Raw genomic sequence first — 55,232 nt, forward strand, 5'->3', positions numbered from 1 at the left:
TCGGCGAGACGTACACCGCCGAGGAGATGCACCGGATGGGCGCGGTCAACAAGGTCGTCGACCACGCCGAACTCGAGAACGTCGCGATCGAGTGGGCCGCCACGATCAACGGCAAGTCCCCGCAGGCCCAGCGCATGCTCAAGTACGCGTTCAACCTGCAGGACGACGGCCTGGTGGGTCAGCAGCTGTTCGCCGGTGAGGCGACTCGAATGGCGTACATGACGGACGAGGCCGTCGAGGGCCGGGACTCGTTCCTTCAGAAGCGCGATCCCGACTGGTCGCCCTACCCCTGGTACTTCTGAGCCCGGAGTTCACCCGACCGAGGCGGGCGGTGGCTCCGCAGCCGCGCGGCCACCGCCGACCTCGTCGACCGTCAGCTGTCGCACCGGGCATCGCGGCCCGGACCGCCGAACCGGCGCGGAGCCGTCCCGCCGACCGGCGTCAGAGCGCCCGGGACAACTGGATGCCTGCGTCGCGCACCAGCGGCGCGACCCGACCGAGCTGAACCTTGCGGGCCTCCCCCGCGACGCACAGCGAGACCACGGTGCCGTCGCTGGTCCGGACCGCGGCGGCGAGGCTGCCGATGCCGCCCGCGCCGATGCCGGAGTAGTTCTCACCCGGCTCGAAGGCCACGCCGTGCGCGCCCCGAATGCGATTGAGTTCGCCGTGCAGGCGGTGGAGCGTCCACTCGCCGTGGCCGCCGGCACGGGCGAGCTCGTCCCCGACGAGCTGGTCCACCCGCTCGGGCGTGAGCAGCGCCAGCATCGACCGGCCGCCGGTGCCGCGGTACGCGGCCAGCCGGGAGCCGACCCGGGACCGCAGGGCCCGCGAGAAGGGGCCTCCGACCTTGTCCAGGAAGTACTCGTGGGCGCCGTCGAGCACGCCGAGATGCACGACCATGCCGGTCCGCAGGTAGAGCTCCTGCACGATGTCGCTGGCCGCGATCCGGATGCGGGCATGCGCGGCCTCGGGCCCGAGTGCGCCCAGCGCGCGGGTGCCGAGCGCGTAGCCACGACCGGACCGGGCCAGCCAGCCCAGGTCGACGAGCTCCGCGATGATCCGGTGGGTGGTGGACCGGGGCAGGCCTGCGCGGACGGTGACCGCCTCGAGCGTGAGCTCCTCGTTGGGGTCGTCGAAGGCGTCGATGATGAACGTCATCCGCTCGAGCATCGACTCCCGCGCCGGGCGCCGCGGCGTACCGCAGGACTGCTGCGCGTCGGCCCTGTGCGCATCCATGTCGACAACCGTCATCGCTGCACGCCCCTGTGGTCTCCGCCCGGCCGCCCGAGCCCGTCAAAACTAGAATTCATTCTCTTTCTAGCAGTGATCGAGGCCACTGTCCAGGCCGGGTCAGCCTTCGGCGGCGGCGGCACCGGCCCGTCGGCCGAAGAAACTGCCGTCGCCGAGCGAGATCCCGCTGCAGTAACCCCAGGCCGAGAGGCCCGAGGTGCATCGGCCGGCGGCATAGAGTCCCGGAATCGGCTCACCCGTCACATGCAGCACCTCTGAGTGTACGGAGGTCCGCAGCCCGCCGAGCGTGAACCCGCCGGTCATGCCGCGCAGGTCGATCGCGGCGACCGGGCTGCCGATCGGCCTGACCCACTCCGGCTTCTTGCCCAGCAACGGGTCGACGCCGTTCACGGCGTGCCGGTTGTAGGTCTCCACGGTGGAGGTCAGCGCGCCCGCGGGCAGCCCCATCTCGGCCTCGAGCTCCTCGACCGTCTCGCAGACCCAGGTCGGCGTGCGGCGCAGCTGCTCGGTCGCGGTCGGCGCGGCCATGCCCTCCTCGTAGGCGGCCTCGTCGATCACCAGGAACGCCTGGTTGTCGTTCTGCAGCAGGGTCAGCTGACCGACCCGGCCCGGGTAGGTGTCCTCCGGGACGTAACGCTGACCGCGGCCGTTGACCAGGATGCCGCGCACGAACAGCTGTGGGTCGCAGAAGAACGCGACCTCGCTGGCGTCCATGTGCGCCAGGTCCGCGCCGAGCGCCTGGGCCATCCGGATCGACGCCCCGTCGTGCTCCTCGATCGAGGCCGCGGGACGCCCGATCAGCCGCGGCACGTACGCCTCAATCATGTCCTGGTTGTAGGCGAAGCTGCCGGTCGCGAGGACGACGCCGCGGCGGGCCCGCACCGTCACCTCGTTGCCGTACTGCCGGGCGATGACGCCGACGACCCGGCCGTCGGCGTCGGTGACGAGCGTCTGCACCCGCATGTCGTACTCGGCCCGGACGCCGAGCGAGGTGGCCTTCTCGGACAGCGGCTTCATCAGCATGTAGCCGCCGCCCTTCTCGCCGCTCTTCTTGTTGTCCATCTGCGGGACGTGCCCGCGGGGCGCGGGGGCGGCGAGGGTGTTGAACGGGGCGGAGTTCTCGCCGCCGGTGTACTGCAGGCCGTCGTCGGCGGGCGGCTCCCAGCCGGGCTCGCCCCAGAAGGTGTGCTTGAACGGAACCCCGCACTCGACCAGCCAGTCGAAGTGCGCGACGCTGCCCTCGCAGTAGTCGTCGAGCTTGGCCGCGTCGACGCCCGGCCCCAGCGCGGCGGTCAGGAACGTCCTCATGTCGTCGACGGAGTCGGTGAAGCCACAGGACTGCTGGACGGCGGTGCCACCGCCCAGGTAGACGAAGCCGCCGGCCAGCGCGGCCGCGCCACCCCAGCCGCCGGTCCGCTCGAGCACCAGCACCTCGGCACCGGCGTCGGCCGCGGCGATGGCGGCGCTGACGCCCGCGATGCCGTAGCCGGCGACGACCACGTCGGCCTCGTAGTCCCAGGAGACGATGTCCGCGGCGGCGACCGGGCGGATCGGGGCAGTGCTCATGTTCGAGGGTCCTCTCGGGCTGGCCGGCGATCTCGGTGCCCGAACAGTAGGCCGGTGACGACGCCCCGGCGGCCGGTCGTCCCGTCCAATGGAAACGCACACCGGATTCCCCGGCGAGGCGCCAATGCCCGTGCCGCCGACCAACCTTCGGGGCGCGAGAGCTTCCACCGCGACCGTGGCCGTGTGGGGCACACTGGGTACCGAGCGCACTCTGGGTACCGGCCCGCCGCAGCCGCGGACGGCCCGGCCACGAGGCGACGAAGCCCGAGGAGGTCTGACAGTGGAGATTCTGAGCAGCCGGGTGATCCTGCGACCGGCGGACTACCCGACGACGCTGGCGTTCTATCGAGACACTCTCGGTCTGGCGATCGCGCGCGAGTACCCGGGCGGCACGGTGTTCTACGCCGGGCAGTCGATGATCGAGGTCGCCGCGCACGGCGCCGCGGGCGGGCCGTCCCACTTCCACGGCGCGCTGTGGCTACAGGTCCGCGACCTGGAGCAGGCACGGTCGGGACTGGTCGCGGGCGGCGTCCCGCTCGTGCGCGACGCGCAGCGCGAGCCCTGGGGCCTGCACGAGATGTGGCTCGCCGACCCGGACGGCGTCCCGATCGTCCTGGTGCAGGTTCCCGAGGACCACCCGCTGCGCCGCGACACCCGCTGACGCTCACGGTTCCGGGCGGCGCAGTCCCGGGTCAGTGCGCGAAGTGCTGTTCGTGGGAGTGACCGCCGGTGCCCCGTTCGCGTAGCTGCGCGCACACCGTCTCGAGGTCGTCACACATGGCATGCCCCAGGTCCGCACTGAATCCCTCCCGGACCACGACACGAAGCACCGCAACGTCTTCCGCGTCCGCAGGCATCGTGTAGGCCGGCACCTGCCAACCCCGGGCCCGCAGTTCGTGGGAGACGTCGAAGACGGTGAACCCCGGGTCGCCGGTCAGCTCGAAGGCCAGCACCGGGATCGCGCTGCCGTCGGTGATCACCCGGACGCCCTCGATCTTCGCGATCCGACCGGCGATCGTCTCCGCCGTCGCGCGCAGCGCCTCCATGATCGCGGTGTAGCCCGCACGGCCGAGCCGCAGGAAGTTGTAGTACTGGCCGACCACCTGGTTGCCGGGCCGGGAGAAGTTCAGGGTGAACGTCGGCATGTCCCCGCCCAGGTAGTTGACCCGGAACACCAGCTCCTCCGGCAGCTCCTCGCGGCCGCGCCAGACCACGAAGCCGATCCCCGGATAGGTCAGTCCGTACTTGTGCCCGCTGACGTTGATCGACACCACCCGCGGGAGGCGGAAGTCCCACTTCAGGTCGGTGTGGATGAACGGGGCCACGAAGCCGCCGCTGGCCGCATCGACGTGCAGCGGCACGTCCGGACCGCCCGCCGCGGCCAGCTCGTCGAGGGTCGCCGCGATCGCCTCGACCGGCTCGAACTCCCCGGTGAACGTGGTCCCGAGGATCGCGACCACGCCGATGGTGTTCTCGTCGACGGCATCGCGTACCTGTTCCGGGGTGATCGAGTAGCGGCCCGGCGCCATCGGCAGGTACTGCGGCTCCACCTCGAAGTAGCGGCAGAACTTCTCCCACACCACCTGAACATTGCTGCCCATCAACAGTTTCGGCCGACTCGCATCCTTGCCCGCGGCCTGCCGCGCCGCCCGCCACCGCCACTTGAGGGCCAGGCCGGCGAGCATCACCGCCTCGCTGGACCCGATGGTGGACACCCCGGTGGCCGAACTCGGGTCGGTCTCCGAGAGGTCGGGCGCGTTGAACAGGGCCGCGACCATTGCCACGCACCGCGCCTCGATCGCGGCGGTCGCCGGGTACTCGTCCTTGTCGATCATGTTCTTGTCGAACGTCTCGGCCATCAACTTCTCGGCCTCGGGGTCCATCCAGGTGGTCACGAAGGTGGCCAGATTGAGCCGGGAGCTGCCGTCGAGCATCAGCTCGTCGTGGATGAAACGGTAGGCGGCCTGCGGATCCATCTCGTCGTCCGGCAGCCGCAGTGCGGGAATCGGTTCGGTGGCCAGCCTGCCCGTGTAGGCGGGCATGAGGACGTCTCTGCGGATTGAAGGATGCGCGGTCACGGTGCCTCCGGTCGGGTCCGAGTGGCCCGCGGCCGGGGAGCAGCGCGCCCGGCGGCGCCGACACGAACAACGCCGCGCCCTCAGCCTAAGCGCCATACCGGCGGACGGCAGCGAAAAGCCGGACGCGCGACCGGAACCTGGTGGTACCGGCGGCGCGCCCGGCGAGTCGTGCGGTCCGGCAGTACCTACCCCTTGAGCGCCTCGGCGATCTGGTCGGTGTGCGCCTGGCCCTCGAGCAGCTGGCGCACCAGCCACAGCCGCAGCACCTTGGACACCGCGCCGGCCAGGTACAGCGCCGCACCGATCACGGTCAGCGCGAGGAACGCGGTCGCGAGGATCTGGTAGGACGCGATGTTGCGCAGGTCCGCCTGCGTCAGCGACGAGATGTAGGTGATGAAGGCCGCCGCGGTACCGACGATCATCAGCGCCAGCCCGGTGATCCGCACCTTGGCGTCCGAACCGGACTTGCCCGTGTCGAGATCGAGCCCGCCAACGTCCTTCTTGAACTGGTCACGGCGCTCGGCTGCGTGAGTGGTCATCGTCATCCTCCTAGATAGCTGGTAGATAGTTCACGTTCGATGTCGATCGGGTCGCCGGTGCGCACCACTCGGCCCTGCAACATCAACGCGGCAGACGTAGCGATCGGCAGAACCGCCCTGGCGAACTGCTCGGCCACCAGGATGGAAATTCCCTCCGCGGCGAGCTGTCCCACGACGTCGTACATCTGCGAGACGATCCGGGGCGCCAGGCCCATGGACAGCTCGTCGAGCAGCAGTACCGTCGGATCGGTCCCGAGTGCCCGGGACAGCGCCAGCATCTGCTGCTCGCCCCCGGACATCGAGCCCGCCAACTGACCGCGCCGCTCCCCCAGGATGGGGAACCGGGTGTAGGCCACTTCCTCGAGTTCGGCCAGCGAGACTCCGGTCCCCGTGGCGATCCAGAGGTTCTCACGCACCGTGAGGTTCGCGAAGATCCCGCGGCCCTCCGGGATCGAGCAGACTCCGAGCCTGGCCAGGTCCGACGCCGAGGCGCCGTTGACGACCCGTCCCGCGAGCTTGAATTCGCCCCGGGTGACCGGCAGCACGCCCGAACAGATCTTCAGGGTGGACGTCTTGCCGCCGCCGTTCGGTCCGAGCAGTGCCACCACGGCGCCCGGCGCGAGCACCAGGTCCACGCCGTGCAGTACCTCGATCGATCCGTACCCGGCACGCACACCCGACAGTTCGAGCAACGGCTCGTCGCGCGGCGCGTTGTCCGGCCTCTCCTCGATTGTCGCCACGCTCATACCGCCTCCTCCTCGGTGCCGATGTACGCGGCGATCACCTCGGGATCGGTCCGGATCTTCTCCGGGTCCCCCGAGGCCAGCACCGCGCCGTAGTCGAGCACGTGAATCGTCGAGCACACCTTCATCACGAGCGGGATGTCGTGCTCCACCAGGCAGATTCCCAGCCCGTCGGCCGCGAGTCCGGTCAGCATCTCGGCGAAGACCTCGGTCTCCTGCTCGGTCTGCCCGGACGCCGGTTCGTCGAGCAGGAGTACCCGCGGGTTGGTCATCAGGGCGCGCGCCACCTCGACCACCCGGGCCCGACCGGTCGGGATGTCGGAGACGTCCTTGTCCGCCACGTCGGTCAGGCCGGTCAGCTCGAGGAGTCGATCCGTCTCGGCATCGACGTCGATCTTGTTCCGGCCGTTGGCCTTGTGGATGTCACCGGCGACCCGCAGGTTGTCGCGGACCGAGAGGGAGACGAACAGTTCCAACCGCTGGAACGTGCGCGCCAGACCCTTGCCTGCCCGCTTGTGCGGAGCCAGCCTGGTGACGTCGACGCCGTCCAGGAACACCTGCCCCGCCGTCGGCTTCTGCAGGCCGGTGATGGTGTTGAACAGGGTGGTCTTGCCTGCGCCGTTCGGACCGATGAGTCCGGTGATCCGGCCCGGCTGGACGGTCAGCGAGACGTCCTTGACGGCGACGTGTCCGCCGAAACGGACCGTGACGCCACTGGTTTCCAGCAGCGGTGACTCAGCCATTGACGATCAACTCCTTCGCCGGTGCCGCGGTGGCCGCGGACCGGTACTGGGGAATGCCCAACTCGCGATCGAGTTCGTCGCGAATCTCGGGGCTGTAGGGCACGTCGACGCCGATGGACTCGGGTGCGACGGTTTCCCTGGCCGCCAGTTCCGCCGGCGTCAGGACCGCACGCGGCATCACCATCTCGCCGATGACCGGCAGCATGAAGACCACGGCGATCGTGATGGATGCGAACCACCAGTTGCCGAGGACTCCGGTGAGGGCGAGGACGTAGGTGAGGACGACCACCGCGGCGCCGCCGATCAACACCGGCTTCGCGTTCGCCAGTCGGCGGTAGCCCTCGACGACCGTGTAGATGCTGCCACTGGGGTTGGCGCCGACACCGATACCGATCAGCGCGGGGCTGACCGCGGCGATGTTGCCCAGCAGCAACCACATTCCCTCGAGCTCGGGCTGCGCGGACGCCAGGTTGGTGAAGGACACCATGATGACCGCGAAGCCGATGCCTGCCATCAGTCCGCCGAACAGTGCGCCCGAGACGTACCCGATGCCGGCCACGACGGTGAGCATCACCAGCGACAGGCTGGCCATGATGGCGAAGTTCTCACCCGAGACCGAGCCCATCGCGCTCGACATCAGGATGCCGCCGAGGCCCGCGATCCCCGAGGAGATCATGAAGACGCTGAGCTTGAGTCGGACCAGACTCTGCCCGAGCATGGCCGATCCGGCCGGGCTGTCCTTCATCGCCGCGAGACGGCGGCCGTAGCCGCTGTTGCGCAGGGCGACCACGCCGACACCGAGGACCGAGAACAGCGCGGTTGCCGTCATCAGGAACACGGTGTCGTTGCTCAGGTCGAGCGGGCCGACCTTGAGCGGCGGCAGCGCGATGTTGCCGTCCTTGAACAGCGAGTACCGGATGCCGAACAGCTCGTGCTCGGTGGTGTCGCGCAGCACCATGTTCGAGAGGAACACACCGAATGCCATGGTGGCCAACGCGAGGTACAGCCCGCGCAGTCGCAGTGCGGGCAGCGCGACCAGGCCACCGATGACGGCCGTCACGAGCACGCCGACGACGATGCCCCACAGGTTCAGGTGCGCCGCCAGCCCGCTGCCGGTGATGCCGAAGTGGAACGCGACGATCGTGGCTATCGCACCGAAGGACACCGGCGCGAGGTTCAGCTCGCCGGCGTAGCCCGTGAGCAGGGTGAGCGAGAGCGCGATGATCGCGAACGTCATGCCGATGGTCAGCGTGGTGATCGCGGACGTCACCATCAGCAGACGCAGCAGGTAGACGATGACGATCAGGGCGATACCCCAGATCACGGCCTTGCGCACGCTCGGCACGTGGTAGCGCTCGCGGGTGCGGGTGACCGCGCCGCGCAGGCGGTCCTGCGGCAGCACGATGAGCACGACGAACAGCGCGATCATCGGGAGCGAGACGCGGAAGTTCGACGTCCAGCTCCAACTGGTCGGGAAGTACGCCAGCACGTAGGTGCCGGCCAGACCGAGGACCACGGCACCGACGAAGGTGCGGGGGATGCTGCGCAGTCGCCCGAACATGGCGGCCGCGAAGGCGTCGATCACCAGCAGCGTGAGCATGTTCGCTTCGAGGGTGCCGCCGCTGATCGGGGTGATCAGGATGCCGGCGAGCACGGCGAGCGTCGAGCCCATGGCCCAGGACAGCGCCGCGAGCCGCTCGGGGTCGTGGCCGTTGAGGCGGAGGAGTTCGGGGTCGTCGACGACACCGCGCATGGCGACGCCGGCCCGGGTGCGGGTGAAGAGGATTCGCAGGCCGACGGCGATGCCTATGGCGACCAGGATGCAGATCAGTTCGTGGTAGCGGATGCTCGCACCGAACAGCGTGATCTTGCTCTGGTCACCGAAGAACATCTGCATCGTGCGTGCGGTCTCGGGATGCCAGAACCAGTGCGAGACCGAGAGCATGCCGAGCAGGATCGATACCGTCACGACGATCTTCGTGACCTCGGCGGTGTCGCGGAGGCCCTTCATGATCAGCAGGTACAGCCCCAGACCCATCAGTGGGCCCACGAGGACGAGACAGATCAGCAGTGCGACCGGCGTCGGCAGGTTCCAGCCGTACCGGAGCTGCCAGTAGATGAACGCGCCGAGCATCGCCTGGGCGCCGTGCGCGAAGTTGAAGATGCCCGAGGTGTTGTACGTGAGCACCAGCCCGGAGGCCGCGATCGCGTACACCGACCCGAGCACCAGGCCCAGGATGGTGAAGGTCACGAAAGTGTCCATGGATGAACCCTTACTTGGGGAGACCGGCGGCGCGCGATCCGCGCGCCGCCGGTCTCGGTCGTCGACTCAGGACTGCGGCTTGATCAGGTTCGGGTTCAGGAACTTGGTGGAGATCCGATCAGATCCGAGGTCCGTGCCCCAGGTGCTGCGGTCCGTGGCGACCAGGTACTTCGGGTCGCACTTGAACTCGCCGCTGGTGGCCGGGAAGGCCTGCGAGTACTCGTCACCCTTGAGCGAGGTCATCAGGCCGCAGGTGGCCGGCATGTTCTTGCCCGGGTCGGTGGCCGCGTGCAGGCCGCCTGCGGTCCAGTCGTCGGCCTTCGCGAGCTCGTTGACCATGCACTGACGGGTGAGGTCGGAACCGCACTCGTCCGCCGCGGTGGCCCACAGCAGGAAGGACGACGCCGCCTGCATGCCGAGCAGGGCCGTCTTGCCGCCGCCTGCCTCGACCAGGTCGATGTACTTCTGGACGGCGGGCACCTTGTCCGCGTTCTCGAGCATCTGGAAGGTCATGCCCGCGTTGAGGTTGTCGAGCAGCCCGGTGTCCTTGTTCCAGTCGGACACGGTCTGGCCGTACCAGGTGGCCTCACCGAAGAAGATCGGATCCATCCCGACCTGGTCGAGGGCCTTGACGAAGTTCAGCTCGCCCGGGCTGGCCGAGCGCGAGGTCCACAGTCCCTTGACGCCGCACTCCTTGTACTTCTCGGCGAACGGAACGTAGCTGGACTCGCCCTCGTAGTTGAGGGTGACGCCGCAGTTCTTGAGCTTGAAGCCAGCCGCCTCGGCGATCGAGCGGATCTTCGTGGTCGAGGAGATGATCGTCGGCATGGTGCTGTTGATCAGGTCGAAGTCGTTCAGCAGGTCCGGGTGCATCTCGGCCATCTGGAACCACTGCGAGCCGTTTGCGTAGTCGACCGGGAAGGGCACGCCCTGGTAGGTCATCGGGCCGTTGGCCGCGTCCGGGGAGACGGTGAAGCCCGGAACCGACACCATGTTGCAGGCGACCCGGGTCTGCTCGGCGGTCTGGTCCATCGCGAAGCCGTAGCCGACCATCATGAACTGGCTGGCGCACGCCTCCTGCATGACCGAGTTGGCCTGCGTCATTGCCGCGTCGTAGTCGGTGCCGACGACCTCGCGGCCGTTGATGCCGCCCTGCTCATTGCACCAGTCGATCATGGCGTTGACCGCGTCGCTCATCTCCTTGTTCAGACCCGGAGACTTCACGTAACCGCGATCGTCACCGAAACCGATCTTGATCTCGGTGTCGCTGACGCCCTGGTCGGTCGAGCCCTTCGCGTCGCCCTCACCGCACGGCGAGTCGAGGTCGCCGAACTTCTGCGCGGAGGTCGAGGCCGACGACGAGTCGGTGCCCGTTCCGCTACCGCCCGCGACCGGCACGCCGACGTCGCCGCCACGGTCGGTTGCGCAGCCCGAGACCAGCGTGGCCGACACGGCCAGCGCCGCCAGCAGTTTGGCGGTGTTCTTTCTTTTCACGTTCGGTCTCTCCTTGCTCGTGCCCGACACGGGCGGCAACGTGTTCTGCGTCACTCGATGCAGGAAACGTAGTCATCGCAAACCCCCGGCCAACTCCCGTTCCCGGTGAGTGAGACCTCACCGTGAGATGGCGCACACGGGAATTGGCCTGTGATGATCGACACGTGCGCCGGAGTGGGCGGCGGGCGCGGATGCCCGGGCGCCGACAAAAGGCCAGGAGACTACCGAACGCTGTGCCGAAGCGCACTGCCGAACGGCGCAAGCTGGCTCGACTTTTACGGACTCGTAACGGAGGATCGAGCCCGTGAACGCGGAACTCATCGTTCTTCTCGTCGTGGTTGTCACTGCCCTCGGGTTCGATTTCACCAACGGCTTCCATGACACCGGGAACGCGATGGCTACATCCATCGCCACCGGGGCATTGCGACCCAAGGTCGCGGTGGCGCTTTCGGCAACCCTGAACCTGGTCGGTGCGTTCCTGTCGGTCGAAGTCGCGGCCACCGTTGCCAAGGGTGTCGTCAACCTCGACACGGTCAGCGGCGAGGCCCTGCTGATCATCGTCTTCGCCGGACTCGTCGGCGGCATCCTCTGGAACCTCCTCACCTGGCTGTTCGGCATCCCGTCGAGTTCCTCGCACGCACTGTTCGGCGGCCTGATCGGCGCGGCGATCGCCTCGCTCGGCGTGAACGGGGTGGTGTGGGACGGCGTGCTCAGCAAGGTCGTGGTGCCCGCGATCCTGGCCCCCGTGGTGGCCGGCCTGATCGCGGCCGTCGGCACCTGGCTGATCTACCGGATCACCGCGAACGTCCCCGACGACCAGAAGAACACCGGCTTCCGACTCGGCCAGGTCGGCTCGGCGTCACTGGTCTCGCTGGCGCACGGCACCAACGACGCGCAGAAGACGATGGGCGTGATCTTCCTGGCGCTGGTCGCGCACGGGACCATCACCGCCGAGACCGCGATGCCGTTCTGGGTGAAGGCCAGCTGCGCCGTGGCGATCGCGCTCGGCACCTACCTGGGCGGCTGGCGGGTCATCCGCACCCTCGGCAAGGGGCTGGTGGAGATCGCCGCGCCGCAGGGCATGGCCGCCGAGGCGTCCTCCGCCGCGATCATCCTCACCTCGAGCCACCTGGGCCTGCCCCTGTCGACCACGCACGTCGCGACGGGCTCGATCATGGGCAGCGGCGTCGGCAGGCGCGGTGCCGCGGTGCGCTGGGGCGTGGCCGCCCGGATGGGCGTCGCCTGGCTGATCACGCTGCCGTCGGCGGCACTCATGGGCGCCGCCTGCTGGGCCGTCGCCCACTACATCGGCGGACTGCCCGGCGTGCTGGTGGTGTTCGTGGCCCTGATCGCCCTGTCCGCCTGGATGTTCCTGCACTCGCGCAAGCAGCCGGTGGACCCGAGCAACGTCAACGCCGACTGGGAAGAGGGCGCGGTCCCGACCAAGGCCGAGACCGACCTTGCCGACGGTCTTGCCGCAGGCGACCTGGCCGCCGTCGACTTCGCCGACATCCCGGCACCGCCGGTCGTCCCCGACACGGTCCCCGACTCCGTCACCGAGTCCGTGACCGACTCCGCCACCCGAGGAAGCTGACATGGATCTCCTCGTCACCACCGCCAATTCGCTGTGGCAGGTCATCCTCGTCGGGCTGCTGCTCGGCGCAGGCCTGCCCGCCCTCTTCGCTCTCGGCCTGCGCGCCCTGGCCGCCGGATCCGAGGTCGCCGCCGACGGCACCGTGACCCGCCGACCGCTCGCGGTCGCCGCGGCCGTGACGTGCTTTGCCATCATCGTGATCGCGATCGTCGTCGGCATCCTGTTCGTGATGTCCGATTTCCTGAACCACACCTTCGGTATCGAGCTGTTCTGACGCCGATCACCGCATTTCGAGAGGAAGCCCTCCCGTGAGTACCCCGGCCAAGCCGACCTTCCCCATGTCTGTGGTCAAGTGGCTGCGGGCCGGCTACCCACAGGGCATCCCGCCCAAGGACCGCATCCCCCTGGTCGCGCTGCTGGCCCGCAAGCTGACCGCCGAGCAGATCGCGGAGGTCGCCGTCGAGCTGACGGAGTCCCGCGCCGAACTCGCCGACCCGAACGCGGCCGCCGCCCACATTACCGAGGCGGAGATCGCCTCCCACATCGCCGATCTGACCCGGACCGTCCCCTCCGAGGTCGACGTCATCCGGGTCGGCCGGGTGCTCGCGGCGGCCGGTTGGCCGCTGGCGGACGAGCATCGCCTGGCCACCGGGTTCGGCCCCGACGAGACGTCCGTCGCCGACGCGGCCGCCGTATCGCACGCGGACGTGGCAGCGGCCGCGGAGGCGGACACCGATGCCGTCACCCCGGACGCCGGTCCGTGAATCGGCCGCAGTTCCTCACCTCGATCATCGGGTGGCTGCGGCAGGGCTACCCGAACGGGGTCCCGGAACTGGACTACGTCCCGCTGATCGCGTTGCTGTGCCGCCGGCTCTCCGACGAGGAGGTGGTGGCGGTGACCGAGGCGCTGATCGAGCAGGGCCAGGAGCCCATCGACCGGGTCGGGATCGGGGTGCTGATCACCCGGCTCACCGACGAGATGCCCCTCGAGTCCGACATCGCGAGGGTCAGTGCGCACCTGACGGCGGGCGGCTGGCCGCTCGAGGATCCCGCGAGCGGGTCCACGTAGCCGCACCCGGCGTGCCCGTGCCTCTGGCAGCATGGGCACCGTGAGTTCCGTCCTGCAGACCCTGCCGATCCCGGCCGGTGTCGCCGCCGCCTCGGCACTCCCCCGACTGGCCCGGGCGCTCGACGGCAACGGCCCCGCACTGCTGCCGGTACCGGCCGACGACGCCCTCGAGACCGCGCGCCTGACCGAGAGCCTGCGCCCCGGCGAACCTGTCGACGAGTCCGTCGCGCTGGTGGTGGCCACCTCCGGATCCACCGGCGTCCCCAAGGGCGCCCTGCTGAGCGCGGCGGCACTGCGAGCCAGCGGTGCGGCCACCCATGCGCGGATCGGCGGCCGGGGCGGGTGGCTGCTGGCGCTGCCTGCGCACCACATCGCCGGGATGCAGGTGCTCGCCCGCTCTGTGCTCGCCGGAACCGAGCCCGTGATCATGGATGTGACAAGGGGTTTCGATCCGGCCGCCCTGCCTGCCGCGGTCGCGCGGATGGCCGGGCCACGGCGGTACACCTCGCTGGTGCCCACCCAGCTGATCAAGGCCCTCGAGGTACCCGAGGCGTGCGAGGCACTGGCCGAACTCGACGCCGTGCTGCTCGGCGGCGCCGCCACCCCGGCCCCCGTGCGGGCCCGGGCCGAAGCCGCGGGCATCACCGTGGTGCGCACCTACGGGATGAGCGAGACCTGCGGCGGCTGCGTGTACGACGGTGTTCCGCTGGACGGGGCACGGGTGCGGATCGAGGACGGCCGGGTGCTGCTCGGCGGGCCGATGCTGGCGTCGGGCTACCGCGGGCTGCCCGATCATCCCGCGTTCGCCGAGCCCGGCTGGTTCCGCACCGACGACGCGGGCACCCTCGCCGACGGCGTGCTGACCGTGACCGGGCGGCTCGACGACGCCATCTCCACCGGCGGCCTCACCGTGGTCCCGCAGGTGGTCGAGGCCGTGCTGGCCGGCCATCCCGGGGTCGCCGAGTGCGCGGTGATCGGCCTGCCGGATCCGCGACTGGGGCAACGGGTTACGGCCGTCGTGGTGCCGATCGCCGGCGGCGAGCCGACGCTCGCACAACTGCGCGCCCACGTCGCGACCACGCTGGACGTCACCGCCGCCCCGCGCGAGCTGCACCTGGTCGACGCCCTGCCGCTGCGGGGCCCCGGCAAGGTGGACCGGAGGGCGCTCGTCGCCAGGTTCGGCGGTCCCGCGGCACGCTGAACGGAGAGTTCTCGCCCGCGACAGCAGCCGCATGCGCGACGCAAGCGCCGCGCAAGGCCCGCCCCGCACAGTGGTCCCGACACCGAAGTAACTCTTCGACGCAAGGACACCCATGAACCTCTCCGCTCCCCCCGCCATCGAGGCGGTCGGGCTGGTCAAGCGCTTCGGCGACCACACCGCGGTCGACGGCGTCAGCCTCACCGTCCCCACCGGCGCCGTCTACGGCGTGCTCGGGCCGAACGGCGCGGGCAAGACCACCACCATCCGCATGCTCGCCACCCTGCTGCGCCCCGACGCGGGCGAGGCCCGGGTGTTCGGGCACGACGTGGTCCGCGAGCCCACCGCCGTCCGCTCGCTGGTCGGCGTCACCGGCCAGTATGCCTCGGTGGACGAGGACCTGACCGCCACCGAGAACCTGATGATCTTCTCCCGGCTGCTCGGGCTCTCCCGCGCTGACGCCCGCCGCAAGTCGACGGAGCTGCTCGAGGAGTTCGACCTCACCGAGGCCTCCACCAAGGCGCTCAAGTACTTCTCCGGCGGCATGCGCAGGCGGCTGGACCTGGCGGCCAGCCTGATCTCGCACCCACCGCTGCTGTTCCTCGACGAGCCGACCACCGGGCTGGACCCGCGTACCCGCGCCCAGATGTGGGAGACCATCCGCCGCCTCGTCGCCGAGGGCTCGACGGTCCTGCTGACCACCCAGTACCTGGACGAGGCCGACCAGTTGGCCGACCGGATCGCGGTGATCGACCACGGCCGGGTGATCGCCGACGGCACCGCCGACGAGCTCAAGGCCTCGGTCGGTGTGTCCTCGCTGCAGCTCAAGTTGGCCGACCGGGCCCACGTGGACCAGACCAGGGTGCTGCTCGCCGAGTCGCTCGGGGTCGAGGTCGCCGTCACCCCCGAGGCGGGCCGGCTCACCGCCCCGCTGACCGATCCCTCCGTCACCCCCGAACTGCTGATCCGGTTGCGCGAGCACGGCATCGCGGTCGACGAGATCACGGTCAGCAAGCCGAGCCTCGACGAGGTCTTCCTCACCATCACCGGACACGGCTCGGACCAGACCGACTCCGCCGCCGAGTCCGACACCGAACGGAGCGTCGCATGACCGCCACCCTGTCCCCCGCCGGCGCCCGCCCCACCACCCGTCCCGGACCGTCACCCGCGGTTCGGTCGATCGGCCTGCGCCAGTCCGTGTCGCAGTCGCTGACCATGGCGTACCGGGGCCTGGTCAAGCTCAAGCACAATCCCGAGCAGCTCTTCGACGTGGTCATCCAGCCGGTCATCTTCACGGTGATGTTCACCTACATCTTCGGCGGCGCGATCTCCGGCGACGTGGCGTCGTACCTGCCGATCATCATCCCCGGCATCCTGGTCCAGACGGTGATCACGGCGTCCGTCGTCACCGGCACCCAGCTGCGCGAGGACATGGACAAGGGCGTGTTCGACAGGTTCAAGTCCCTTCCCATCAGCCGCATCTCGCCGCTGGCGGGGGCGCTGCTCTCGGACGTGGTCCGGTACCTCATCGCCACCACGATCACCTTCGCGATGGGCATGGCCATGGGCTACCGACCCGGCGGCGGCGTGCTCGGCGTGGTCGCGGCCGGACTGCTGGTGATGGTGTGCGCCTTCGCCATCAGCTGGATCTTCGCGTTGATGGGAGTGCTGATGAACAAAGCCTCGTCGGTGCAGGGCATCTCGATGCTCGTCCTGTTCCCGCTGACCTTCATGTCCAACGCGTTCGTGCCCGCCGACACCATGCCGGGCTGGATGCAGACCTTCGTGAGCATCAACCCCGTCTCGCACCTGGTGACCGCGGTGCGCGAACTGGCCAACGACGGCCACTTCGGCATCCACGTCGTGTGGGCCCTGCTCGGCGCCGCGGCCATCGTCGCGGTGATGGCGCCGTTGACCGTCCGGACGTACATGCGCAAGACCTAGCAACACGGCGGCCGGTGCCCTGGTGGGCACCGGCCGCGCCGCGTTCCTCGCGGTCAGCCGCGGGCGGCGAGCAGCTCCAGGATCTCGGCGCGTGCGCCGTGGCGGGGCAGCCGGGCGACGGCGGACAGCTCCCGCTCGACCCGCTCCGCGCCGAGGGCCGTGCGTGCCGCCTCCAGGTGCCGCCTCTGCTGCATGGACGGGAAGTCCTGACGGGCAGCGACTCTGGCGGACAGGACGAGCAACCTCAGGCCCACCTCCGGGTCCCGCCCGGTCGCGATGTCGAAGCTGCCCACCGCGCACGCGACCCCACCGGTCTGCGGCAGGTCCGGATAGCCGTCGGCCCCGAGGCGCTCCGCCACCAGCCGCGCACACAGGTCGACCAGTTCGGTGATTTCCGCGGCGCGACCGGCGAGCACGTGCGCCGCCACCGCGGCGGCGGCCACCATGAAGGTGAAGGGATCGGGGCTGTCCGTCGTCGCCGGCCACCCCGCCAGCTCGAGGGCCCGGCGGTACCCGCTCAGGCCGGCGTCGACCGCGCCGTCGGCGAGGTCCGCCTCGGCCAGCGCTGCGGCGATCGAGGCAGCGCTCTGGTGGTCACCGGACGCCGCAGCTCCACCAACGGCCGCAGCGCCGCTGGACTCCGCTGCCGCTCCGGCCGGGGCGCCCGGCGGCTGCGCGCCGTCGAGTTCGCGCCGGGCCTCCTCGACCCGTCCCGCACCGACCAGGGCGGCCCCGATGTAGCTGCGCAGGGTGGCGCTCTCCTCGTATGCGTGCAGGTCCCAGAGGATCTCGGCGGCCTGCCGGTAGTAGCCGACCGCTTCCCCGTAGCGCGCGGACTGACCGGCCAGGCTGCCGAGGTGCTGGCACACCATCGCCAGGCCCCAGACGTCACCCCCGGCCCGTGCGAGTTCCAGCGCGGCCAGGCCGTCCGCCCGCGACCCGTACAGGTCGCCGTTGTTCTCCCGCAGGTTGGCCCGCGCCATGAAGGCCGCACTCCGGGTCGACGGATCCGGTGACCGCACCGCGTGAGCGAGCCTGCGCGCCATCCCTTTTCCCGACGCGGGCATGACCATCAACGAACCGTCCAGCCGCAGCGCCGGGTCGATGTCCGTGCGCGTCGCGAGGATCCGGCGCAGCAGGAACCGTGCCGCCGCCAGCTGCCTGCTGACCCCACCGAACGCCATGTGCGCAGCCGCCATCAGGTAGGTCAGCACGAGGAAGTTCCCCGGCACCTGCTCGGGGCCGTAGGCCCGTGGGTCGATGTCGATGATCCTCGGCGCCAATGCGATCACCTCCGAGTGCGCACCCCGCGAGGACCACAACGCGCCGAGCACCGGGAACACCGTCAGGGCCGTCCGCCCGTCACCGACGGACAGCGCGTGCCGCAGCACCGCGAGCAGGTTGTCGTGCTCGGCCTCGACTCGATGCGATACGGAAACCTGTGCCCCACTCAGAAACTCGCGCACCGCGGCCAAGCAGAACTCCGCCGCCCAGGCCGAAGTCCGCGCCGCCACCTGGTCCGCCTCGTCCGCGCGCGCCAGTTGCTCGTCGCCGAACTCACGGACCGTCTCGAGCATGTGGTAGCGCAGACCGAGCGAGTCGGGGCCCTCCACCACGGACAGCATCGACTGGTTCACCAGGCCCTCGAGGGCCGCGGCGACGTCGGCGACCTCGCCCCACTGCGCCACCGCGGTGGCACCGTCGAGGGTGAAACCCGCCGGGAACCGGCACAACCGACGCAGCGCCGCCCGCTGGTCGGGTTCGAGCAGGTTCCAGCTCCACTCGATCACCGCGTGCAGCGTGCGATGGCGTTCCGGCGAGGTCCGGTCGCCGGAACGCAGCAGCGCGAACCGGTCGACGAGCCGGGCGTTGATCTCGGGCACGCTCATCGTGCGCACCCGGGCCGCCGCGAGCTCGATGGCCAGTGGCAGCCCGTCCAGGGTCCGGCACAGCTGGGCCACCTCGACCTGGTCGAGCCGTACCGACGGGCGGACCGCCAGCGCACGGGCGCGGAACAGCTCGGTGGCGGGCGATCCGGACTCGTCGATCACCAACGGCGGCAACGGGTACACCGACTCCGCCGTGATCGCCATCGGCGCCCGACTGGTGGCCAGCACGGTCAGGTGCTCGCTGGCCGACACCAGGTCGGCCACCACGTCCGCGACGTCGTCGACGAGGTGCTCGCAGTTGTCGAGGATCAGCAACGACGGCCGCGCCGACAGCGCGTCGCGAAGCCGGTCTCGGGCGTCGTGCAGACGGGCCCGCGCCAACCCGGCACCCGGCGTGACTTCCACCTCGCTGAGCCCGAGCGTGCCGCTGATCGCAGCGACCAGGTCCTCGCCGCTGCGCAGCGGGGCCAGCTCGATCAGTGCCACCGGAATCCGCTCCGCGGCACGTGAACCGAGCGCGTGCGCGACCCGGGTCTTGCCCGTCCCGCCCGGCCCGAGCACGGTGACGACCCGCGCGGTCGCCATCAGGTCCTCGATCGCGGCCAGGTCTGCGTCGCGGCCGAGCAGCGGGTTCGGTGCGGCCCGCAACCCGATGGCGGTCGGGGCAGGCCGACCGCCCTCGGCGTCGGGACCGGGCGGGACCGGCCGCGCCGGGAGGGTCCCCAACTCACCGGTGAGCACCGCCCTGTTCAGCTCGACCAGCCGCGGTGCGGGGTCGGCGCCGAGCCGGTCCGCCAACCTGCCGCGCAGACCCGCGAACACATCCAGCGCGTCACCGGTGCGGCCGAGCCGGTGCAGCACGGTCATCAGCTGTTCGTGCGCGTTCTCGTCCAGCGGGGCACGCTCGGCGCGCTCGCGTGCCAGCGGCAGCGCCTCGCCCAGTTCACCCGCCGCCACGAGCGCGGCCAGTTCGACCGCCGCCAGCGCCGCCGCGCGCGCGGCGGCCTCCACACCGAGGTCGCGCGCCAGGTCACCGTCGGGCAGGTCCGCAGCGGGCTCGCCCCGCCACAGGGCCATGGCCCGGCGAACCGTGTCGACCGCGTCGCGGGGTGCGCCCTCGGCGAGCTGCTGCTGCGCCTGCTGTTCCCACACCCGGGCCAGTGTCAGGTCGACCTGGGTTCGGGTGAGCTCGAGTCGATAGCCGGCGGGCCCCATCTCGATCGCGCCGTCGGGCAGTGCCGCCCGCAACCGGGAGATCTGGGTGTGCAGCGCGTTGTTCGGCGAGCGCGGCGGGGCCTCGCCCCAGACGTCCTCGATCAGCGCCTGCGCGGTCCGGGCGCGGCCCGGCCGACGGGCCAGCGCCACCAGCAGGCTGCGGGCCCGGGCGCCCGGCAGCGGAACCAGACCGCCGTCGCGGCGCGTGGAGACCTCACCCAGCAGTGCCACCTCGACTCCTGCGGGCGACCTGGTCGCGGCGACACTCGTATCCGGATTCACCGGCGCCCATGCTAGTGCCCCGCCGCGCCCGGGCACCCGGCGAGCGACGGTCCGTGCCGTGACCCGAGCGAGCGGGTGCGAGGATCGACGCATGGCTTCTGTCTCCGAATGGATCGAAGGTGCCCGCCCGCGCACCCTGCCGAACGCGATCGCCCCGGTACTGGTCGGGACCGGCGCGGCCGCCTCGATCGGTGGTGCCGTGTGGTGGAAAGCCGTGCTGGCAATGGTGGTCTCGATGGCGCTGATCGTCGGCGTCAACTTCGCCAACGACTACTCCGACGGCATCCGAGGCACCGACGACGACCGGGTGGGACCGCTGCGACTGGTCGGGTCCGGGTTGGCCTCCCCGGCCGTGGTGAAGGGGGCCGCGTTCGCCTGCTTCGGGGTCGCCGCGGCGGTCGGCGTGGTGCTGGCCCTGACCTCCGCCTGGTGGCTGATCCTGGTGGGCGCGGCCTGCATCCTCGGCGCCTGGTACTACACCGGCGGCCGGAACCCGTACGGGTACAGCGGGTTGGGCGAGATCGCGGTGTTCGTGTTCTTCGGACTGGTGGCCGTGTGCGGCACCCAGTTCGTGCAGGCCGAGCGGGTGGACTGGGTCGGACTGGTCTCGGCAGTCGCCGTCGGGTCGTTCTCCAGCGCAGTGCTGGTGGCCAACAACCTCCGCGACATCCCGACCGACACCGAGTCCGGAAAGAACACCCTCGCGGTGCGGCTCGGCGACGCAAAGACCCGAACCCTGCACCTGGTGCTGCTGGCGGTGCCGTTCGTGGTGACGCTGGTGCTCCTCGCCCGCACCCCGTGGGCGCTGGTCGGACTGATCGCCCTGCCGCTCGCGGTCAAGGCCAACGCCCCGGTCCGCTCCGGCGGACAGGGGCTGGCCCTGATCCCGGCGCTCGCAGGCACCGGGGTGACCATGCTGGTCTGGGGCGCGGTCACCGGGCTCGCTCTCGGACTGGGCTAGGCGCTGACGCACTCGTGCGCGGTTGACGGGTCCCGGAGACCCGCCAACCGCGCACGAGCCGCGACGCTGCCCAGGTGTGCGCGTCCGTCAGCGCTTCGCGGACGGGAACACCGCGGTGAGCACGAAGTTCACCACGGAGATGATCAGCGCACCCCACACCGCCGTCCAGAATCCCTCGACGGAGATGCCCCAGTCAGTGGACTCGGTGATCCACGAGGTCAGCAACAGCATCAGCGCGTTGATCACCAGGGTGAACAGGCCGAGGGTGAGGATCAACAGCGGCAGCGACAGCAACTGCACCAACGGCTTGACGAAGGCGTTGACGACGGTGAACACCAGCGCGACGAACAGCACCACCCACAGCCCCGAGTAGTCACCCTCCGGGGTGGCGATGTCGATGCCGTTCACCCACTGCGAGGCCAGCCAGATCGCGACAGCGTTGATCACCAGACGTATCAGGAAGCTCATGGGTGCCATGCTGACACACCGGACACACGCGGCGACACCGAAAGTCGCTGGCGTCACCGACACCTCTCGCGCTACAACTGCCGGATGATCCGTCCCGCTGCCCGCGCCGACCTCGACCACCTGCCGGGGATCGAAGTGGCCGCAGGCGAGGCGTTCCGCGCACTCGGCATGGACGCCGTGGCCGACGACGCGCCCCCGACCGTCGAGGAACTGGCGGCGTACCAGGTCGACGGCCGGGCCTGGGTCGCGACCGATCCCGCGGGCCGCCCCGTCGGCTACGCGCTGGCGCTCGAGCTCGACGGTGGCGCCCACCTCGAGCAGGTCACCGTGCACCCCGCGGCCGCCGGACGTCGAATCGGCGCGGCCCTGATCGATGCGGTGGACCGCTGGGCGGCCGGTCGCGGGGCGGTGTGGCTGACCCTGACCACCTTCGCCGACGTCCCCTGGAATGCGCCGTACTACGAACGGCTCGGGTTCCGGGCGATGGCGGCGGAGACGTTGCCTGCCGGGTTGCGGGCGATCCGCGAGCACGAGGGCGCAAACGGTCTCGACGCCTGGCCGCGGGTCGCCATGCGGCGCCCGGTCGGCGGCGCCGGGTAGGTTCGCCGGAACCGCCCAGGTGGTACCGACTGGCGCGGGCGCGCAATACTGGATGGGTCGCCCGGCACCGGAGTTCGAGCGCACGGGAGTCCGGGCGTGTGATCACCGAGGGCAAGGAGCCCATCATGAGCACACTCGTCATCGTGCGATTCCTCGTCAGGGACATGCCGGCGGCCAAGAAGTCCCTCGCCGACAACGCGGCACTGCTCGAAGAAATCGGCGCCGAGGCCAAGAAGTGCGGTGGCAGGCACCACCGGTTCGCGGAGGGCATCGGCGAACTCGTCGCGATCGACGAATGGGACTCCGTCGAGGCCTTCCAGAACTTCTTCGACGGCAACCCGAAGATCGCCACCGTCACCAAGGAGGCCGGCGCCCAGACGCCGCCGTCCCTGGAGTTCCTCGCCGGCATCGAGGCGGCGGGCACCTTCTGACCCGCGGGGACCGGACCTAGGCCGCGCGGTCGAGCAGGGCGAGTACCCGGGCCCGCAGCTCGGCGGGTGTCAGGTGCCGGGCGATCACCGCGGCCGCCTCGTCGTCACCCCCACGGACGACGCCCAGCAGCAGGTGCTCGGCACCGATGTGACCGTCCTTGCGGGCCAGCGCCTCTCGCAGTGACAGCTCGATCGCCTTCTTCGCACCCGGGGCGAACGGAGTGTGACCGCTCCCCTTCAACCCGAACCAGCCGCGCCGCTCCGTGGCCCCCGCCGACTCCGCGCGGTCGAGCGCGTCCTCCCCGAAGGCGGCGTCGAGGCTCTCGCGCACCGCGTCGAGGTCGATGCCGATCGACCGCAGCGCCGCCGCGTCCTCCTCGCCGAGGGCCTGCCCGTCGCGTCGGCGCGCCACCTCCGCACGGGTGTCGGCGATCGTCAGCCCGGCGTCGGCGAGGACGCCCCCGAGCGGAGTGCCCGCGGCGCCGGCCAGCACGCCGAGCAGCAGGTGCACGGCCTCGATCCGGGGCGCCTCCAGCGCCGTGGCCTCGGTCTGCGCACCGATCACGGCCTCGCGGGCCTGCGTCGTGAACCGTTCGAACATGGGACTACCGCCCTCTCCGGTTGTGCTTCTGGTGGACCGCCTGCCTGCTGACCTCGAGCGAGTCCGCGATGGCCTGCCAGGACCAGCCCTGGTCGCGGGCGTTCTGGACCTGGATGGCCTCGAGTCGTTCGAGCAGCCGACGAAGCGCCAGGACGGCCCGCAGCCCGACCTTCGGGTCGGGACTGCCTGCCGCCGCCGCGAGTGACGTTGCCTCGGTCATGTCGTCAATCTAGATTGACAACGGGGGTGCGTCAAGAGAGGTTGACAGATCGGGGCCGGGCGGGACCCCGGCTACGGTGGAGCCCGGCCACACTCACGCTGACCTAGGAGCCCCGCCGATGTCCCTGCTCGACGCCACCCTGCCCAAGACCGCAACCTCCGCGCTGGCCGCGGCCGGCCTGCTCGGCGGGTACGCCGTGGCCCGGCAGACGAAGAACCGGCAGCTCGGCGGCGCGGTCCTCGCCGCCGTCGGCGCGGTCTGCACCACCAACTGGGTGCGCACCTCCGGGCCTGCCGTCGGCGCGGCGCTGCTGGGCACCTACGTCGTCGCGTTCGGCGCCTCGCACCCGTTGGCGAAGAAGATCGGCGCCTGGCCCGCAGTCGGGGCGGTGGCGGCCGGCACCGCGCTCACCGCGCAGCTGGCCAGCCGGGGCTGAGCCCGCGGCGACCGTCCTACGAGCCCGAGTTGCCGAGAGACTTCGGGGTGATTCGCGCGACGATGGCCTGGATGCTGCCGTCCTGGATCTCGAAGGTCTCGACGATCTCGACGGTCATCAGCCGGGCGCCGGCAATTCCCGCGTCGAGCAGGTAACGGGTGGACACCACGTCACCGGACTCGGACATCTCGAGGTCCCGGATGCCCTGGATGACCCGGTACTGCGGGCCGTGCTCGAGGTCCCACGTCATCTGCGAGCCGGAGAATCCGGTCTTGAGCCCCGCCTCGACGCGGGTGGCGTCGGGGGTGAACCGCACGGCACTCGCGTCATGGGAGATCAGGGCATCGATGTACGCCCGGGCCACCGCCTCCTGGGCGGTGTCGGTGCGCGACGGGTCCGCAGAGATCGCGGGGCCGGCGGTGGCTGTTCCCGAGGCCAGCGCCACGGCGACCAGGGTCGCGGCGAGGGCGGTAGCGGACAGAGCAAGGACTCGACGGGTACGCATGAGCGCATGATAGCTAGAACCTGTTGCAGATTCACCCGTTCCGCCGCCCCGCCCGCCGGTCCGCGCGACCATGGAGGACGGAGAGCGTCTCGGCCCGCAGACACGGCGCACCGCTGGCGTCCCGGACGGACTCCGTACGGAACGGACTCGTGCCATGCGATCGACTGCCTTCCGCCTCCTCACCGTCCCCGTCGCACTCGCGGCCCTGTGCCTGGTCGCCACCACCCCGGCCCAGGCGACGCCGGCCGACGGCGTCACCGCCGAGACCCTGGCGCAGTTCCAGGTTCCCGGTGCCTGGCTGCCCGGACCACCACCCGGCCACGGCGCGCTGCCGGGGCAGGTGACGGCCACGCTCCGCCGGATCGTCATCGCACCGGGCGGCAGCACCGGCTGGCACCACCACCCCGGACACGTCACCGGCGTGGTGACCTCCGGCACGTTGACCCGCGAACTCGCCGACTGCTCCCAGGAGACGTCGCCGGCCGGGTCACCGGTCTCGGAGGACCCCGGCGGCGCCCACGTCGGACGGAACCTCGGCACCGAACCGGTGGTGCTGCAGGTGCTCTACCTGCTGCCCGAGGGCGCCGCCTTCTCGATCGACTCCCCGGCGGCCTGCCCCTGACCGGACACCCGAGGGCCGACCACGGCCTCGACGGGCCCGCCGACGGCCCGACCTCGCGCACACTCGACGTCCGCCGTTGGCGACGACGCGGAATCGGCAATGTCCCGAATCGGGATGTCACAGCGCCGACGTAGCGTTGCAACGGTCAACGACGAACCCGAGAGGTCCCACCCATGAGTATGGAATCGGTCGCCTGGTCCTCCATGCACCAGATGATGACCGCGCAGGACGAGAAGCGTCCCTTCTCGATGGCCACGCTGCGGCGGATCCTCGGCTTCGCGCAACCGCACCGGCGGCGCCTGGTCCTGTTCCTCGTCGTCAGCGTCGCGACCGCGGCCCTGGCAGTGGCCACCCCGGTGCTGGCGGGTCAGGTGATCGACGCGATCGTCGCCGGCTCGGACAGCGGGGTCGTGGTGCGACTGGCGCTGCTGATCGCGTTGATCGCGATCGTCGAGGCCGCGCTGGGGCTCTACAACCGGTTCCTCTCGTCGGTCATCGGCGAGGGCCTGATCCTGGACCTGCGCACCGCCGTCTTCGACCACGTGCAGAAGATGCCGATCGCGTTCTTCACCAGGACCCGGACCGGCGCGCTGGTCAGCCGCCTCAACAACGACGTCATCGGCGCCCAGCGCGCGTTCAGCAACACCCTCTCCGGGGTGGTCGCGAACCTGGTCATGCTGGCCCTGACGCTGGTGGTGATGCTGCGCATCTCCTGGCAGATCACCCTGCTCTCGCTGGTGCTGCTGCCGGTGTTCGTGCTGCCCGCCCGACGGATCGGCCGGCGGATGGCCTCCATGCAGCGGGAGGCCGCGAACCTGAACTCCTCGATGAGCACCCAGATGACCGAACGCTTCTCGGCCCCCGGCGCGACCCTGGTCAAGCTGTTCGGCCGGCCCGCCGACGAGTCCGCCGAGTTCGCCACCCGGGCCAGCCGGGTCCGCGACATCGGCGTCCGAACCGCGATGACACAGTCCGCCTTCGTCACGGCGCTGACACTGGTCTCGGCCCTGGCGCTGGCCCTGGTGTACGGGCTGGGCGGCTGGTTCGCGCTGCGCGGCACCCTGGAGGCCGGTTCGGTGGTCTCCCTCGCGCTGCTGCTCACCCGGCTGTACGCGCCGCTGACCTCGCTGGCCAGCGCCCGCGTCGACGTGATGAGCGCACTGGTCAGCTTCGAGCGGGTCTTCGAGGTGCTGGACCTGCCGCCGCTGATCGCCGAGCCTGCGCACCCGCGCCCGCTGCCCGAGGGGCCGGTGGCCGTCGAGTTCGACGGCGTCGACTTCGCCTACCCGTCCGCGGACAAGGTGTCGTTGGCGTCCCTCGAGGAGGTCGCCGGGCTGGACTCACGCGGCGGCGTGCAGGTGCTCCACGACGTCTCGTTCCGCGTCGAACCCGGCCAGATGGTGGCCCTGGTCGGCTCGTCCGGCGCAGGCAAGTCCACCATCGCGCAGCTGCTGCCGCGCCTGTACGACACCGACTCCGGCGCGGTGCGACTGGCCGGGGTGGACGTGAAGGACCTGTCCGCGACCTCGATCCGCAACACCGTCGGCATGGTCACCCAGGACGGGCACCTGTTCCACGAGTCGGTGCGGGCGAACCTGCTGTTGGCCCAGCCCGGCGCGAGCGACGCCGACATCTGGGAGGTGCTCGGCCGGGCCCGGCTCACCGACCTGGTCGAGTCGCTGCCGGACGGGCTGGACACGGTCATCGGCGAACGCGGCTACCGGCTCTCCGGCGGCGAACGCCAACGCCTGACCATCGCCCGCCTGTTGCTCGCGCACCCGAGGGTGGTGATCCTCGACGAGGCCACCGCGCACCTGGACTCGACCTCCGAGGCGGCGGTGCAGGCCGCGCTCGCGGAGGCGCTGGCCGGACGGACCTCGGTGGTGATCGCGCACCGGCTCTCCACCATCCGGGCCGCCGACCTGATCCTGGTCGTCGAGGACGGTCGCATCGTCGAGCGCGGCAGTCACACCGAGCTGCTCGCCGAGGGCGGCCGCTACGAGGAGCTCTACCGCACCCAGTTCGCCGACCCGGACCCGCAGCGGTCCGCCGACGCGCCGGGCGAGGTGGTGCCCGCCCGCTGATCGCGGCAGGCGCGGACGGTGGCCGCCTACGCGTCCCAGCGGCCGGTGGCCGCGAAGGTGTCGAGTGTCGTGGTGGGGCCGGCGAGGTCCAGGCCCTCACCGCGCACCCAGTCGTCGTCGAAGTAGGTGCCGGCGTACCGCTCGCCGCCGTCGCACAGCAGCGTGACCACGCTGCCGCTGCGGCCGTCCGCGATCATCTGTGCGATCAGCTCGAACGCTCCCCACAGGTTGGTGCCGGTGGAGCCGCCGACCCGTCGGCCCAGTACCCGGCTGGCGTGCCGCGCGGCGGCGACGGAGCCGGCGTCGGGCACCGTCACCATCCGGTCCACCACCTGGCCGACGAACGACGGCTCGACCCGCGGCCTGCCGATCCCCTCGATCCGGGATGACATCCCGGTCTCGAAGTCGGCGCTCGCCGTCCGGTAGCCGCCGATGAACGCCGAGTTCTCGGGGTCGACCACCAGCAGCCGGGTCGCGTGCCTGCGGTACCGGATGTACCGGCCGATGGTGGCGCTGGTGCCGCCGGTACCGGCGCCGACCACCACCCAGTCCGGGACCGGGTGCCGCTCCAGCCGCATCTGCTCGAAGATCGACTCGGCGATATTGTTGTTGCCGCGCCAGTCGGTGGCCCGTTCCGCGTGGGTGAACTGGTCCATGTAGTGGCCGTTGCACTCGCCCGCGAGCCGCACCGCCTCGGTGTAGATCTCCGACGGATTGTCGGTGAAGTGGCAGCTGCCGCCGTGCGCCTCGATCAGCGCGATCTTCGCCGGGCTGGTGCTGCGCGGCATCACCGCGACGAAGTCCAGACCGAGCAGCTTCGCGAAGTAGGCCTCGCTGACCGCGGTCGATCCCGACGACGCCTCGATCACCGTGGTGTCCTCGGTCACCCAGCCGTTGCAGATCGAGTACAGGAACAAAGACCGCGCCAACCGGTGCTTGAGGCTGCCGGTGATGTGGGTTGACTCGTCCTTGAGGTAGAGCTCGACGTTCCATTCCGGCGGCAACGGGTACCGCAGCAGGTGCGTGTCCGCGCTCCGCTGGGTGTCCGCGTCGATCAGCCGGACGGCGTTGTCCACCCACTCGCGGGAGGCGCTGTGGTCGACGCGCACCGAGCTCATTTGCTGTCGTCGCCGCGCAGCTTGGACCGCAGGTCGTCGCGGTCACTGCGGCGCTGCTCGTCGACGGCCGCGATCTGCACGTTGACCCGGGTCCGCAGCTTCGCGAACAGGAACAGCGAGAGCGGCAACGCGATGATCACCGCGAAGATGGCCGCGACCAGCAGCGGGACCTCCACGCCGACCAGCTTGCTCACGCCCACGATGACCGCGGCGACCAGCACAACCAGACCCAGCCGCGCGATCGTGTAAAGGGCCAGGTCGCGGGCGAGCTTGCCCTTGGCGGAGGGGGCCGGGTTCGAAGATGCGTCAGTCACCCCCTCAGGCTACCGACCGGGGTACCGTGACCGCCGCCTCACCGGGTCAGGGCGGCGAACCCGGCCGGGCCGGGCGCAATTCGACAGCGGTGTCCGATTTGTCAATTACCTCCGCTTTACTCGAATTAGGCGGTTCGAGTAACCGAGGGTCGCGGTGCCACCATGTCGCTGAACCCAGTCGGCCCGACTTCTAAGGATCTCGATGAGCGTCCCCACAATTCAGCCCAGCCACGACTCACTGCTCACCCCCGGACAGGTCGCGGCCATGTTCCATGTGGATCCGAAGACCGTGACCCGGTGGGCGCACGCCGGCCGACTCGGCTCGCTGCGCACCCCCGGCGGGCATCGCCGCTTCCGCGAGTCCGAGGTGCTGGCACTGCTGGAGTCGCTCACCACCCAGGCCACCCCCCGCACCGTCTAGCAGCCCGGCGGGGCCCGACCACGACTCCCCCGCCCCGGCCCCGGCCGCCCCGACCGGGCCGAGTCCGGCCAGTGGGAAAGCGGCGGCAGGCGCGCGTCGACTCGTGTAATACTGCAACACGTTTCACCTCCGGTCAGCGCCCGTGCCCGAGGTCGGTTCCTCACGTTCCGCCCGAGTCGGCCGCGACGACCGTCCCGGCTCGACCAGCAGATGAGGATTGCATGAGCGACACCGCCACACCGGCCGCCAGCGACATGGCGACACCAGCTGTGCAGGGCTGGTTCACCACCGGCCCCGAGCCGGCCCTGATCGGCAGCAAGTGCACCTCGTGCGGAACCATCTCGTTCCCGCGCGAGCTGACCTTCTGCAAGAACCCCGCCTGCTCCGGCGAGGAGTTCGCGGACACCGAACTCTCCCGCATCGGCACCATCTGGTCCTACACGGACGCCCAGTACCAGCCGCCGCCCCCGTACATCCCGATCACCGACCCGTACGTGCCGTTCGCGCTCGTCGCGGTCGAGCTGCCGGAGGGCATCGTGATCCTCGGCCAGGCCGCCAACGGCTTCGGCGTGGACGACCTGAAGGTGGGCAACAAGGTGGAGCTGGTCGTCGAGACCATCTACGCCGACGAGACCGGCGACCGGACGATGTGGGCCTGGAAGCCCGTCACCGGCGGCACCACCGAGAACGAGGAGCAGCAGGCATGAGCAAGGACGTCGCAATCCTCGGTGTGGGCATGCACCCGTGGGGCAAGTGGGGCCACTCGTTCGTCAAGTACGGTGTCGCCGCCGCGCGCGCCGCGCTGGCCGACGCCAACGTGCCGTGGCAGGACGTCGACTACATCGTCGGCGGCGAGACCGTCCGCAACGGCTACGGCGGATACGTCGCCGGCGCGACGTTCGCGCAGGCTCTCGGTTGGAACGGCGCCCGCGTCGCCACCTCGTACGCGGCGTGTGCCACCGGAGCCCAGGCCCTGGACACCGCCCGCGCACGCATCCTGGCCGGCCTGAGCGAGGTCGCCCTCGTCGTCGGCGCGGACACCACCCCCAAGGGCTTCCTGGCGCCCGTCGCCGGCGAGCGCTGGGACGACCCGGACTGGCTGCGCTTCCGTCTGATGGGCATGACCAACCCGGCATACTTCGCGCTCAACGCCCGTCGGCGGATGGACCTCTACGGCGCCACCTCCGAGGACTTCGCCAACGTGAAGGTCAAGAACGCCAGGCACGGACTGAGCAACCCGAACGCGCGCTACCGCAAGGAGGTCACGGTCGAGAACGTGCTGGCCTCCCCCGTGGTCTCCAACCCGCTGCACCTGCTGGACATCTGCGCCACCTCCGACGGCGGCGCGGCCGTCCTCGTCACGTCGATGGAGTACGCCCGCAGGATGGGCATCGTGGATCCGGTCCGGATCAGCGCGATCTCCACCGTCACCCCGACGTTCCCGCAGACCATCATGGACATGCCGAACTTCTCCACCGACTCCGCGTCCGCGGTGCCTGCGCCGGAGTTGACGTTCAAGGAGTCCATCGGCCACGCGGCCTACGAGGAGGCAGGCATCTCGCCGGAGGACGTCGACGTCGCCGAGGTCTACGACCTGGCCACGTCCGTCGAGCTGGACTGGATCGAGGACCTCGCGCTGTGCAAGCGCGGCGAGGCCGAGCACCTGCTGCGTGCGGGCGACACCACCATCGGCGGCCGCATCCCGGTCAACCCGTCGGGTGGTCTGGCCTGCTTCGGCGAGGCCGTCCCCGCCCAGGCGCTGGCCCAGGTCTGCGAGCTCACCTGGCAGCTGCGCGGCCAGGCCGAGGGCCGTCAGGTCGAGGGCGCCCGCGTGGGCATCACCGCGAACCAGGGCCTGTTCGGCCACGGCTCGTCGGTCATCGTCTCCGTCTGACCCGACCCCACCGCCAGTCCGCATCACCCGCCTCGGCACCATCGGCCAGACCGATGGTGCCGAGGCGTTTGTGGCGGCTACCCTCGAGGAAAGGAGGTGCGTCGTGATCTACCTGTTGGCACTGATCGGGTTGGTGACCCTCGCGGTGCTGTTGTGGAAGGCCTTCGGCCCGGACCTGCGTCCGCCGGCCGGCCGGGTCGTCGGACCCGACGACGATCCGGAGTTCCTGTGGCGGATGTCGCGGCCGAACCGCCCGCCGAACGGCGACGCCCCGGAGTCCGGCCCGAAACCCGACTGAGCGGCACTGAACGGCGGCGTCGGTCGACCGGTGGCTACCGCTCCGCGACCGGCTTCGCCAGCGACCGGAACATCCGGTCGGTCATCTTGACCGCCTGGTCGGCGCCGTCCGCGTCCTGGACGTACACGGCGAACGCCAGGTCGCCCTTCGAGCCGTAGAACCAGCGGTCCTGGCCCGCGGCGCCGGACGCCCCGATCAGGTCCCCATAGCCCTTGAGCTGGGCGGCGTCGCCGCGCTGCACGTTGTCCCGCATCATGTTGCGAAGCTGCTCGGTGACCGCGGCGGGCAGTGGCGCGGCGCTCTGGTTGGCCACCGGCGGCTGGCCGGACGCGATGACCGGGATCGTCGGGGTCCCGCGGGTGATCGACGACGCCACCAGCGCCATCCCGAACGGGGTGACCCGGACCTGGTCGTCGGCTCGGCCGTCCCCCGCCGCCCGCATCAGCTTCGGCCCGTCGCCGGGGAAGGCCGCCGTCCGCTGCTCGAGTCCCGGGATGTCGAAGTCCAGGCCCAACCCGAGCTGGCGCGCGGTGTGCTCGACGTCGCTGTTCTGCGCGGTCGCGGCGGTCCGCACCAGGTCCAGCGCCGAGCCGGACGGGAAGAGCCCGGTGAACGCGATCGATCCCAGGTCGCTGCCCTGGTTGTTCTGCGCGGCCGCGAGCACCGCCCCGCTGGACGGCTGCAGCGCCACGATCGCGGCGGGCGAGCCGACGCTGACCACGGCCTCCTCGGCCGCCAGCTGCAGGCCGGAGTCCAGCGACGCCCGGATGTCCGGACCGGCCGGCCCCTGGTGCCCGGTCAGCTGGGTGACGGTGCCGTCGGGATCGACCGCGTTGACGGCCCAGCCGGCCGTCGCGTCCCGATTGGACTGCCAGACGTTGCGCAGCGAGTCCGTCAGTGGTGTGGAGATCCGGCGGTCGACGGTGATGAGCTTGGGCTGCTGGACGATCACCACGCCGGGGACCGCACGCAGTTCCGCCTCCAGGATCTCGAAGTCCGCATCACGCAGGCTGACCGCGGTCACCTGCTTGCCCTTCGAGGCCGCCAGGTCCTGCCGCATCGACTCCGCGGTGATCAGGGGCGCGACCGGTTCGATGGCCTTGGCGAGCATGTCCGTCGTACGCACCGGGTCCGTGATGGCCGCCGGATCGAGGTTCACCGCGTTGATCCGCTGTTCGGTCAGCAGCGGCGTGCCCACCAGGTCGAACACCCGCGGGGCCGCGGCGTCGGTGCGGTCCAGCCGCAGGGTTCGACCGTTCCCGAGCCCGGGCGCCAGCGTCTGCGGATTCCACGACACCCGCCAGCCGATGGAGAGCTCACGCACCCAGCCGTTGACGTTGTAGTCCCAGTGCCTGCCGTTGCCCAGGTCCCAGGAGGCGGCGGCGTTGAACATCCCGGAACCGTCACCGAGATCGATCACCTGGTTGACGTCGTACTCGACGTGCTCGGGGTCGAGCGCGTCGAAAACCTGCGACATGGTGGCCTTGGCGGCGGACGGGTAGGAGGTGACCGCCGACGCGGCGTCCACGTCGCGGGCGTTGAGCGCCTCGACGAACTGGGTCACGACGGTGTCCGCGTCGGTGTGCGGTTTGCTCAGCACCCCGGAGACGACGCCCACGGCGAGCAGCACCGCGGCACCGAGCGCGACACCACTCCAGACCCGAAGCCTCCGAACCCTGCGCATGAGTCGATCATTGTGCAGATCGGACCGCCGCGCAGGGCGCCCCGCACGAGAAGTGGTCACAACTGGAACACAGTTCTGTGACCTGACCCGGGTCGGCGCAATCGCGCCGTTACCCACCCAGGGACCGGATGCCGAGTACCTGGGAGTTCTCTCGACCGATGATCTCGGATCAGTTCAGCCCGGCGTACGAGTGCAGTCCGGAGACCACCATGTTGATGATGAAGAGGTTGAACAGCATCGCCACGAAACCGGCAATGTTGATCCAGGCGGCGCGGGTGTCCCGCCAGCCCGAGGTGGCCCGGGCGTGCAGGTACGCGGCGTAGATGACCCAGGCGATGAAGGACACCGTCTCCTTGGGGTCCCAGCCCCAGAACCGACCCCAGGCCGCCTCGGCCCAGATCGCGCCGAGGATGACGCCTGCGCCGAACAGCGGGAAGGCGATGATCGTGGTCTTGTAGGCCAACCGGTCGAGCGTCTGCGCGTCGGGCAGCCGGGTCGCCACCTTGCCCCAGAAGCTGGTCGTCTCCTCGCCCTTCGGCTGCCGCATCCGCAGCAGGAACAGCAGGCTGGCGACGCCGGAGACCAGGAAGATGCCGCTGCCGGTGGCGACGATGGTGACGTGGATCGGCAGCCAGTACGAGCGCAGCGCGGGCACCACCGGGGCGGCGTCGGCGTAGAGCACGGTGGCGGAGAGGAACATCAGCGGGATGACCACGACCAGCACGTACACCCACAGCGAGCGGTAGGCCTGCCCGCGCAACGCGACCAGGCCGACGATCATCGCGGCGGCCGTGGCCATCGTCACGAACTCGTACATGTTGCCCAGCGGGAACCGGTCGGTCGCGAACCCGCGGAGCACGATCGAGGCCACCTGCAACGCGACGCCGACGACCAGGATGGACAGCGCCATGTTCCCGAGCCGCTCGGACCAGGGCTTGCGCGGCTCCTCGACGAGTCTGCCGGGCACCGTGGTGTCCACGGGCGCGGATGCCGCGCCCGCCTCGACCAGCTCGCGGGCCTCACGTTCGGCGATCACATCGGCTCGGGTCGTCGCGTACTGCGCGATCAGCAGCACGAACGCGAGCACGTAGATCGCGAACGCAGACTCGAATGCCAAGTCGCTGTAGTGGGCAATCGTCTCGTTGATCGGCATGGTTGTCTCCTGCGCCTCAGGCGCGGTTCTGCGATGTGGTCTGTGCGGGATCGAGATCGTCGAGCAGACGGCTACCGAGCCGGTCGAACTCGTCGCCCCACCCGGCCTGGTCCGTGCGGGCGAGCCCGCCGAGCTCTACTACGGTACGTCGTTGTCGACCCAATGTATCCGACGCGGCGTCGGCATCCTCCGGCGCCGGGTACACCCGCACCCAGACCCGCCGTCGCTTGACCACCAGTGAGACCAGCAGCCCGGCCATCATCGACAGCGCGAACACGAGCACCCACTGCTGCCCCGGATCGTGTGAGACCTGCAGGTTCACGAAGTCGGTGGCGCCGTCGAAGCGCACCACCGTGCCGTCGGCCAGCGTCGAACTCTCGCCCGGACGCAGGTTCACCCGGTCCTGCTTGACCATCCGGCCCTGGTTCACCAGCTCCTTGCTCAGCGAGAAGATCGACTGCGGGTTGCCGGTGTCGAGTCCGGTGTCGCCCTTGTAGATGTCGATCGCCACCGCCGGGTCGTTCAACGCGGGGAAGCTCGACGAGAGCAGGTTCCCGTGGAACAGCGCGGTCGGCGCGAACAGACCCTCGATGCCAATCTGGTTCTTGCGGCGCTCCTCGGCGTCCGGGTACATCCCGCCGGGCGGGTCGATCCGCAGCGCGCCGCTGGAGAGGAAGGTGGTGGCGTCGTCGGGCCGCCACTGCATCGTCTCGGTGCGGGTCTCCCCGTTCGGGAAGGTGACCGTGAAGGTGGGCGCGTAGCCGTGCCCCTGCAGGTAGACGCGGTCGCCCGCGACCCGCAGCGGGTGGTTCACCTGGAGCTGCTCGGTGCGCCAGGTGTTGCTGGCGAGGTCGTCACCGGCCTGGTACTCGATGTTCGAGGTGAACATCTCGGCCTGGCCGTTCTCGAGGTAGTCGGCCGTGAAGTCGTTCACCTTGACGCACAGCGGGGTCAGCCCGGTGCCGTCCTCGTTGTTGCCGGCGCGGAACGAGTCGAAGATGGCGGGCGAGGTGGTGCAGATACCCGGGCCGCCGTTGGCGACGATGATGACATTGCCCTCGTAGCTGAAGAGCTTGCCTGCGCCGATGGCCACCAGCAGACCCACCAGCGACAGGTGGAAGAGCAGGTTGCCCGCCTCACGCAGGTAGCCCTTCTCCGCGGAGAGGGTGATCTCGCCGGGGCGGCCGGACCGCAGCTCGTCGCCGGTGCGGGTGACCTTCCGCCAGCCGCGCAGCCGGGAGTCGACCAGCGCGACCGCGGCCTCCGGATCGGTGTCGGTGCTGGTGGTCAGGTGGTGCGGCAGCCGGGACAACCGGCGCGGCGCGGCCACCGGCTGGGTCCGCAGCGCCTGGAAGTGCTCCCAGCAGCGCGGCAGGATGCAGCCCACCAGCGAGATGAACAGCAGCACGTAGATCGCGGTGAACCAGAAGCTGCCGAACACGTCGAACAACTCGAGCTTGTCCATCAGCGTGCCCACGCTGCCGCGGTTGGCGATGTACTCGTCGACCTTGCCCTCGTTGAGGCTGCGTTGCGGCAGCAGCGCGCCGGGGATGGCGGCGAACGCGAGCAGGAACAGCAGCACCAGCGCCGTCCGCATGGACGTGAGCCCGCGCCAGGTGTTGCGCGCCAGCGCGGTCGCGCGCCCGACCACCGACTGTCGCCGCGGCGGGGTGCCCGCCTGCCGTTCTTCCGTCACGTGCTGCTCCTCGTCCACCGTCATATCGGCAACGTCACTTCCGAGATGAACGCATCGCGGACCCAACTGACAAACACATCCCAGGCACCCGTGACCAGGGCCACGCCCACCGCCACCAGCATCACGCCGCCGAAGACCTGGATCACCCGCGCGTTGCGCCGCAACCAGCCCACGCCGCGCAGCGCGCTGACCGAACCGAAGGCCAGGATCACGAAGGGCAACCCCAGGCCGAGGCAGTACGCGACGATCAGCAGGACCCCGCGCGCGGCCGTCGAGCCCTCGGTGCCTGCCGCCACCGACAACACGCCGGCCAGGGTCGGGCCCAGGCACGGCGTCCAGCCGAGGCCGAAGACCGCGCCGAGCATCGGGGCGCCGATCAGGCCCGAGACCCGACGCGGTTCGAAGCGCACGTCCCGCTGCAGCGACGGCACCAGCCCGATGAACACCAGGCCCATGGCGATGGTGACCACGCCACCGACCCGCTGCAGCACCTCGCGGTTGATCGTCAGCGTCGAGATCAGCCCGAACACCGACGCGGTGGCCAGCACGAACACGACGGTGAAGCCGAGCACGAACAGCCCGACCGCGCCTGCGACGCGCAGCTTCGCGGCCCGGGCCTCGGTGCGGACGGCGCCCTCGCTGCGGGCGGACGCCTCGGCGGCCGTCACCGCCGGGGCGTCGGCGCCGACGATGCCCGCCAGGTACGAGAGATAGCCCGGCACCAGCGGCACCACACAGGGCGAGGCGAAGGACACCAGGCCGGCGAGCATGCAGGCCGCCATGGCCAGCAGCAGCGGCCCGGACGCGGCGGTGCTCTGGAAGGTTTCGCCGATCCCGGCGGCCAGCACGGCCTGGTGGGAGGCGGTCAGATCCGTCATGTTCACTGCTCCCGCGCGACCCGTTCGACCACCGGTTGCAGGTCCTCGGCCAGCAGGGCCTTGAGGAACACCGCCGCCACCCGGTGCTCACGGTCCAGGACCAGCGTGGACGGGATGACGCTGGTCGGGAACTTGCCGCCGAGCGCGGTCAGGGTGCGCATCGACGGATCCCAGACCGACGGGTAGCTGACGTGGTTGTCGGTGACGAAGTCCTGCGCCTTGTCGCGCTGCGGGTCGCGCACGTTGATGCCCAGGAACGCGACGCCGAGGTCCTTGGTGTTCTCGAAGACCGTCTCCAGGTCGTCGGCCTCGCCGCGGCACGGCCCGCACCACTGGCCCCACAGGTTGACCACGACGGGCTGGCCTGCGAAGTCGGAGAGCGAGGTGGTCTTGCCGTCGACCATCAGGTCCGGACCGGAGATGTTGCCGATGGTGCCGCGTTCGCTCGGCGGGTCGTAGAAGATCTCCGTCTTCCCGCCGGGCGTCACGAACTCGAAAGTGCCGCCCTGCACGACGGCGTCGGTGCCGGTGGCGCAGGCGCTGACGGCACCGGTGAGCACCAGCAGCAACGCGAGGACGCGCAGCGAGGCAACGCGCTTCATGCTCCGGTCACCCTCGGATCGGATCCGCCCGCGGGCTCCGAGTAGACGATGTCGACGAGGGTGTCACCCTCGTAGACCAGCGAGGTCAGCGACGCGAGGCCGCACTGCCGGTTCCGCGGGTCGTGCCAGAGGCGCTCGCCCTGCAGGAACCGGCGCAGGGTCCACACCGGGAGCTGGTGGCTCACGCACACCGCCTCGTGGCCGACGGCGGCGACGCGCGCGGTGTTGACCGCGGCCAGCATCCGGTGCGCGATCTGCAGGTACGGCTCGCCCCACGACGGGGTGAAGGGGTCGCGCAGCTTCCACCAGTGGCGGGGCCGACGCAGCGCGCCGTCGCCGACGGAGACCTTGAGGCCCTCGAAGTCGTTGTCAGCCTCGATCAGGTTGTCGTCGGTGGCCAGCGTCAGGCCGTGCGCGTCGGCGATCGGGGTGGCCGTCTGCTGCGCCCGCTGCAACGGCGACGCCACCACGTGGGTGATGTCGTGGTTCGCCAGCACCGACGCGACGGTGCTGGCCTGCGCCTCACCCGCCGCCGACAGCCGGTACCCGGGGAGCCGACCGTAGAGGATCCCCTTCGGGTTGTGGACCTCGCCGTGCCGGAGCACGTGCACGATCGTGCGGGACTCGGCATGGCTGCTCGGCGGCGTCTGGCTCGGGCTGGTCACGTGGCTGCTCCGTGAGGTCAGTGGCGGGGGCTGGCGGCGGGGGTGCGCCGGTGGTGCGTCGGGCTGGGTCTGACTGTCGGGCGCGGTGCGGTCTGGCGGAGTACTGCTGAACGGCGAAGCGCTACGGGGCCGTGGCCTCGGCGGCGGCCTTCGCGGCCGCCGGCAGGGCACTCGCGATGCGGTCGAACGCAGCGTCGTCGAGGGCGGCGGAGACGAACCACGCCTCGTAGGCGCTCGGCGGCGCGTACACACCACGGGAGAGCAGCGTGTGGAAGAAGGCCGGGAAGCGCCAGGTCTCGCTCGCCTTGGCCTCCGCATAGTTGGTGACGGGGCGGTCGGCGAAGAACACGCTCACCATGGTGCCTGCAAACTGCACCTGGTGCCTGACCCCGGCGTCGGTGAGGGCGTCGGTGAGCAGTCGGCCCAGGGTGGCCGAGTTGCGCTCGAGCGCGTCGTACACACCCTGATCTGCGGCGCGCAGGCTGGCCAGGCCTGCGGCGACGGCCACCGGGTTCCCGGACAGGGTGCCGGCCTGGTAGACCGGACCGGCAGGCGCGAGGTGGTTCATCACGTCGGCGCGACCGCCGAACGCGGCGGCGGGCAGGCCACCGCTCATCACCTTGCCGAAGGTGGTCAGGTCGCCCGCGACGCCGTCGAGTCCGTACCAGCCGGCCGAGCTGACCCGGAATCCGGTCATCACCTCGTCCATGATCAGCAGCGCGTCGTGGGCGGTGCACAGCCGGCGCAGCCCCTCGTTGAAGCCGGGCCGCGGCGCGACCGCGCCCATGTTTCCGGCGGCCGCCTCGGTGATCACGCAGGCGATCTGACCGGGGTTCGCCGCGAACGCCTGGGCGACGGCGTCGAGGTCGTTGTAGGGCAGCACGATGGTGTCCGCGGCCTGCGCGCCGGTGACACCGGGCGAGGTGGGCAGGCCGAGCGTGGCAACGCCGGAGCCGGCGTCGGCCAGCAGCGCGTCGACGTGGCCGTGGTAGCACCCGGAGAACTTGACGATCTTGCTGCGGCCGGTGAAGCCGCGGGCCAGGCGGACCGCGCTCATGGTGGCCTCGGTGCCGGAGTTGACCAGTCGGACCTGGTCGACGGACCCGACCCGGTCGACGATCAGCTCCGCGAGCTCGATCTCGCCCTCGGTCGGCGCGCCGAAGGACAGACCGGTGGTCGCGGCCTGCTGCACGGCCTCGACCACGGCGGGGTGGGCGTGCCCGAGGATCATCGGTCCCCACGAGCAGATGAGGTCGACGTAGTCGTTGCCGTCCACGTCGGTGAGGGTGTATCCGGACGCCTTCGCGATGAATCGCGGGGTTCCGCCGACGGACGAGAATGCCCGGACCGGCGAGTTCACACCTCCCGGGATCACCGCACCGGCCCGCTCGAAGAGCTGGGCGGAGGTGGTCGCAGGGCGCGCAGAGGGTCCCGTGGAGACAGTCACGACCCCCAGTGTCCCAGTTGTTGCGGTCTTGACAAAGGCCGGGTGTGGGAGGACACATGCCGGACTCGTCGCGACGACGAGCGGGCGGCTACCGGGACCGCGGCGTGGTGGCCGCACCGGTGACCGCCCGCTCGTCGTCGCGAACTGCCCGAGGTCCTCTACAGAACTGGGCTGGGGCTGTCGACGATGAAGCCGTGGCAGAAGCCGGTGGGCAGGCAGAACTCACCGGTCCGGGCCATGCCGATCCGGACGTCGTCGACCATCCGGTAGTAGGAGAAGTTCACGCCGTCGACGCTGTGCGCGCGCACGCCCGGCATCGTGGCGATGTCCTTGTTGGTGCTGAGCAGGTCGTCCTGGTTCATGACCGGGTTGACCAGGTACTCGGTGTGGCCGCCGTCGGCGAGCAGGGTGTACTTCCCCGCGTTGAGCACGGCGGCGGCGGGCGTGGCGGACGCGACCGCCGCGGACGCTCCGAGGATCGCGAGGGATCCGGCGGCAGCGGCGGCGATGGCAGTGACGCGGGCAACAGTGGTCATAATTCACCGATAGAACACGACGCGGCCGCGCGGCGCCACCGGTGGGGCCAGATCCGTTCGCCGGACCGGCGCCGCTCACAGATTCCCCCGGGCCTCCTGCTCCCGCTCGATCGACTCGAACAGGGCCCGGAAGTTTCCCTTCCCGAATCCCAGCGACCCGTGCCGCTCGATCAGTTCGAAGAACACGGTCGGCCGGTCGCCGAGCGGCTTGGTGAAGACCTGCAGCAGGTAGCCGTCCTCGTCGCGGTCGACCAGGACGCCGCGCCGCTTGAGCTCGCCGACGGGCACCCGCACCGTGCCGATCCGGGACCGCAGCGCCGGGTCGTCGTAGTAGGCGTCGGGGGTGTCGAGGAATTCCACCCCCGCGGCGCGCAGCGCGTCGACCGCGCCGAGGATGTCCGCGGTGGCCAGCGCCAGGTGCTGGCAGCCCGGTTCTCCGTAGAACTGGAGGTACTCGTCGATCTGGGAGCGCCTGCGGCCGACCGCGGGCTCGTTGAGCGGGAACTTGACGCGGTGGTTGCCGTTGGCGACGACCTTGCTCATCAGCGCCGAGTACTCGGTCGCGATGTCGTCGCCGACGAACTCGGCCATGTTCGTGAAGCCCATGACCTCGTTGTAGAAGCGCACCCAGTGGTCCATCCGGCCCGTCTCGACGTTTCCGACGGCGTGGTCGAGGGCCTGGAACAGCGGCGACGGCACGTCCGGCCGACGCACGTAGCCGCTGCCGCGCGGGACGAACCCGGGCAGGTACGGCCCGTCGTAGCGGCTCCGGTCCACCAGCGTGTGCCGGGTGCTGCCGTAGGTCGCGAGCGCGGCGAGCCGCACGACGCCGTGACCGTCGGCCTCGTCGTGCGGCTCGACCAGGACGGTGGCGCCGTGCGCCCGGGCGTGTGCGACGCAGCGGTCCACGTCGACCACCTCGAGTGCCAGGTCGACGACGCCGTCACCGTGCCGGCGGTGGTGCTCGACCAGCGGGCTGGCGGGATCGACGGCCCCGGTGAGCACGAACCGCACCGAACCGGACTCGAGGACGAACGACTTGTGGTCGCGCTGACCGGTTTCCGGGCCGGCGTAGGCGACCAGCGTCATCCCCCAGATCGCGACGAAGTACTGCGCGCTCTGGGTGGCGTTGCCGCACACCATCACCACGGCGTCGACGCCGACGACGGGGAAGGGATCCGCGGCGTCGTCGTGTTCGACCAGCCCGACGAGCTGGCGGAGCTGGTCGGCGCCGAGGTGCGCGGCGCGTTCGTGCGGGGTCAGCCGCAGGTCCGCGAGGGTCATGCCTTCACTGTGATCCGCGCCGGCGCGGTGGGCAACAACGGCGGTTGACGCTGCCCACTCTGTACAGAATGCTGGAAGAAATCGCTGTACAACTGGACAAGTTGCCCAGACGAGGCGGCCCGAGGGCCGCGACGGGGGTGCCCGCGATGAGGATCGACCGACTCGACGCCGACCTGCTCGCCCTGCTGCACGCCGAGCCCCGGGTCGGGGTGCTCGAGGCGTCACGACGCCTCGGCGTGGCCCGCGGCACCGTGGCGGCCAGACTCGAACGCCTCGAGCGCGGCGGTGTGATCGCCGACCTCTCCCCCACCCTCGCCCCCGAGGCCCTGGGCTTCCCCGTCACCGCCTTCGCCACCCTCGAGATCGTCCAGGGCCAGGGGCACGCGGCGGTCGTCGAGCACCTGACCTCGATCCCGGAGGTGCTCGAGGCCCACACCATCACCGGCGCGGGCGACGTGCTGGTGCGGGTGGTCGCGCGCACGCACGTGGACCTGCAGCGGGTGATCAACCAGATCGTCGACGGGCAGCACGTGCTGCGTTCGTCGACCGCGATCGCGCTGCAGACCCAGATCCCGCTGCGCCGAATGCAACTGGTGCAGGCCGCCGTCGAGCCCGCCCCGCCGCCTCGGTAGCACCACCCCCGGCTGCACCGCCGCAACGCCGAACCACCGCAACGCCGAACCACCGCATGAACGTGCCATTCACTCGATTGCATCGAATGAACGGAAGCGTTCATTCGATGCAATCGAGTGAACGTGCCGTTCACTCGACGTGCGAACGGCGCGATCGGTCCGCGGGCATCTGCTGACGGTTCACCCTGCAAAATCAGCATTCACCGGACTATCATTCGAAATCTTCCGCAGATGCGGATCAATACGGAGGCAGGCATGTCGATACGCGTGAAGGACGCCGCGGCGTTGCTCGGGGTCAGCGACGACACGGTCCGACGCTGGATCGACGCAGGCACCCTGGTCGCGGGCAAGGACGAGTCGGGGCGCAAGGTCATCGACGGCGCGGTGCTCGCCGAGTTCGCCCGCAGGCACGCGACACCGCCGCCGGACCCGCTCGGCGTCGGCAGCTCCGCCCGGAACCGATTCGTCGGACTCGTCACCAAGGTGACGGCCGACACGGTGATGGCCGAGGTGCAGATGCAGTGCGGGCCCTTCACCGTCGTGTCGCTGATGAGTGCCACCTCGGCCGCCGAGCTCGGCCTGGTGCCCGGCAAGGTCGCCGTCGCAATGGTCAAGGCCACCACGGTCGTCGTCGAGACGCCGGCAAACCGATCCCACGGAGGGACCGCATGACTCGCGCTCTCGGCCCGGCACTCGCCGCGCTCACCACCGCCGCCCTGCTGGCCGGCTGCGCCACCTCGGGCACCGAGGACACCGGGTCGACCGACCCCAGCCGCACCGCCGCCGCGGTCCCCGAGATCACCGTCTACGCGGCGGCCTCGCTCAGGTCCACCTTCACCGAACTCGGCGAGATGTTCGAGGCCAGGTACCCCACCACCGCGGTCAGGTTCAACTTCGCCGGCTCCGCCGACCTGCTCACGCAGCTGAGCCAGGGCGCTCCCGCGGACGTGTTCGCCTCCGCCGACACCGCGAACATGACCCGGGCCGTCGACGCCGGGCTTGTCGCCGGCAGCCCCGTCGACTTCGCCACCAACACCCTGACCATCGTCACCCCGCCGGGAAACCCCCGGGGCGTCAACACCTTCGCGGACCTCGCCGCGCCCGGAACTCAGGTGGTGGTGTGCGCACCGCAGGTACCGTGCGGCGCCGCGACCGCCACGGTGGAGCAGGCCACCGGCGTCGATCTCACGCCGGTGAGCGAGGAGTCGTCGGTCACGGACGTGCTCGGCAAGGTCACCTCCGGCCAGGCCGACGCCGGGCTGGTCTACGTCACCGACGCGGCAGGCGCGGGCGCGAAGGTGACCGCCGTCGCGTTCCCCGAGTCGGCCGGTGCGGTGAACACCTACCCCATCGCGGTCTTGAACGAATCGGAGAGCGCCTCCGCGGCAAGGGAGTTCGTCAACCTGGTCACCGGGGAAGCGGGCCGAACGGTGCTGACCGATGCGGGGTTCGCGGCGCCGTGACCGGACGCCGGGGCGCCGACACCGGGGCCGCCGTGGGCCTGCCCGCCTGGGCCTACCTGCCCGCCGCCGCCGGTGCGTTGTTCCTTCTGCTGCCGCTGGTCTCGATCCTCGTCACGGTCGACTGGCCGAACTTCTTTCCCCTGATCACCTCCGAATCCTCCCGCACCGCACTGGCATTGAGCATGAAGACGGCCGCCGCGAGCACCGCGGCGTGTGTCGCGGTCGGGGTGCCGATGGCGCTGGTGCTGGCCCGCGGCAGCTTCCGCGGCCGCTCGCTGCTGCACGCACTGGTGCTGCTGCCCCTGGTGCTGCCGCCCGTCGTCGGCGGCCTCGCGCTGCTGTACACATTCGGTCGACACGGCCTGCTCGGCCAGCACCTCGAGGTGCTCGGAATCCGAATCGCCTTCTCCACCACCGCGGTCGTGCTGGCCCAGACCTTCGTCTCGCTGCCGTTCCTGGTGATCAGCCTCGAGGGCGCGCTACGGGTGGCCGGCCACGACTTCGAACGGGTCGCCGCCACCCTGGGCGCCCGCCCGACCACGGTGCTGCGCCGGGTGACGCTGCCGTTGGTGCTGCCCGGACTGCTCTCCGGGGCGGTGCTCGCCTTCGCCCGCGCGCTCGGGGAGTTCGGTGCCACCATCACCTTTGCGGGTTCGCTGCAGGGGGTCACCCGGACGCTGCCGCTGGAGATCTACCTCCAACGCGAATCCGACCCGGACGCCGCGGTCGCGCTCTCACTGCTGCTCATCGCGGTCTCGGCGCTGATCGTCCTCGCCGTGCATGGCAGGCGCCTGACCGGCCGGGTCCGGGGCACCCGGTGAGCGGCCTGCGGGTCCGTGCCCGGCTCGACGCGCGCGACGCCGCGTTCGACCTCACCCTGGCCGACGGCGAGGTGCTGGCCGTCCTCGGTCCCAACGGCGCGGGCAAGTCCACGCTGCTCTCGCTGGTCGCCGGGCTGGTGCGGCCCGACCACGGCACCGTCACGCTGGGCGAGGCGGTGCTCACCGACACCGACGCCGGCGTGTTCGTCCCGGCGCACGCGCGCGGGGTCGCCCTGCTGTCCCAGCGGGCGCTGCTGTTCCCGCACCTGAGCGCCGCCGCCAACGTCGAGTTCGCACCCCGCAGCCAGGGTCGCGGCCGCGCGGCGTCCCGGGAGCTGGCCCGCCGGTGGCTCCGGGCCGTCGACGCGGAGGACCTCGCCCGCCGCCGGCCCGCCCAACTCTCCGGCGGGCAGGCCCAGCGGGTGGCGATCGCCCGGGCGCTCGCCGCGCAGCCGCGGGTGCTGCTGCTGGACGAACCGATGTCCGCGCTGGACGTGACCGCCGCGCCCGCGGTGCGGCGACTGCTGCGGACCGTCCTGCGCGAGCAGGGCCGCACCGCGGTGATCGTCACCCACGACCTGCTCGACGCACTCGCACTGGCCGACCGGGTGGTGGTCGTCGAGCGCGGACGCGTCGTCGAGTCCGGCAGTGTGCGCTCGGTGCTCACCTCGCCGCGCAGCGCGTTCGGCGCCCGGATCGCAGGCGTCAACCTGCTGTCCGGCCGGATTGTCGAGCACGGGGCACTCGAGACACCCTGGGGCACCGTCGTTTCCGGGACCGAGGAGACCGGCGGCAGCCTCCACGCCGGCGCGGCAGCGGTCGCGCTGTTCCGGCCCGCCGCGGTGGCCGTGCACCTCGAGCCGCCACACGCCAGCCCCCGCAACGTGCTCCCGGTGACCATCGCCGAGATGGAGGTGCACGGGGCCGCGGTGCGGGTGCGGGGCGCCGAGAACCCGGACGGCAGTGCCGCTCTCGCGGCGGACGTCACCGCCGCGGCCGTCGCCGACCTCGACCTCGCGCCGGGGCGGCGGGTGTACTTCGTGGTCAAGACCCAGGAGGTTCAGCTGCACCCGGCGCTGCCCGCGCCTGCCGGCTGAGCCACGGCGACCGTCAGAACAGCTCGTGGTCGCGGCGCCGCACCCGGCGCGTGCGCAGTCGGTACCGCCACGAGAAGCCTGGCCACAGCGAGTGATTGGTGCCGTCCGCGGCCACGTACCAACTCGCGCAGCCGCCGGCGCTCCAGACGGCGGACGCGAGCCGCTCGTGCAGGTCCGCGTGGAAGCCGGCCTGCGCGTCCGCACGGACGTCGACGGCACCCGCACCCTCCCGGTCCACCAGGGCCATCGCCGCGAGCACGTGCCGGACCTGCGACTCGATCATGAACACCAGGGAGCTGTGCCCGAGCCCGGTGTTCGGCCCGGTGAGCAGGAACGCGTTGGGCAGCCCGGCGACCGTGATGCCGAGGTGCGTCGCGATCCCGTCCCGTTGCCACCGCTCCTGCAGCGTGACCCCGCCCCGCCCGGCGAGCGGCAGCCGGGCCAGCGGGCCCGCCACCCGGAATCCCGTGGCGTAGACGATCACGTCCACCGGGCGCACCGTCCCGTCGGCGGTCACCACGGCGTCCGGGCGGATCTCGGCGATCGGGTCGGTGACCACCTGCGTCCCCGGCAGGCTCAACGCCGGGTAGTAGTCGTCTGACCGCAGGATCCGCTTGCAGCCGATGCGGTAGCCCGGCGTCAGTGCCCGCCGGAGTTCGGGATCCTGGACCTGGCGGCGCAGGTGCCGCCGCGCCCGACCCTCGAGGGGCCGGGTCAGCGCGGGCGGTCCGTTGAGCCCGGCCGCCAGCAGCTCCGCGTTCCAGTAGGTCAGCGCCCTGGCGATCCGTCCCGTCACCGGCACCCGATCGACGGCGAGGCGGGAGGTGCGGCGCGGCAGCACCCACGGGGGCGTGCGCTGGTAGAGCTGCAGCGCACCGGCGCGGGCGGCGAGCTCGGGCACCAGCTGGACCGCGCTCGCGCCGGTGCCGATCACCGCCACCGTCTTGCCGGTGAGGTCGACGGAGTGGTCCCACTGCGCCGAGTGGAACGCGGGCCCGCCGAAGGTCCCGGCACCGGGGATCCGGGGCAGCGCGGGCTGGTGCAGCGCCCCGGTCCCGACGACCAGGAACTGCGCGACGTACTCGCGGCCGTCCACGGTCCGGACGTGCCAGCGCCGGGCGGCCTCGTCCCACCGGCCGTCGCCGACCTCGGCTCCGAACTCGATCTTCGCGCGGACGCCGTACTCGTCGCTCACCCGCCGCAGGTAGTCGAGGATCTCGGGTTGCGAGGCCCGGCCGCCGCCGCGGCGACGGTGCGGTGCGAACGAGTACGAGTACAGGACCGAGGGCACGTCGCACTCACAACCCGGGTAGGTGTTCTCCCGCCAGGTGCCGCCGACCTCGTCGGACTTCTCGAGCACCACGAACTCGCCCGCACCGGCCCGGGCCAGGCCCACCGCCATGCCGAGCCCGGCGAATCCCGCGCCGATCACCAGCACCCGGGAGTGCCGCACCGCCCCCGTTCCGGGCCGCGCCTCGACTGCATCCGTCATCGAACTCCACCTCTCACCCACCGACTTGAACAGTGTTCAAGTTTTGTAGTGTTCAACGCAAATCGGCCAGTGCCCGGTGCCGACGGCGCGACGGGCAGACCGGACCGGGCCGCCGCGCGCCTACCCGGCGGGTGCACCACGAGGTCGCTACGGTCGGGGCATGGCAACCACGGCGGATCACCTGCGGACCACCCTCGACGGCCGGTGGCGGGAGGTGCGGGAGAAGGTCCGGCTGGACCTGCTCCGCCCCGAGTTCGCTCCGCACTTCACCCCGGACCTCGCCGCCGCCCGGGCCACGGCGCTCGAGCAGATGCGGGTTCTCGCCGAATCCGGCTACGCGGCCAACGGTTTCAGCGTCGAGCACGGCGGCACCGGGGACGTGGGCGCGGCGGTCACCAGCATCGAGATGCTCGCGATGTCGGACCTGTCGCTGATGGTCAAGGCCGGGGTGCAGTGGGGACTGTTCGGCGGTGCCATCGAGAACCTGGGCACCGCGGTCCACCACGAGGAGTACGTCCGGCCGCTGATCGACCTGGACCTGCTCGGCTGCTTCGCGATGACCGAGACCGGGCACGGCAGCGACGTGCAGGAACTCGAGACCACCGCCACCTACGACGCCGCGACCGGGGAGTTCGTGATCGACTCCCCCACCCCGTCGTCCCGCAAGGACTACATCGGCGGCGCCGCCCAGCACGCCCGGATGGCGGCCGTGTTCGCCCAGCTGGTCACCGCAGGCCCCGGCGAGACCCCGGAGTCGAAGGGGGTGCACTGCTTCCTGGTCCCGATCCGGGACGAGCGGGGCGACGACCTGCCCGGCGTGACCACCTCGGACTGCGGCTACAAGGGCGGCCTGCCGGGCGTCGACAACGGCCGGATCGTCTTCGAGGAGGTGCGGGTACCGCGGGCGAACCTGCTCAACCGGTACGGCGACGTCGCCGCGGACGGCAGCTACAGCTCGCCGATCGAGAACCCGGGCCGGCGGTTCTTCACCATGGTCGGCACCCTGGTGCGGGGCCGCGTCACCGTCGGCGGGGCGGCCGGCGCTGCGGCCCGCGTCGCCCTGTCCATCGCCACCCGGTATGCGTTGGCGCGCAGGCAGTTCGACAAACCCGAGAGCGACGAGGAGGTCCTCATCATGGACTACCTCGTGCACCAGCGCCGGCTGCTCCCGCTGATCGCGAAGTCCTACGCCCTGCACTTCGCGCAGAACGAGCTGGTCACCCGGCTGCACGAGATCCAGAGCGCGCCGGAGGTGGACCCGCAGGAACAACGCGAGCTCGAGGCCCGCGCCGCCGGGCTCAAGGCCGCGAACACCTGGCACGCCACCAGGGCGATCCAGGAGTGCCGCGAGGCCTGCGGCGGCGCCGGCTACCTCACCGAGAACCGGCTCGTCGTGCTCAAGGCCGACACCGACGTGTTCACCACCTTCGAGGGCGACAACCACGTGCTCACCCAGCTGGTGGCGAAGGAGCTGCTCACCGCCTACGCCGACGAGGTCCGCGGGATGGGACCGGCGGACTGGATGCGGTTCGCCGCCACCACCGTCGGCGACGTCGTCAAGAAGCGCACCGCGGCGCAGCAGATCATCCAGACCATCCTCGACACCCGCCAGGACAACGAGGAGGACGGCAGCCTGTTCAACCGCGGCACCCAGCTGCGGATGTTCTCCGACCGGGAGGAGTACCTGCTCTCCACCGCCGCCCGGCGCCTGCAGGGCGCCCGGAAGCGCGAGGAGGACCCGTTCGACGCCTTCAACTTCGTGCAGGACCATGTGCTCCGCGCCGCGGAGGCGCACATCGACCGGGTGGTGCTCGAGGCGTTCGTCGCGGGCATCGACTCGTGCCCCGACGAGGCGGCGGCGGACCTGCTCGGCGACCTGTGCGACCTCTACGCCCTGACGGTGATCGAGGAGGACAAGGCCTGGTTCATGGAGCACCGGCACCTGTCCGTCGAGCGGGCGAAGGCCGTCAACCGCGGCATCAACGAGCGCTGCCGGACCCTGCGCCCGCACGCCCTGGATCTGGTCGAGGGGTTCGCGGTGCCGGAGTCCACGCTGGGCGCGGCGATGTTGGCTCGCTGACCCACTCCTCGCGGCGACCCCCGGCGGTGGCGGGCCCGCTTCTGCCTCAGGAGAGTTCGCGCTTGAGGATCTTCCCGGTCGCGGTCATCGGCAGCACCTCGACGAGCGAGACCTGGCGGGGGTACTTGTAGCTCGCCATCTGCTCCTTCGACCACGCGATCAGCTCGTCGGCGGTGATCTCCGCGCCGGGTTCGACGATCACGAAGGCCTTGACCTCCTCTCCGTGGCTCTCGTGGGGAACGCCGATCACCGCCGCCAGCGAAACCGCATCGTGTGTCAGGAGAACCTCCTCGACCTCGCGCGGATACACGTTGAACCCGCCGCGCACGATCATGTCCTTGGCCCGGTCCACGATGTAGTAGAAGCCGTCCTCGTCGCAGCGCGCGAGGTCGCCGGTGCGGAACCAGCCGTCGCGGGTCACCTCGGCGGTGGCCTCGGGGCGGCCGTAGTAGCCCTTCATGACATTGTGGCCACGAATCGCTATCTCCCCCACCGTGTCCGGCCCGGTGACGGTGTTCCACTCCCGGTCGACCAGCCGCACCTCGACGCCCCAGAGCGGGACGCCGATCGACCCGGGCCGCGGCGCCTGCTCGGGGTCGGAGAACAGCGCGACCGGCGAGGTCTCCGAGAGCCCGTAGCCCTCCAGGATCTGGACCCCGAACCGGTTCCGGAAACGTTCGAGGATCTCCACCGGCAGGGCTGCGCCGCCGGAGATCGCCTTACGCAGGTTCGCGGCGATGCGCCGCACGTCGACGGACTCGTCCACGGCGCCGAGCAGCCCCCAGTACATGGTGGGCACCCCGGCGAAGATCGTGATGGCCTCGCTCTCCATGATCCGCAGCGCCGCCGCCGCCTCGAACCTGGGGAGCAGGACCAGGGTCGCCCCCACCGCGAAACCGGCATTCATGTTGATGGTCTGGCCGAACGAGTGGAACAGCGGCAGTGTCAACAGGTGCGTGTCGGGGGTGCTGGGCAGGGTGTCGAAGAGACGATTCGCGGCGATCGCGTTCATCACCATGTTCGACTGGGTGAGCTCGGCACCCTTCGGCCGACCGGTGGCGCCGCTGGTGTACAGGATCACCGCGGTGTCGGTGGCCTCCCGGACCACCGTGTCGAACTCGGACGGCCGACCGGACAGGGCCGCGTCGAGGGCGGTGACGCCTGCGCCCGTCGCCCCCGCGTCCGCCCCGATGACGAACATGTCCACGCACTCCGGGGCCTGCGCGAAACCGGCGCGGCCGTACTGCCCGATCGGCAACTCGCCGCTGCCCTCGAAACAGAAGTAGGCCTTGGCCCCGCAGTCCTGCAGGTGATACGCGATCTCGCCGGCCTTGAGGAGCACGTTGAGCGGCACGACGACGGCGCCTGCCTTGAGGATCCCGTAGTAGACGATCGGGAACCACGGCAGGTTGGGGCAGGACAGCGCAACCCGGTCACCGGGTGCGATTCCGCTCGAGACCAACAGTGCGGCAACCTGGTTGGCGAGGGCATCGGTCTGCGCGTAGGTGAGACGCTCATCGCCCAGGACCAGGGCGTCGCGGCCCGGGTACTTGCGGGCGGAGTCCTCCAGGAACATGGAAAGGTTGAGCATCGACTTCTCTCTCGGGTTGGGAAGGGCCTGCGGCCCACGGCACTGGGCGGTCAGCCTCGAACGGTCGCGTCGGCGATCAGCTCGTCGACCAGGCGGGTGGCGAGGGGCCAGCGGCCGTACCCGGATGCGGGATTGAGGTGCCCGACCGCGCCCAGGTCCAGTACCCGGCTGCCCCAGCTCTCGGCCAGCTCGACCACGGTCCCGTACTCGGCCATCGGGTCGTCGGTACTGACGCCGACGATGCTGGGGAACGGCAACACGGTGCGCGGGACCCGATTCCAACCGTTGGCGTCGAGCTGTTCCGGGGTGGGGTAGCCGGCGGGCAGCGGCACGCCCAGGTCCGGCGGGGTGACCAGTAGCGCGCCCGCGATCGGACGTCGATGCCGCTGCGCCCAGTGCACGGTGATCAGCACCCCGGCGCTGTGCGCGACCAGCACCACCGGGCCGTCGACGTCGGCGAGCACCGACTCCAGGGCGGCGACCCGGGCCGCCAGGCTGAGCTTGTCGTGCTCGAGCGGCGCCACGGCCGCGACCCGGTCGAGGTCGGCGGCCAGCAGGGTCTGCCAGTGGTCCGCCACGTGGTCCCGCAGTCCGGGGACGATCACCACGGTCGGGGATTCGGTTCTGCTCATGTGCCCTGTCCTTCCTCTAGCGGGAACCGGGGGACGCCGAACCGACCGGTCTCGGTGTCCCCCGGTTCCCGGGGCGCCCCCGGCGGAGGCGAGTTGCTAGGCGTGCTGGGTGAATCCGACCTGACCGGGGCGCCGGTTCGGCGCGTAGCCGAGCCGGGCGAGGGTCTCGTCGGCATCCTTGTAGCTCTGGCCGATCCGGTAGATGTCACGGGCCTCCTTGGCGGTGGCCACCTCGCGACCGAGCTCCTTGGCGACCCGCACCAGCTGACGGACCTGCTCGGCGGAGGTGATCTTCTCCTCGCCGTTCGGGGCCCACAGGTTGTCCTCGTTGCCGCAGCGCGGGTGCAGACCCATCGCGATGGCCATGGTGTTCACTGGCAGCACGCTGCGCATCAGCGTCTCGAGCGTCAGGCACGCACCGTCCGGAACCCGGTTGACGAACGCCATCATGTTGTACGGGTTCGGGCCGTCGAAGCCGCCGCCGATCGCCACCCACGTCAGGTTCAGCGGGCCGGTGTAGACGCCGCGACGGATCAGCCGCTCCACGGTCTCGAGCTGCGGGATCGAGGACAGCTGGAAGTGCGGCTGGATGCCCGCGGCCTGCAGTCGCCGCAGGTGCTCCTCGACCCACTCCGGGCCGGCGGGCACGGTCATCTCGCGGTAGGTGTGCGCCAGTTCGGCGTTCTCCATCGAGGTGCCCTTGATGTCGCCGGGGGTCATCAGGTCCATGATGTTCATCTGGCTGGTGTTGATCGCGATGGTGACCTGGTCCGGCTTCGGGTCCAGCTCGGCGAGCATGTGGCGCACGTCGTCGGAGAGCCACTTCGCGTCCGCGCCGTCGCCCTCGGGGGCGAAGGAGATCGAACCGCCGACCTGCAGGATCATGTCGGGCACGGCCTCGCGGAGACGGCCGAGCAGCTCGTTGAACTTCGACAGACGCTTCGAACCCTTGCCGTCCTCCTCACGGACGTGGATGTGCAGCACGGTGGCGCCGGCCTCGTAGCAGTCGACGGCCTGCTGGACGTGCTCGTCCATCGTCAGGGGCAGGTCCTCGGGGAAGTCCTCGACCGCCCACTCCGGGCCGTAGGGGGCGACGGTGATGACCAGCTTGTCCTGGTTCTCGGGGAACAGCGAATCGTCGTGGAAATGCATGGCAGAGCTCCAGTTCTCGAATGAGGCGAGGGGTGATTGAGGACGAGCGTCAGAACGGTCGGTCGCCGACGATCCCGGCGCGCTCCATCTTTCGGACCGCGGGCCAGTAGTCCTGGACGGCGTAGTGCTGCGTCGACCGGTTGTCCCAGATCGCGACGCTGTTCTTCGTCCAGTGCCAGCGCACCTGGTACTCCGGAATGGCGGCCTGGCTGGTCAGGTACCGGAGCAGGTCACCGGCGCCGGGTGCGTAGTCGCAGCCGTACCGGATGTTCGTGGGCGTGTGAAAGTTCGTCAGGTGGGTGGTGAAGCTGTTGACGAAGAGGATCTTCTCCCCCGTCTCCGGATGCGTTCGGACCACCGGGTGCTCCGCATCGGGGTACCGCTCCTTGAGCCGCAGGCGGTCCTCGATCGGCAGCCGGGCCCCGAAGGACGCCTCGATGCTGTGCCGGGCGTAGAGACCGTCGATCTGTTCCTTCACCGCCTCCGGCAGCTTCTCGTAGGCCAGCGCCATGTTGACCCAGATCGTGTCGCCCCCGATCTCCGGGCCCTCGATGCACCGCAGCACGGCGCCCATCGGGGGGTTCTCCCGCCAGGTGGCATCGCAGTGGTACGCGCCCTCGAACTGCTCGGGCGGGCTGCTGAGGTCCTTGTAGATCCGGACCAGTCCGGGATTCTCCGGATCGCTGCCGAGCATCGGATGGTCTTCGAGTGCGCCGAACCGCTCGGCGAGCGCGACGTGCTCGGCCCGACTCATGTCCTGGTCGCGGAAGAAGAGCACCTTGTGCTCGAGCAACAACGCCTTCAGCGCGGCGAACAGCTCGTCGTCGCGGGACACATCGGCAAGATCGACGCCGTGCAGTTCCGCGCCGATGCTGCAGGTCAGCGGATGTACATCGAGTGGCGTTCCGGCGGTGGGCGACTGTCGCCCGGCGCCGAGGTCACGGTCGACGCCGTGATCAACAGTGGTGGTCATGACGCTCTCCTGTGTGGCGGTGAAGGGGTCTACGCGTCCGGGACTACACCGAACAACGTTGCCCAAATGGATGATTCAGCGCGAATGGGCCGATCAGAACGAGAACACGGACGAACCGACACTGGTCCCGGCCTCCAGGTCGCGGTGCGCCTGTTCGGCATCCTCGAGCGCATAGTGCTGGTTGATCTCGATCTTGATCCGGCCTGCGACGACGTGCCCGAACAACTCTCCGGAGAGCTCGGCCCGCTCGGCGGGATCGGCGATGTAGTCGGCGAGTGCGGGGCGCGTGACGTACAGCGATCCCTTCACCGCGAGCTGCATCGCATGGATCGGCGGCGTCGGCCCGGACGCGGTGCCGAAGGCCACCAGCAGTCCGCGGCGCGCCAGCGAGTCCAGCGACGTCTCGAAGGTCGTCGCCCCGATGCTGTCGTACACGACGGGAACGCCGACTCCGTCGGTGATCTCGCGCACCCGCTCGGCCACGTTCTCCCGCCGGTAGACGATGACGTGCTCGCATCCGTGCGCCTTTGCCACGGCCGCCTTCTCGTCGGTCGACACGGTGCCGATCACGTTGACGCCCAACAGCTTTGCCCACTGGGTGAAGATCAGTCCGACGCCACCGGCGGCGGCGTGCAGCAGCACGGTGTCGCCGGCCTTGAGGGGGTGGATACGGCGCAGCAGGTACGACGCGGTCAGTCCCCGCATCGTCATCGCCGCGGCGGTCTCGAACTCGATGCCGTCGGGCAGGGCGATCAGGTGTTCGGCCGGCATGACCCGCTCGGTGCTGTAGGCACCCAGCGGGCTGCCGGTGTAGGTGACGCGGTCGCCCTCCGCGAAGTCGACGACACCCGGACCGACCGCCTCCACCACACCGGCGGCCTCGACGCCCATGCCCGCGGGGAGTTCGGCCGGGTACAGGCCGCTGCGGAAGTAGGTGTCCGCGAAGTTCAGGCCGACGGCCTCGTGCCGAACCCTTACCTCACCGGGACCGGGGTCGCCAACCTCGACCGCCTCCCACTTCAGGACCTCGGGGCCACCGGTTTCGTGGAAGCGGATTGCCTTCGCCACTGCTGTCTCCTCGCTCTTCGGTCACGCCGCGCGGCGCGTCGGTACTGAACTGACGGTGATCATTTTGGTGCCAACAACTTTCAGCGCCAGGCCGAGGTCTGGTCGACACCCGCGGAAGCCCCCGGGCCGAGGCGATGGACCCCGAGCTCGCCGACCTCCGGTGTGATCAAGCTGACATGAGATTAGCGGCCCAGCGGCCGCCATACTTACCCTGACGGGACAGATTAGTTGCCTTTTAGGGACAGACCCGGTCGAGAAGGCGGCCACCGGCCATGGCACCGGGACCGGTTCACGACCTACCCTGTCGGAACGAACCGCACCCGCAGCCGAAGAACAGAGGTGATCGTCCATGCCCCGCCCCCTTGCGCGATACGCAGCACTGACGGGCTACATCGAGCTGGGCCGGACCCTGGGAATCGACTCGGTCCGCGTGCTCCGGGACGCCGGCCTCGACCCCGCCGCCCTCAACCTGCAGGATCGCTGGATCCCCGCGGCCGCCGTCGCGCGAGTGCTCGAACTCTCGGCCGCGGAGTCCGGGCGCGAGGACTTCGCACTCAAGCTCGCCGAACGGCGACGGCTGTCGACACTCGGGCCGCTGAGCGTGAGCATCCGCGAGGAACCCGACGCCCGCAGCGCGCTCAAGAGCCTGATCCGGTACCAGCACATGTACAACGAGGCCCTGCGCATCCGGATGTCCGAGCGGGACGGGTTGACGGCGGTCAAGGTCAGCATCGAACTGGGAGAACCTGCCGCCGTCCAGCAGTCCTGCGAACTGGCCGCGGCCGTCGTGCACCAACTACTGCGCGGAATTCTCGGCGACACCTGGAAACCGGTCTCGGTCGGCTTCACCCACGCCCGTCCCGCGGACGACAGCACCTACCGGCAGATGTTCGCCGCACCCCTGGTCTTCGACCACGATTTCACCGGAATCATCACCTACACAACAGACCTGGACAAGCCGAACCGACTCTCCGACCCTCTGCTGCGGTCCTATGCGCAGCAGTTTCTCGACACCCTCACGGCGCCCGAGGATCCCACCACCACCACCCGCGTCCGCGAACTCGTCGAACTGCTCCTGCCCACCGGCCGGTGCTCGATCGAGCAGGTCGCCCGCAGCCTGGGCGTCGACCGCCGGACCGTGCACCGCCATCTCGCCAAGTCCGGGCAGACCTTCTCCTCGGTCCTCGACGAGACCCGAGCGGAACTGGCGTCCCGGATGGCCTCGGGGAGCCGCTACACCTTCACCGAGGTGGCCGAGATGCTCTCCTTCTCGAGCCCCAGCAGCTTCTCGCGCTGGTTCCACCAGCAGTTCGGGGTGAGCCCCCGCGAATGGCGGCGACAGACGTCCGCCGACGGCACCCACACCGAAGCCGCGCGCGACGCGGTGACCTGACCACGGGCGACCGCCGCGAGCCGCGGCCTCGGAGAATCACCACAGTGTCCCG

The 55,232-nt window shown here is 70.6% G+C and carries 56 protein-coding genes (1 of these 56 running past the window's edge); 26 read left to right on the top strand and 30 right to left on the bottom strand.

Annotated elements, in window-relative coordinates; translation table 11 throughout:
• Positions 1-302 carry the 3' portion of a 1,4-dihydroxy-2-naphthoyl-CoA synthase gene (locus ACFO6S_RS15435; RefSeq protein ID WP_378418412.1) on the top strand. The gene continues 616 nt to the left of window position 1, outside the view, so only the last 302 of its 918 coding nucleotides appear in the window; its start codon lies off the left edge, out of view; it ends in the stop codon at positions 300-302.
• 139 nt (positions 303-441) lie between these two features.
• Here ACFO6S_RS15435 and ACFO6S_RS15440 read toward each other — a convergent pair whose 3' ends face one another.
• Both ACFO6S_RS15440 and ACFO6S_RS15445 read right to left on the bottom strand, forming a co-directional pair.
• Positions 442-1,236 carry an IclR family transcriptional regulator gene (locus ACFO6S_RS15440; RefSeq protein WP_378418414.1) on the bottom strand — a complete coding sequence of 265 codons (795 nt, stop codon included), beginning with the start codon at positions 1,234-1,236 and terminating at the stop codon, positions 442-444.
• Between the two features lie 114 nt (positions 1,237-1,350).
• Positions 1,351-2,817, bottom strand: a complete 1,467-nt coding sequence (locus tag ACFO6S_RS15445) for an FAD-dependent oxidoreductase (protein WP_378418416.1) — start codon at positions 2,815-2,817, stop codon at positions 1,351-1,353.
• Positions 2,818-3,097: 280 nt separating this feature from the next.
• Between ACFO6S_RS15445 and ACFO6S_RS15450 the strand changes: the two genes are divergently transcribed.
• Positions 3,098-3,478, top strand: coding sequence for a VOC family protein (locus ACFO6S_RS15450; RefSeq protein WP_378418418.1), 381 nt, complete (start codon positions 3,098-3,100; stop codon positions 3,476-3,478).
• A gap of 31 nt (positions 3,479-3,509) precedes the next feature.
• On the opposite strand, the gene ACFO6S_RS15455 is transcribed toward ACFO6S_RS15450, so the two are convergent.
• The 6 genes from ACFO6S_RS15455 to ACFO6S_RS15480 form a co-directional block, all read right to left on the bottom strand.
• A complete protein-coding gene (locus ACFO6S_RS15455) occupies positions 3,510-4,859 on the bottom strand; it encodes a glutamate decarboxylase (RefSeq protein ID WP_378418420.1) in 1,350 nt (449 codons plus the stop codon).
• A 221-nt stretch (positions 4,860-5,080) separates the two neighbouring features.
• Positions 5,081-5,434: a hypothetical protein gene (locus ACFO6S_RS15460; protein WP_378418421.1), complete on the bottom strand. Its 354-nt coding sequence runs from the start codon at positions 5,432-5,434 to the stop codon at positions 5,081-5,083.
• Positions 5,435-5,436: 2 nt separating this feature from the next.
• Positions 5,437-6,180: an ABC transporter ATP-binding protein gene (locus ACFO6S_RS15465; RefSeq protein WP_378418423.1), complete on the bottom strand. Its 744-nt coding sequence runs from the start codon at positions 6,178-6,180 to the stop codon at positions 5,437-5,439.
• A complete protein-coding gene (locus ACFO6S_RS15470) occupies positions 6,177-6,920 on the bottom strand; it encodes an ABC transporter ATP-binding protein (RefSeq protein ID WP_378418425.1) in 744 nt (247 codons plus the stop codon). The genes ACFO6S_RS15465 and ACFO6S_RS15470 overlap by 4 nt, the downstream gene beginning before the upstream one ends.
• Positions 6,913-9,183, bottom strand: a complete 2,271-nt coding sequence (locus ACFO6S_RS15475; protein WP_378418427.1) for an ABC transporter permease — start codon at positions 9,181-9,183, stop codon at positions 6,913-6,915. Before ACFO6S_RS15475 ends, ACFO6S_RS15470 begins: the two co-directional genes overlap by 8 nt.
• A 66-nt stretch (positions 9,184-9,249) precedes the next feature.
• Positions 9,250-10,677 (bottom strand): ABC transporter substrate-binding protein, encoded by a 1,428-nt coding sequence (locus tag ACFO6S_RS15480; protein WP_378418429.1) that lies wholly within the window; start codon positions 10,675-10,677, stop codon positions 9,250-9,252.
• Positions 10,678-10,981: 304 nt separating this feature from the next.
• Between ACFO6S_RS15480 and ACFO6S_RS15485 the strand changes: the two genes are divergently transcribed.
• The 7 genes from ACFO6S_RS15485 (at position 10,982) to ACFO6S_RS15515 (ending at position 16,482) form a co-directional block, all read left to right on the top strand.
• Complete coding sequence (locus ACFO6S_RS15485; RefSeq protein ID WP_378418430.1) at positions 10,982-12,271, top strand: inorganic phosphate transporter; 1,290 nt, start codon at positions 10,982-10,984, stop codon at positions 12,269-12,271.
• A gap of 1 nt (position 12,272) precedes the next feature.
• Positions 12,273-12,545, top strand: coding sequence for a hypothetical protein (locus tag ACFO6S_RS15490; RefSeq protein WP_378418432.1), 273 nt, complete (start codon positions 12,273-12,275; stop codon positions 12,543-12,545).
• 34 nt (positions 12,546-12,579) lie between these two features.
• On the top strand, positions 12,580-13,035 hold the full coding sequence (locus ACFO6S_RS15495; protein ID WP_378418434.1) for a DUF3349 domain-containing protein: 456 nt from the start codon (positions 12,580-12,582) through the stop codon (positions 13,033-13,035).
• Positions 13,032-13,340 (top strand): DUF3349 domain-containing protein, encoded by a 309-nt coding sequence (locus tag ACFO6S_RS15500; protein ID WP_378418435.1) that lies wholly within the window; start codon positions 13,032-13,034, stop codon positions 13,338-13,340. The genes ACFO6S_RS15495 and ACFO6S_RS15500 overlap by 4 nt, the downstream gene beginning before the upstream one ends.
• A 40-nt stretch (positions 13,341-13,380) precedes the next feature.
• Positions 13,381-14,541 (top strand): o-succinylbenzoate--CoA ligase, encoded by a 1,161-nt coding sequence (gene menE, locus ACFO6S_RS15505; RefSeq protein ID WP_378418437.1) that lies wholly within the window; start codon positions 13,381-13,383, stop codon positions 14,539-14,541.
• A gap of 112 nt (positions 14,542-14,653) precedes the next feature.
• Complete coding sequence (locus ACFO6S_RS15510; protein ID WP_378418439.1) at positions 14,654-15,649, top strand: ATP-binding cassette domain-containing protein; 996 nt, start codon at positions 14,654-14,656, stop codon at positions 15,647-15,649.
• The gene (locus ACFO6S_RS15515; RefSeq protein ID WP_378418441.1) at positions 15,646-16,482 is read left to right on the top strand and encodes an ABC transporter permease; all 837 of its coding nucleotides are present in this window, start codon (positions 15,646-15,648) and stop codon (positions 16,480-16,482) included. Before ACFO6S_RS15510 ends, ACFO6S_RS15515 begins: the two co-directional genes overlap by 4 nt.
• Before the next feature lie 53 nt (positions 16,483-16,535).
• Here the strand turns inward: ACFO6S_RS15515 and ACFO6S_RS15520 are convergent, their stop codons facing one another.
• A complete protein-coding gene (locus tag ACFO6S_RS15520; RefSeq protein ID WP_378418443.1) occupies positions 16,536-19,817 on the bottom strand; it encodes a BTAD domain-containing putative transcriptional regulator in 3,282 nt (1,093 codons plus the stop codon).
• A gap of 142 nt (positions 19,818-19,959) precedes the next feature.
• Here ACFO6S_RS15520 and ACFO6S_RS15525 point away from each other — a divergent pair, with 142 nt between their 5' ends.
• On the top strand, positions 19,960-20,829 hold the full coding sequence (locus ACFO6S_RS15525) for a 1,4-dihydroxy-2-naphthoate polyprenyltransferase (protein WP_378418445.1): 870 nt from the start codon (positions 19,960-19,962) through the stop codon (positions 20,827-20,829).
• 87 nt (positions 20,830-20,916) lie between these two features.
• Here ACFO6S_RS15525 and ACFO6S_RS15530 read toward each other — a convergent pair whose 3' ends face one another.
• Positions 20,917-21,297: a phage holin family protein gene (locus ACFO6S_RS15530; protein ID WP_378418447.1), complete on the bottom strand. Its 381-nt coding sequence runs from the start codon at positions 21,295-21,297 to the stop codon at positions 20,917-20,919.
• 84 nt (positions 21,298-21,381) lie between these two features.
• Between ACFO6S_RS15530 and ACFO6S_RS15535 the strand changes: the two genes are divergently transcribed.
• Together ACFO6S_RS15535 and ACFO6S_RS15540 are read left to right on the top strand one after the other, a co-directional pair.
• Complete coding sequence (locus ACFO6S_RS15535; RefSeq protein WP_378418449.1) at positions 21,382-21,897, top strand: GNAT family N-acetyltransferase; 516 nt, start codon at positions 21,382-21,384, stop codon at positions 21,895-21,897.
• Positions 21,898-22,022: 125 nt separating this feature from the next.
• Positions 22,023-22,328 (top strand): hypothetical protein, encoded by a 306-nt coding sequence (locus ACFO6S_RS15540; RefSeq protein WP_378418451.1) that lies wholly within the window; start codon positions 22,023-22,025, stop codon positions 22,326-22,328.
• Between the two features lie 16 nt (positions 22,329-22,344).
• Here the strand turns inward: ACFO6S_RS15540 and ACFO6S_RS15545 are convergent, their stop codons facing one another.
• Entirely contained in the window at positions 22,345-22,929 is a 585-nt protein-coding gene (locus ACFO6S_RS15545; protein WP_378418452.1) for a Clp protease N-terminal domain-containing protein, read from the bottom strand.
• Positions 22,930-22,933: 4 nt separating this feature from the next.
• Complete coding sequence (locus tag ACFO6S_RS15550) at positions 22,934-23,149, bottom strand: helix-turn-helix domain-containing protein (protein WP_378418454.1); 216 nt, start codon at positions 23,147-23,149, stop codon at positions 22,934-22,936.
• 118 nt (positions 23,150-23,267) lie between these two features.
• Here ACFO6S_RS15550 and ACFO6S_RS15555 point away from each other — a divergent pair, with 118 nt between their 5' ends.
• Entirely contained in the window at positions 23,268-23,585 is a 318-nt protein-coding gene (locus ACFO6S_RS15555) for a hypothetical protein (RefSeq protein WP_378418456.1), read from the top strand.
• A gap of 16 nt (positions 23,586-23,601) precedes the next feature.
• Here the strand turns inward: ACFO6S_RS15555 and ACFO6S_RS15560 are convergent, their stop codons facing one another.
• The gene (locus tag ACFO6S_RS15560; protein WP_378418458.1) at positions 23,602-24,090 is read right to left on the bottom strand and encodes a DUF8021 domain-containing protein; all 489 of its coding nucleotides are present in this window, start codon (positions 24,088-24,090) and stop codon (positions 23,602-23,604) included.
• Positions 24,091-24,244: 154 nt separating this feature from the next.
• On the opposite strand from ACFO6S_RS15560, the gene ACFO6S_RS15565 reads away from it, so the two are divergent.
• Both ACFO6S_RS15565 and ACFO6S_RS15570 read left to right on the top strand, forming a co-directional pair.
• Positions 24,245-24,712, top strand: a complete 468-nt coding sequence (locus ACFO6S_RS15565; protein ID WP_378418459.1) for a cupin domain-containing protein — start codon at positions 24,245-24,247, stop codon at positions 24,710-24,712.
• 173 nt (positions 24,713-24,885) lie between these two features.
• Positions 24,886-26,796 (top strand): ABC transporter ATP-binding protein, encoded by a 1,911-nt coding sequence (locus ACFO6S_RS15570; RefSeq protein ID WP_378418461.1) that lies wholly within the window; start codon positions 24,886-24,888, stop codon positions 26,794-26,796.
• Positions 26,797-26,822: 26 nt separating this feature from the next.
• Here ACFO6S_RS15570 and cds1 read toward each other — a convergent pair whose 3' ends face one another.
• A complete protein-coding gene (gene cds1, locus ACFO6S_RS15575) occupies positions 26,823-27,914 on the bottom strand; it encodes an L-cysteine desulfhydrase Cds1 (protein WP_378418462.1) in 1,092 nt (363 codons plus the stop codon).
• Positions 27,911-28,228 carry a DUF4229 domain-containing protein gene (locus ACFO6S_RS15580; RefSeq protein WP_378418463.1) on the bottom strand — a complete coding sequence of 106 codons (318 nt, stop codon included), beginning with the start codon at positions 28,226-28,228 and terminating at the stop codon, positions 27,911-27,913. Before ACFO6S_RS15580 ends, cds1 begins: the two co-directional genes overlap by 4 nt.
• Before the next feature lie 202 nt (positions 28,229-28,430).
• Here ACFO6S_RS15580 and ACFO6S_RS15585 point away from each other — a divergent pair, with 202 nt between their 5' ends.
• The 4 genes from ACFO6S_RS15585 (at position 28,431) to ACFO6S_RS15600 (ending at position 30,841) form a co-directional block, all read left to right on the top strand.
• Positions 28,431-28,649 (top strand): BldC family transcriptional regulator, encoded by a 219-nt coding sequence (locus ACFO6S_RS15585; RefSeq protein ID WP_378418465.1) that lies wholly within the window; start codon positions 28,431-28,433, stop codon positions 28,647-28,649.
• A gap of 221 nt (positions 28,650-28,870) precedes the next feature.
• Positions 28,871-29,356 carry a Zn-ribbon domain-containing OB-fold protein gene (locus ACFO6S_RS15590; RefSeq protein WP_378418466.1) on the top strand — a complete coding sequence of 162 codons (486 nt, stop codon included), beginning with the start codon at positions 28,871-28,873 and terminating at the stop codon, positions 29,354-29,356.
• On the top strand, positions 29,353-30,543 hold the full coding sequence (locus ACFO6S_RS15595) for a lipid-transfer protein (protein ID WP_378418468.1): 1,191 nt from the start codon (positions 29,353-29,355) through the stop codon (positions 30,541-30,543). The genes ACFO6S_RS15590 and ACFO6S_RS15595 overlap by 4 nt, the downstream gene beginning before the upstream one ends.
• A 103-nt stretch (positions 30,544-30,646) precedes the next feature.
• On the top strand, positions 30,647-30,841 hold the full coding sequence (locus tag ACFO6S_RS15600; protein WP_378418470.1) for a hypothetical protein: 195 nt from the start codon (positions 30,647-30,649) through the stop codon (positions 30,839-30,841).
• A gap of 34 nt (positions 30,842-30,875) precedes the next feature.
• Here ACFO6S_RS15600 and ACFO6S_RS15605 read toward each other — a convergent pair whose 3' ends face one another.
• The 9 genes from ACFO6S_RS15605 to hppD all read right to left on the bottom strand — a co-directional run bounded on the left by ACFO6S_RS15605 (position 30,876) and on the right by hppD (position 40,786).
• Positions 30,876-32,525: an NTF2-like N-terminal transpeptidase domain-containing protein gene (locus ACFO6S_RS15605; protein ID WP_378418472.1), complete on the bottom strand. Its 1,650-nt coding sequence runs from the start codon at positions 32,523-32,525 to the stop codon at positions 30,876-30,878.
• 169 nt (positions 32,526-32,694) lie between these two features.
• A complete protein-coding gene (gene ccsB / locus ACFO6S_RS15610; protein ID WP_378418474.1) occupies positions 32,695-33,678 on the bottom strand; it encodes a c-type cytochrome biogenesis protein CcsB in 984 nt (327 codons plus the stop codon).
• 16 nt (positions 33,679-33,694) lie between these two features.
• Positions 33,695-35,398, bottom strand: a complete 1,704-nt coding sequence (gene resB, locus ACFO6S_RS15615) for a cytochrome c biogenesis protein ResB (RefSeq protein ID WP_378418476.1) — start codon at positions 35,396-35,398, stop codon at positions 33,695-33,697.
• Positions 35,395-36,252 carry a cytochrome c biogenesis CcdA family protein gene (locus ACFO6S_RS15620; protein ID WP_378418478.1) on the bottom strand — a complete coding sequence of 286 codons (858 nt, stop codon included), beginning with the start codon at positions 36,250-36,252 and terminating at the stop codon, positions 35,395-35,397. Before ACFO6S_RS15620 ends, resB begins: the two co-directional genes overlap by 4 nt.
• 2 nt (positions 36,253-36,254) lie before the next feature.
• Positions 36,255-36,854: a TlpA disulfide reductase family protein gene (locus ACFO6S_RS15625; RefSeq protein ID WP_378418480.1), complete on the bottom strand. Its 600-nt coding sequence runs from the start codon at positions 36,852-36,854 to the stop codon at positions 36,255-36,257.
• Positions 36,851-37,519: a histidine phosphatase family protein gene (locus ACFO6S_RS15630; RefSeq protein WP_378418482.1), complete on the bottom strand. Its 669-nt coding sequence runs from the start codon at positions 37,517-37,519 to the stop codon at positions 36,851-36,853. Before ACFO6S_RS15630 ends, ACFO6S_RS15625 begins: the two co-directional genes overlap by 4 nt.
• 121 nt (positions 37,520-37,640) lie before the next feature.
• On the bottom strand, positions 37,641-38,966 hold the full coding sequence (gene hemL, locus ACFO6S_RS15635; protein WP_378418483.1) for a glutamate-1-semialdehyde 2,1-aminomutase: 1,326 nt from the start codon (positions 38,964-38,966) through the stop codon (positions 37,641-37,643).
• A 158-nt stretch (positions 38,967-39,124) separates the two neighbouring features.
• Positions 39,125-39,502, bottom strand: a complete 378-nt coding sequence (locus ACFO6S_RS15640; protein ID WP_378418485.1) for a hypothetical protein — start codon at positions 39,500-39,502, stop codon at positions 39,125-39,127.
• A 75-nt stretch (positions 39,503-39,577) separates the two neighbouring features.
• Positions 39,578-40,786, bottom strand: a complete 1,209-nt coding sequence (gene hppD, locus ACFO6S_RS15645; RefSeq protein WP_378418487.1) for a 4-hydroxyphenylpyruvate dioxygenase — start codon at positions 40,784-40,786, stop codon at positions 39,578-39,580.
• 146 nt (positions 40,787-40,932) lie between these two features.
• On the opposite strand from hppD, the gene ACFO6S_RS15650 reads away from it, so the two are divergent.
• The 5 genes from ACFO6S_RS15650 to ACFO6S_RS15670 all read left to right on the top strand — a co-directional run bounded on the left by ACFO6S_RS15650 (position 40,933) and on the right by ACFO6S_RS15670 (position 44,799).
• Positions 40,933-41,418: an Lrp/AsnC family transcriptional regulator gene (locus ACFO6S_RS15650; RefSeq protein WP_378418488.1), complete on the top strand. Its 486-nt coding sequence runs from the start codon at positions 40,933-40,935 to the stop codon at positions 41,416-41,418.
• Positions 41,419-41,673: 255 nt separating this feature from the next.
• On the top strand, positions 41,674-42,090 hold the full coding sequence (locus tag ACFO6S_RS15655; protein ID WP_378418489.1) for a TOBE domain-containing protein: 417 nt from the start codon (positions 41,674-41,676) through the stop codon (positions 42,088-42,090).
• Positions 42,087-42,881 (top strand): molybdate ABC transporter substrate-binding protein, encoded by a 795-nt coding sequence (gene modA, locus ACFO6S_RS15660; RefSeq protein ID WP_378418491.1) that lies wholly within the window; start codon positions 42,087-42,089, stop codon positions 42,879-42,881. Before ACFO6S_RS15655 ends, modA begins: the two co-directional genes overlap by 4 nt.
• A complete protein-coding gene (locus tag ACFO6S_RS15665) occupies positions 42,878-43,702 on the top strand; it encodes an ABC transporter permease (protein ID WP_378418493.1) in 825 nt (274 codons plus the stop codon). Before modA ends, ACFO6S_RS15665 begins: the two co-directional genes overlap by 4 nt.
• Positions 43,699-44,799, top strand: coding sequence for a sulfate/molybdate ABC transporter ATP-binding protein (locus tag ACFO6S_RS15670; protein ID WP_378418495.1), 1,101 nt, complete (start codon positions 43,699-43,701; stop codon positions 44,797-44,799). The genes ACFO6S_RS15665 and ACFO6S_RS15670 overlap by 4 nt, the downstream gene beginning before the upstream one ends.
• A gap of 13 nt (positions 44,800-44,812) precedes the next feature.
• On the opposite strand, the gene ACFO6S_RS15675 is transcribed toward ACFO6S_RS15670, so the two are convergent.
• Positions 44,813-46,291 (bottom strand): flavin-containing monooxygenase, encoded by a 1,479-nt coding sequence (locus ACFO6S_RS15675; RefSeq protein ID WP_378418497.1) that lies wholly within the window; start codon positions 46,289-46,291, stop codon positions 44,813-44,815.
• A 160-nt stretch (positions 46,292-46,451) separates the two neighbouring features.
• On the opposite strand from ACFO6S_RS15675, the gene ACFO6S_RS15680 reads away from it, so the two are divergent.
• Positions 46,452-48,371 (top strand): acyl-CoA dehydrogenase family protein, encoded by a 1,920-nt coding sequence (locus ACFO6S_RS15680; protein ID WP_378418499.1) that lies wholly within the window; start codon positions 46,452-46,454, stop codon positions 48,369-48,371.
• Between the two features lie 46 nt (positions 48,372-48,417).
• On the opposite strand, the gene ACFO6S_RS15685 is transcribed toward ACFO6S_RS15680, so the two are convergent.
• The 5 genes from ACFO6S_RS15685 to ACFO6S_RS15705 all read right to left on the bottom strand — a co-directional run bounded on the left by ACFO6S_RS15685 (position 48,418) and on the right by ACFO6S_RS15705 (position 53,787).
• Entirely contained in the window at positions 48,418-49,962 is a 1,545-nt protein-coding gene (locus ACFO6S_RS15685; RefSeq protein ID WP_378418500.1) for a long-chain-fatty-acid--CoA ligase, read from the bottom strand.
• A 50-nt stretch (positions 49,963-50,012) separates the two neighbouring features.
• Positions 50,013-50,594 (bottom strand): RBBP9/YdeN family alpha/beta hydrolase, encoded by a 582-nt coding sequence (locus ACFO6S_RS15690; protein ID WP_378418501.1) that lies wholly within the window; start codon positions 50,592-50,594, stop codon positions 50,013-50,015.
• Between the two features lie 96 nt (positions 50,595-50,690).
• Positions 50,691-51,746 (bottom strand): beta-keto acid cleavage family enzyme, encoded by a 1,056-nt coding sequence (locus ACFO6S_RS15695; protein ID WP_378418503.1) that lies wholly within the window; start codon positions 51,744-51,746, stop codon positions 50,691-50,693.
• A gap of 49 nt (positions 51,747-51,795) precedes the next feature.
• Positions 51,796-52,719 (bottom strand): TauD/TfdA dioxygenase family protein, encoded by a 924-nt coding sequence (locus tag ACFO6S_RS15700; protein WP_378418505.1) that lies wholly within the window; start codon positions 52,717-52,719, stop codon positions 51,796-51,798.
• A 93-nt stretch (positions 52,720-52,812) separates the two neighbouring features.
• Positions 52,813-53,787: a quinone oxidoreductase family protein gene (locus ACFO6S_RS15705; RefSeq protein ID WP_378418506.1), complete on the bottom strand. Its 975-nt coding sequence runs from the start codon at positions 53,785-53,787 to the stop codon at positions 52,813-52,815.
• Positions 53,788-54,136: 349 nt separating this feature from the next.
• Here ACFO6S_RS15705 and ACFO6S_RS15710 point away from each other — a divergent pair, with 349 nt between their 5' ends.
• On the top strand, positions 54,137-55,180 hold the full coding sequence (locus ACFO6S_RS15710) for an AraC family transcriptional regulator (RefSeq protein ID WP_378418508.1): 1,044 nt from the start codon (positions 54,137-54,139) through the stop codon (positions 55,178-55,180).
• The last annotated feature ends 52 nt before the right edge of the window (positions 55,181-55,232 follow it).

The sequence above is a fragment of the Rhodococcus kronopolitis genome, from assembly GCF_042654025.1.
Taxonomy (GTDB): Bacteria; Actinomycetota; Actinomycetes; order Mycobacteriales; family Mycobacteriaceae; genus Rhodococcus_G; species Rhodococcus_G kronopolitis.

Bases quoted from the DNA above. Each gene is read 5' to 3' on its own strand.
- ccsB (WP_378418474.1), bottom strand. From the start codon at position 33,678: ATGCCGATCAACGAGACGATTGCCCACTACAGCGACTTGGCATTCGAG.
- ACFO6S_RS15470 (WP_378418425.1), bottom strand. From the start codon at position 6,920: ATGGCTGAGTCACCGCTGCTGGAAACCAGTGGCGTCACGGTCCGTTTC.
- ACFO6S_RS15640 (WP_378418485.1), bottom strand. From the start codon at position 39,502: ATGACCACTGTTGCCCGCGTCACTGCCATCGCCGCCGCTGCCGCCGGA.
- ACFO6S_RS15625 (WP_378418480.1), bottom strand. From the start codon at position 36,854: ATGAAGCGCGTTGCCTCGCTGCGCGTCCTCGCGTTGCTGCTGGTGCTC.
- ACFO6S_RS15445 (WP_378418416.1), bottom strand. From the start codon at position 2,817: ATGAGCACTGCCCCGATCCGCCCGGTCGCCGCCGCGGACATCGTCTCC.
- ACFO6S_RS15475 (WP_378418427.1), bottom strand. From the start codon at position 9,183: ATGGACACTTTCGTGACCTTCACCATCCTGGGCCTGGTGCTCGGGTCG.
- ACFO6S_RS15525 (WP_378418445.1), top strand. From the start codon at position 19,960: ATGGCTTCTGTCTCCGAATGGATCGAAGGTGCCCGCCCGCGCACCCTG.
- ACFO6S_RS15515 (WP_378418441.1), top strand. From the start codon at position 15,646: ATGACCGCCACCCTGTCCCCCGCCGGCGCCCGCCCCACCACCCGTCCC.
- ACFO6S_RS15440 (WP_378418414.1), bottom strand. From the start codon at position 1,236: ATGGATGCGCACAGGGCCGACGCGCAGCAGTCCTGCGGTACGCCGCGG.
- ACFO6S_RS15710 (WP_378418508.1), top strand. From the start codon at position 54,137: ATGCCCCGCCCCCTTGCGCGATACGCAGCACTGACGGGCTACATCGAG.
- ACFO6S_RS15530 (WP_378418447.1), bottom strand. From the start codon at position 21,297: ATGAGCTTCCTGATACGTCTGGTGATCAACGCTGTCGCGATCTGGCTG.
- ACFO6S_RS15655 (WP_378418489.1), top strand. From the start codon at position 41,674: ATGTCGATACGCGTGAAGGACGCCGCGGCGTTGCTCGGGGTCAGCGAC.
- modA (WP_378418491.1), top strand. From the start codon at position 42,087: ATGACTCGCGCTCTCGGCCCGGCACTCGCCGCGCTCACCACCGCCGCC.
- ACFO6S_RS15675 (WP_378418497.1), bottom strand. From the start codon at position 46,291: ATGACGGATGCAGTCGAGGCGCGGCCCGGAACGGGGGCGGTGCGGCAC.
- cds1 (WP_378418462.1), bottom strand. From the start codon at position 27,914: ATGAGCTCGGTGCGCGTCGACCACAGCGCCTCCCGCGAGTGGGTGGAC.
- ACFO6S_RS15455 (WP_378418420.1), bottom strand. From the start codon at position 4,859: ATGCCCGCCTACACGGGCAGGCTGGCCACCGAACCGATTCCCGCACTG.
- ACFO6S_RS15550 (WP_378418454.1), bottom strand. From the start codon at position 23,149: ATGACCGAGGCAACGTCACTCGCGGCGGCGGCAGGCAGTCCCGACCCG.
- ACFO6S_RS15490 (WP_378418432.1), top strand. From the start codon at position 12,273: ATGGATCTCCTCGTCACCACCGCCAATTCGCTGTGGCAGGTCATCCTC.
- ACFO6S_RS15560 (WP_378418458.1), bottom strand. From the start codon at position 24,090: ATGCGTACCCGTCGAGTCCTTGCTCTGTCCGCTACCGCCCTCGCCGCG.
- ACFO6S_RS15650 (WP_378418488.1), top strand. From the start codon at position 40,933: ATGAGGATCGACCGACTCGACGCCGACCTGCTCGCCCTGCTGCACGCC.
- ACFO6S_RS15570 (WP_378418461.1), top strand. From the start codon at position 24,886: ATGAGTATGGAATCGGTCGCCTGGTCCTCCATGCACCAGATGATGACC.
- ACFO6S_RS15605 (WP_378418472.1), bottom strand. From the start codon at position 32,525: ATGCGCAGGGTTCGGAGGCTTCGGGTCTGGAGTGGTGTCGCGCTCGGT.
- ACFO6S_RS15620 (WP_378418478.1), bottom strand. From the start codon at position 36,252: ATGACGGATCTGACCGCCTCCCACCAGGCCGTGCTGGCCGCCGGGATC.
- ACFO6S_RS15510 (WP_378418439.1), top strand. From the start codon at position 14,654: ATGAACCTCTCCGCTCCCCCCGCCATCGAGGCGGTCGGGCTGGTCAAG.
- ACFO6S_RS15565 (WP_378418459.1), top strand. From the start codon at position 24,245: ATGCGATCGACTGCCTTCCGCCTCCTCACCGTCCCCGTCGCACTCGCG.
- ACFO6S_RS15680 (WP_378418499.1), top strand. From the start codon at position 46,452: ATGGCAACCACGGCGGATCACCTGCGGACCACCCTCGACGGCCGGTGG.
- ACFO6S_RS15690 (WP_378418501.1), bottom strand. From the start codon at position 50,594: ATGAGCAGAACCGAATCCCCGACCGTGGTGATCGTCCCCGGACTGCGG.
- ACFO6S_RS15590 (WP_378418466.1), top strand. From the start codon at position 28,871: ATGAGCGACACCGCCACACCGGCCGCCAGCGACATGGCGACACCAGCT.
- ACFO6S_RS15535 (WP_378418449.1), top strand. From the start codon at position 21,382: ATGATCCGTCCCGCTGCCCGCGCCGACCTCGACCACCTGCCGGGGATC.
- ACFO6S_RS15700 (WP_378418505.1), bottom strand. From the start codon at position 52,719: ATGACCACCACTGTTGATCACGGCGTCGACCGTGACCTCGGCGCCGGG.
- ACFO6S_RS15540 (WP_378418451.1), top strand. From the start codon at position 22,023: ATGAGCACACTCGTCATCGTGCGATTCCTCGTCAGGGACATGCCGGCG.
- ACFO6S_RS15465 (WP_378418423.1), bottom strand. From the start codon at position 6,180: ATGAGCGTGGCGACAATCGAGGAGAGGCCGGACAACGCGCCGCGCGAC.
- ACFO6S_RS15585 (WP_378418465.1), top strand. From the start codon at position 28,431: ATGAGCGTCCCCACAATTCAGCCCAGCCACGACTCACTGCTCACCCCC.
- hppD (WP_378418487.1), bottom strand. From the start codon at position 40,786: ATGACCCTCGCGGACCTGCGGCTGACCCCGCACGAACGCGCCGCGCAC.
- ACFO6S_RS15695 (WP_378418503.1), bottom strand. From the start codon at position 51,746: ATGCATTTCCACGACGATTCGCTGTTCCCCGAGAACCAGGACAAGCTG.
- ACFO6S_RS15685 (WP_378418500.1), bottom strand. From the start codon at position 49,962: ATGCTCAACCTTTCCATGTTCCTGGAGGACTCCGCCCGCAAGTACCCG.
- ACFO6S_RS15555 (WP_378418456.1), top strand. From the start codon at position 23,268: ATGTCCCTGCTCGACGCCACCCTGCCCAAGACCGCAACCTCCGCGCTG.
- resB (WP_378418476.1), bottom strand. From the start codon at position 35,398: ATGACGGTGGACGAGGAGCAGCACGTGACGGAAGAACGGCAGGCGGGC.
- ACFO6S_RS15545 (WP_378418452.1), bottom strand. From the start codon at position 22,929: ATGTTCGAACGGTTCACGACGCAGGCCCGCGAGGCCGTGATCGGTGCG.
- ACFO6S_RS15460 (WP_378418421.1), bottom strand. From the start codon at position 5,434: ATGACCACTCACGCAGCCGAGCGCCGTGACCAGTTCAAGAAGGACGTT.
- ACFO6S_RS15595 (WP_378418468.1), top strand. From the start codon at position 29,353: ATGAGCAAGGACGTCGCAATCCTCGGTGTGGGCATGCACCCGTGGGGC.